Origin of the sequence: Bradyrhizobium symbiodeficiens, from assembly GCF_002266465.3 — a bacterium.
GTDB lineage: Bacteria > Pseudomonadota > Alphaproteobacteria > Rhizobiales > Xanthobacteraceae > Bradyrhizobium > Bradyrhizobium symbiodeficiens.
Genome location: NZ_CP029427.2, coordinates 3,105,622 through 3,161,959, shown reverse-complemented (window position 1 = coordinate 3,161,959; position 56,338 = coordinate 3,105,622). Strand labels below are relative to the sequence as shown.

Here is a 56,338-nt window from a genome sequence, read left to right as displayed (position 1 = left end):
GCCAGGGCGTCGCGCTCGGTCAGGCGACGGAAGCCGTGCAGAAGGCGATGGCCGATCTCGGCGCGCCGCCGACGCTGAACTCGAGCTTCCAGGGCACCGCACAGGCGTTCCAGCAATCGCTCGGCACCGTGCCGCTACTGATCCTCGCCGCGCTCGTCGTGGTCTATTTGATCCTCGGCATCCTCTACGAGAGCTACATACATCCGATCACGATCCTGTCGACGCTGCCCTCGGCCGGCGTCGGCGCGCTTCTGATCCTGATGGCGGCGGGCTTCGACTTCAGCCTCATTGCCTTGATCGGAATCATTCTCCTGATCGGCATCGTGAAGAAGAACGGCATCATGATGGTCGACTTCGCCATCGCCGCCGAGCGCGACGAGCACAAGACGCCGGCGGAATCGATCCGCCAGGCCGCCCTGCTCCGCTTCCGCCCGATCATGATGACGACGATGGCCGCACTGCTCGGCGGCGTACCGCTGATGCTCGGTCACGGCACCGGCGCCGAGATCCGCCAGCCGCTCGGCTACGCCATGGTCGGCGGCCTGATCGTCAGCCAGGCGCTGACGCTGTTCACGACGCCGGTGGTCTATCTCTATCTCGACGAGCTCAACAACTGGTTCTCGGGCTGGGGCCGTTCGGGTGACGGCGAAAGCGGCGAGGCGGTCGAGCACGGCACCGTCAAGGAAGCTGCCGAGTAGCGGCTTGCACGGCTGTTCCGGCGACGCTACAGCGAGGCCCCGGTTCACGCCAATGCGGTTTCGCCATGCTCATGCAATCCAGACTTGTCGCCCTCGTCGCTGCTGTCCTGCTGTCGACTGGCGCCGCTTATGCCCAGCACGGCACCAAGAAGAACGCCCCCGCTCCGGCGGCACAGCCGGCTCCGACGCAGCCGCAGGCCGACGGCTCGCCTGCGCAACAGGCCGGCTGGATCGTGCGCTGCACCAGTGCCAGCCGTGATGCGCCGCTCGAATGCGCGATGGAGCAGAACGCGGTGCTGACCAAGACTGGCCAGACCATCGTCCTGATCAACATCCGCATCGCGCCCGATACCCGCACGCCGGTGGCGCTGCTGCAATTGCCGCTCGGCCTCAACCTTCCCATCGGCGCCAAGCTCCAGGTCGACGAGGGCAAGACCGTCGACCTGCAGATCCAGACCTGCGAGAACCGCGGCTGCTACGCCTCTTCGCCGATCGCGCCGGACCTGCTTGCCGCGTTGCGGTCGGGCAAGCAGCTCAAGGTCTCCTTCCAGAACATGGCCAAGGAGACGATCGCGATCCCGATTCCGCTGGGCGATTTCGCGGCGGCCTACGACAAGATCAAGTAGTCCCGGATCTCTCTTGCCGACTGTGCCGCGGAAACTTTCCTTGCGGCCTATCCTTCGAGACGCCCGCTTTGCGGGCTCCTCAGGATGAGGTTTGGGGCGCGGCGAAATCTCAGACCCTGATGGTGAGGAGCCCGCAATGCGGGCGTCTCGAACCATGAAGGCCGGGCCCCCTCCTACTGCCGCGCCATCTGCGCGTTGCCGACGGCTTCGCCGTCGAGCTTCTGGTCATTGTGCATGGTGACAGTGACGCGCAGCAGCCGTCCGGCGAATTCGAACGGCGCCTCGTAATGTGACACGGGGCTGCCGCGGTCGCGGCCGATGTCGAGTCCGGACCACGAGATCAGCGTGTGAAAGCCGAGCTGGGTGTGGAGCGAACCCGCGGGCTCGCCGTCGATCAGCAGCGTATATTCGGTGACGCCGGTGCGCGAGCCCTTGGCGGGCGCCTCCTTGCGCACGAGGCGTTCGACGTGCACGCCGAGCCGGCGCGCGCCTGACGGCACCGAGCGATCGGAACGCACGATCTGGTGGCTGCCGCCGATGTTGAGATCGTGCACGAGATGGCCGTCGCTGAGATAGAGGCTGTAGCCCGACGTCGCATCGCCGTGCGAGATCAGCACGCCGTCGGCGCCGGCCTCGCCGATCTCGACATGCGCCTCGATCGTGTAGCTGCGGCTGCGCACGTCCGGCGCGACGTCGGTCGGCACGTGCCCCATGCCTGCGTGGAAGACGAAATGGTGGCGCGCGCCGTGGAAACGTGCGGCATTCTCGGCAAAGCGCGGCCCGAAGCGGTCGTCGAGGGGCAGCACCTTGTGCTTCTCGGCCTCTTCCCACCATGTCGCGATCATCGTTGCGAGACGCTCCGGCTCCTTCGTCGCGAGATCGTCGGTCTCGGAGAAATCCGCGTCCAGATGGAACAGCTCCCATTTGTCGTTCTCGAACGGCGTCCCCGACGGATGAAAGGCGACCGCCTTCCACCCCCCGTGCCAGAGACCGCGATGACCGAACATCTCGAAATATTGCGGCGAGCTCTTCGACGGTGCCGAGGCATCAGTAATCGAACGTGCAAAGCTCTCGCCTTCCAGCGGCATCTGCCGGCAGCCTGCGATATCGATGGGCGCCTCGATGCCGATCAGCTCCAACAGCGTCGGCGTGAGGTCGCAGGCGTGCACGAACTGGTGCCGCAGCTCGCCCTTGGCCGCGATCCTGTTCGGCCAGTTGATGACGAAGGGATCGCGGATACCGCCGCCATGGGTGTTCTGCTTGTAGCGGCGCAGCGGCGTGTTGGACGCCATCGCCCAGCCATGCGGAAAATTGCTGTGGGTGTCGGGCCCGCCGATGTCGTCGATACGTGCGAGCTTCTCGGCGATCGGCTCCGGCTTGAAGTTGAACGGTCCCATCGCGTTGACGAAGCCGAGCGGCCCGCCTTCCTGGCTCGCGCCATTGTCGGACATCACGATGATCACGGTGTTATCGCGGATGCCGGCCGTGTCGAGAAATGCGACGAGACGCGCAAGATGGCGGTCGGAATGGTCGAGCATGCCGGCAAAGGCCGCCTGCAGGCGGGTGAAAACGCGGCGCTCGTCGGCCGAATGCTCCTCCCAGGCCTTCACGCCGTCATTGCGTGCGGGCATCCGCGTATCCCCGGGCACCAGGCCCATCGCCTTTTGGCAGGCGAGACGCTGCTCCCGCTCGACGTCCCAGCCATGGGCGAAGGCAGCGTCATAGCTCCCGATGATCTCGGCCGGCGCCTGATGCGGCGCGTGGCAGGCCCCGAGCGCGACCCAGGTCAGCCAGGGCACGTCAGGACGATCGGCGACGTGATCGCCGATGAAGCGGATCGATTGGTCGATCAGATCCTCTGTCAGATGATAGCCGTCGGCATGGCCGCCCGGCGGATCGATATGCGTGTTGTCGGAGACGAGCTCCGGTGCGTACTGGTCGGTCTCGGCGTCGAGGAAGCCGTAGAAGCGATCGAAGCCGCGGCCGAGCGGCCAGCCGTCGAACGGGCCGGTGGCGCCGCTCTCGGTCAGCGGCGTGACGTGCCATTTGCCGACCATGTAGTTGCGATAGCCATGCACGCGAAGCATCTCGGCCAGCGTGCCCGCCTCGCGCGCGATCTTGCCGCGATAACCGGGATAGCCGGAATCGAAATTGGCGAGGCACCCGACCCCGACGGAATGATGGTTGCGCCCGGTGAGCAGCGCGGCGCGCGTCGTCGAGCACATCGCGGTGGTGTGGAAGCCGCTGTAGCGCAGGCCCTCTGCGGCGAGCCTGTCGATGGTCGGCGTCCTGATCGCCGAGCCGTAGCAGCCGAAATCGGAGAAGCCGACGTCGTCGAACAGCACCACGAGGATGTTCGGCGCCCCCGCGGGCGGCCTTGGCGCATCCGGCCACCAGGGTTTTGACTCCGCAACCGTCTTGCCGACGGTGCCGCCGAACGGCGTGCCGCTGCCTGCACTCATCTGATCCTCCCTGCCGGACCCGGTGTTTCATTGTCGTCGCGCCCGCGATTGACCCGCGGCCCGCCTCGCCCTAAATTATAATCAGAATTATGATTATGATTTTTGGCGGATGCAAGCACGGATGCGCCCACGGTCAGACCAGCCGGTGTTTCGCGATTTCGACCTGCCGGGCGTCGCCCCGTCGCGGCAGAAGCGCAGCCGAGAAACCACGCTGGCGCTGCTGCGCGCCGGCGCCGAGATGCTGAGGACACGCAGCCTTGCGGAGCTCTCGATCGAGTCGCTCTGCACCGAAGTCGGCGCCACCGTCGGCGCCTTCTACAGCCGTTTCGAGAGCAAGGAGACCTATTTCAACGCGCTGATGGCGCTGGCCACGCGCGACGGCGAACAGCGCCTTGCGGGGATCAGGCCGCCGTCACCCGATCCGGACCTCGAGAGGCTCTGCCATATCATCGTCAGCGGCATCATCGGCTGGATGCGCAACCACGAGGGCGTGCTGCGCGCCGCGCTTCAGCACGACGACACCCGTCCGGACAAATGGACGCCGTTCAAGGCGCTCGCGCAGGCCACCACCGCGCGTGCCACCCCGCTCCTGCTGCCGGCCATGGGCAAGGGCCGCAAGGCGGCAAAGACCCGCGCCATCGCCTTCGGCTTCCAGATCGTGCTGGGCACGCTGGTGAACGCGATCCTCAACGATCCCGGCCCATTGTCGCTGTCGTCCAAAGAAATGGAGACGCGGCTCGCCGGTTGCCTGGCGTTGCTGCTGCAGGCCGAGGTCGACCGCGCGCCTCCGAGATAGGCCTCTTGCTCCCGCTGTCAGCTGACAACGTCGCTCGCCCGCAACAGCGTCGTGAAGCCACCATAGATCATGCGCTTGCCGTCGAACGGCATGCCCTCCATCTTCAGCCGCGGATCCGCCATCACCTTCTTGTTCACGGCGTCGCGGGTCTCCCGGTCGCGGTAGACGATCCAGGAGAACACCACGACCTCGTCCTCCTTCGCCATCACTGCGCGCGGAAACGAGGTCAGTTCGCCGTAGGGAACGTCGTCGGCGATGCACTCGACGTAATCGAGCGCGCCGTGCTCCATCCAGATCGCGCAGGCGCTCGTCGCCAGCGTCTTGTAGGCCTCGACCTTGTCCTTCGGCACGGCCAGAACGAAACCATCGACATAGGGCATCACGGATCTCCTCGATTTGTGTGCCCCAAGGACGATGGAGCGCGCGGCGATCCGACCGGGGAAACGCGATTTCAGATGAGGCAAACGGTCGCGATCGGCGGCGCGGCCGGTGGACCAATCACTGTCACTGAGGGACCTGGAGAGCCGGACCTTGGAAGGCCCGGAGCTGGCTGGGGAACCTGGATTCGAACCAAGACAAACAGAGTCAGAGTCTGTTGTGCTACCGTTACACCATTCCCCACCGAAGCGCTTGAAATCGCTAAGCTTTCTTCGGAAGCTCTGCAGGGCGGGCTGATCGTTTTGCAAATCAGCGGCTCGCAGGCCGCTCATATAGCCGCGCTGACCTTCGCGGTCCAGCCCTTCTGTGAACATCGCCGGCTTGTTCTTGCTGCGTTCGCGTGGGCAAGACGGAGAGGTCTCAACCCTGCCCGAAGGAATCCTGCGGTCCTTTGCGGCTGTAGAACAGCGATCGGCGTGCCCGGTCGATCCATCGCTGCACCGAGAACTCGAAGGCGAGCGCGACCATCGTGGATGCGAGCAGGATGCCCAAGGTCTGAAACAGAATTCGCCAATGACTGACAATGTACGGATTGGTGAGCGTGACCGGATCAAACAGCTGCAGATTGATCGCGATCTGGATGAAGAGAAAATGCGAGGGATAGACGATGAGCGATCTCTTCGCGAACGTGTCCCGCGCGACCTTACGGCCGACGATCTGCATTCGAACATCATTGTGAAAGTGCTTTCACGACTTATATCCTCAAGGCTTCCTTCCGAAACCCGATCTCTCCTTGCGAAGAACCGTGCTCATTTTCTTCCTGCTCCTGATCGTGCCGTTCGGCCTATCGGCCGCGCGGTACTATTGGCTTGGAGATGGCCGCGGCAATTGGCAGACGGCCGACCGTTCCAGCGCGGGCCTGCTGCCGCCCGCTTCTTCCCATCCCGATGCCCTGATCCGGGTTTATGCGGCCCGAACGGTCCGGTGGCGAAGCATCTTCGCCGTCCACACGTGGATCGTCGTCAAGGAAAAGGATGCGACCAGCTATAGCCGATACGACTACACGGCGTGGGGCGAACCGATCCGGAGCAACGGCTTCGCCCCCGATGGAAGGTGGTTCGGCGCCCTGCCGGAAACCGTCGTCGCCGTAGATGGGCCACAGGCCGAGTTCCTCATTCCCAGGATCCGGACTGTGATCGAGACCTACAAGTTTCGAGCCTACGGCGACTACAGCGCCTGGCCGGGACCGAATTCGAACACCTTCGTTCAAGCCGCTCTTGATGCCGTGCCGGAGCTTCGCGCGGTTCTGCCGCCGACCGCGATCGGCAAGGATTATCCCTATTCCGGGGAATGGATTGGGCTGACCGCCTCGCGCACCGGCTTCTATGCCTCGCTCTCCGGCTATCTCGGCCTGACCCTGGGCTGGGTCGAAGGCCTCGAGCTCAACTTCTTCGGCGCCGTGCTCGGCCTCGACATCCGGCGGCCTGCCGTCAAGCTGCCGGGCATCGGCCGCCTCGGTGTTGGCGCCGGTCTATAGCGGCGGCCGAGACGGCGATTGGCGATGTTTCGGCGCGACGGCTAGATCGCGATGTGATCGAAGTCGGCGGCGATCCGGCTGTTCGGAAAGATCCTTGCCGCCTCGGCGAGGACCTCTTCGTCCTCATAGCGTCCCGACATATGGGTCAGCACGAGCTGCTTCACATTGCTCGCTGCCGCAAACGACGCCGCTTCTGCCGCGGTGAGATGCCCGTAGTCCCGCGCGGTCGACGCGTCACGATCGAGGAACGTTGCCTCGATCACGAGCAGATCGGCATCAGCGACGTGTTGCGCCAGCCCCTCGGTGGTTTCGGTGTCGCCGATCACGACGAGCCTCTTGCCGCCGCTCGGCGGACCCAGGACGTCTTCCGGATCGATCGTGCGATCACCGATCACGATGGCTCGTCCCGCAGCCAACTCTCCACGGATAGGGCCATCCGGCACGCCCAGGGCCGAAAGGCGTTCCGACAAGAGATGACGGCGCGCGGGACTTTGGAAGACGAAACCAAAACTGTCGGTGTCGCGGTGGCGAACCGGAAAGCAGGCGATGGTGAAGTCACCGGCATCGATGACCTGTCCTTCGCTCAAGGCTGCGAACTCGACAGGGATCGGCGCCCTGCCCGCACCCCACAGGCCCGCGAGCATCCGGATGACGATGTCGAGTGTGCCAAGCCCGCCATGAATGGTCATCGCGTCGGCACTCCGCCGCAATCCCAATGTTGAAAACAGACCGGGGATGCCCAGCACATGATCGAGATGCGCGTGCGTCAGCAGCACGCGGTCGAGCCGCCGAAAGCCGGCGCCACTGCGTAGCAACTGGCGCTGCGTGCCCTCGCCGCAATCGACCAGCATGCGCTGGCCCGCGGCCTCCACGAGGAGGGCCGGATGGTTGCGTTCGGCGGACGGAACACTTGCGGAGGTCCCGAGAAATGTCAGGGCGAACATAGTCGTCGTTTGTCCAGAGATGAAGCGGCCTTCCGCCCTGACGTCTCCGAGACCTTACAGCTTCACGACGACCTTGCCGAAGTGGGAGCCGGTCCGGAGATGGGCGAACGCATGGGGGACCTCGTCGAAACCGTACACCCGATCGACGATCGGGTGGATTGCCTTGTCGGTCAAGAAGCGATTCATGGCGGTGAAATGCTCGCGCGATCCGACGGTGACACCGATGATGTCGGCGTTCTCCCACTGAAGACGCGCGAGGTCCGGCTTCGGGCCAAACCCTGTCAAGACACCGATCTGGACGATCTTGCCGCCCGAAGCGACCGATCTCAGCGATCGGTCATAGGTGCCGGGTCCGCCGAGCTCGAGGATATGACTGGCGCCTTCGCCGTCCGTCGCCTTCATCAGCGCGGCATCCCAGTCAAGCGTGTCGCGGTAGTTGATGAGGATAGAACCGCCCAGCGTTTTGGCGCGGGCGAGCTTCTCATTCGAGGAGGATATCACGATCGCGCGCGCGCCCAGCGCCGCGGCGAACTGAAGGCCGAACAGCGCGACGCCGCCTGTTCCCTGGACCAGCAGCGTGTCGCCTTTGCCCATCCCGCCGCGAGCGACGAGGCCGTGCCAGGCCGTAACGCCGGCACAGGGCAAGGTCGCTGCTTCGACCGCGGACAAGTGCGCCGGCGCGGAGACAAGCGCGGTTGCCGGCAGCACGACATACTCCGCCAGCATTCCGTCCATGGTGTTGCCACCCAGGGCAGACGGAACATAGCTGGACTTGAATGGCCCCGCGACCCAATCGCGAAAGAACGACGCGACGACGCGGTCTCCGGGCTGCCACTGCGTGACGCCCGAACCGATGGCGTCGACGACGCCCGCGCCGTCCGACAACGGCACGCGACCATTCAGCCCGCCTTGGCCAACGCGGTCGAGGATCATCAGGTCGCGATAATTCAGGCTTGCCGCTTCGACCCGGATACGGACCTCGCCGCCGGCGGGTTCAGGTCGACTGACATCGGCCAGCACAAGGCCACCGGCACCGGCATCGTCGTTCAAATGGTAAGCTTTCATCGTTGCTCCTCCGCGATGGTGTTCACATGGACGAGCACGACCTGTAAGGTCTGACAGCACTGTCAGGGTCAAGAGGATTTTTCAGTGAAGATTGGTGAGCTCTCCCGCAGGACGGGAGTCAGTGTCCGGATGCTGCGTTACTACGAAGCCGAAGGACTGCTTGCGCCGCAGCGGACCGACTCCGGCTATCGCGATTATGGTCCGGTGGAAGAGGAGACCGTTCGGCGGATCAAAATGCTTGGCGCGGCCGGGATGACGCTGGAAACGATCCAGCAATTGCTGCCGTGCGTGCGGAACAACGATCCGGAATTCACGCCGTGCAACAATCTGCGCAGGATACTCGCGCAGCAGGTCAGCCTCATCGATGAACGCATCGAGACGCTCAGCCAAAGCCGGACGATTCTGGCGGGCTTCCTGTCAAGTGTGAACTGAGCGCCAAACGCCTGCTTGGCCTCACCGCCCCCAATGCCACGCGAGCAGCAGCGCGTACAGAGCCATCGAGGCGGCATAGAGCGCGGCAAGAAGTGCGTAGCCCGCGATCTGGCGACTGAGCGCGGCCTTCGGCGTGACCCACCAGTCGAGCGCCCTGAAGGCGGCCGGCACCAGCCACCAGCCGAGCAGCTGGGTGCTGACGAGATTGCCTGCGAACAGCGACAGCCAGACCGGCACGCCGTGACTGTCGATCAGCGGCGCGCTGACGAAAGTACCCCAGAGATAGACCACGGGATAGAGCACCAGGAGGACGATGAGGTTGCTCTTCCAGACCAGGCCCGCGCCTTGCTCCGGCGCTCGCGTCTTGCCGGCGGGAAACCAGAAATTGAAGCCATAGCTCGCGCGCTTCACATTCATGCCGGCATTGAAGCGCAGACCCTCCTCCAGCAGCGTCTGCCGCATCGGCGAGTCGAGCCAGGCATTGAGATTGGCATCGCTGTCGAACGACAGGATGACGATCCATTCGTCATGCAGGCCCAGAATCGGCCGTTCGATCTTGTGGCGCAAGAAGCCCTTGAACTTGGCCTCGGTGGCCTGGATGCGCTGCTGCCATTTGAGGAACGCGTCCTCGAGGCCGTCAGGCACCTTGAAAGAGATGACGGCCGACACCGCGCTGTCGCGCTGAACGCCGGTGTCGGGCAGGATATGGACATCCTCCGAACCGACGAAGAAGCGCTGCACCTCGGCGATCAGCCGCGTCCGCACCTCGCTCTGAAGCCAGGCGCGCGCAGCGGCTGGGCTCGCGAAGCGCAGGATTGTCACCCAATCCACATGCGCGGGCGGCTGAGGCGGCACCACCTCCTGCCCCAGGAACCCGGGCCAGGCCTTGAGCACCTCGCCCACCTCGCCGTTCCACCGCGCGAACGCCGCAAAGCCATCATCAGTGATGCGGCGCTGGATGACGAGGGCGACCGGCTGGCCGCCTGTATCAAGGGATGCGCTCATGAGCTGCCGTCTCAGCTTTTCTTATAGAGACGCTTGCCCATCACCCAGGTCTCGTCGACGCAGCGATCGTCGCCGACCATCATGACGGCGAACAGCATGCTCGCGGCCTCGTCCATCGTGCGCGGGCCGGCGCCGTCGGCGATCAGCGACTGGTGCCACGCTTGCGCGATCTGGCCGCCGTTCGGATCGAGTGCGACGAAATCGGCTTCCTTGCCCGGCTCGAAATTGCCGAGCTTGTCGTCGATGTAGAGGCCCTCGGCACCGCCGAGCGTGATCGACCAAAAGCCGCGATAGGGCGAGAGCTTGTTGCGCTCGGCCTCGGCCAAGTCCTTGCGCACGGGATCGATGCTGCCGTCGAGCAGCGTGTTGTTGCACATGCCGACTTTGTAGGCGTCATCTAACACGGAGATCATCGAGAAGCGATTGCCGCCACCCATGTCGGTGCCGAACGACATCTTCACACGGTGCTCCGGGTCGGTGGCGCGGCCGAGGCGGAACAGGCCGCTGCCGAGAAACAGGTTCGAGCACGGGCAGAACACCACCGCGGCGCCCTTCTTCGACATCCGGCGGAATTCGTTGTTCGAGAGATAGACGCCGTGGCCGCCGGAGAATTTCGGACCGACCAGGTCGAACTTCTCGTAGACGCCGAGATAGTCCTGGCAATCCGGATGCTCGACGAGGACGCCGCTGCACTCGGCCGGGTTCTCGGAGATGTGGGTGTTGACCCAGCAATCCGGATGCTCGTGCTTGAGGCGCTGGCACGCCTTGAGCAATTCTGGCGAAGCACCGAACGCGAAGCGCGGCGTGATGGCGTAGAGGTTGCGACCCTTGTTGTGATACTCTGCGATCAGCCGCTTGCTGTCGCGATAGAAATTCTCGGGCGTGTCGATGAAATCCGACGGCGCGTTGCGATCGATGCCGGTGAGGCCCGCGATCACGCGCATGTTGCGGCGGGCCGCCTCCTCGAACAGCTCTTCTGGGGAGACCGGCGAGGAGCTGGTGAAGGCCTGGCAGGTGGTGGTGCCGGACGCCAGCAGCGCGTCGAGGAAACGCTTGACGCCCTCGCGCGCGTAGTTGCGATCCCGGTACTTGAGCTCTTCCGGATAGATCCACTTCTGCAGCCACGGCAGCAGCTGCTCGCCATAGGCCCCGAGCACGCGGGTCTGCGGCAAATGGATGTGGCCGTCGATGAACCCGGGGACGATGATGCGGTCCTTGATATGGGTGATCTCGACGTCCGGATGCGCAGCAGAAACCTTGTCATAAGGACCGAACGCCTTGATGACGCCGTCGATGACGACCATGAGGCCGTCCTGGTGGAAACGTGCGGCGACCTGCTCGTTGCCGACATGCTTCCAGGGATCGTCGATGAAGTCGAAGAACGTGCCGCGAATACCGACGGTGGTCATGAACTGGTTCCTTCCTTAAGACTGTGTGGCGTGGTGCGCCGACGGCAGCGAGACCGCGAGCAGCGTGCCCGCGATGGCGCAGAGGCCGAGATAGAGCCATCCGATCGGCGCCTGGGTTGCTTCAGGCAACACCGCCGTGATCGCCATGGCGCCGCTGACGGCGAGATAGCAGAGCGCGCTGATGAGGCCACCGATCAGGCCGTGGTCGCGCTCGAACAGGCCGAGCGCCATGCCGTACATCATCGGGCACAGCACACCGCAGCCGCCGAGCACCAGCGCGCCGCCGATCGTTATCGACGCGAAATCGAGACCGACGGCCATGCCTGTTCCGGCCAGCACCGCCGCGCCGGCAACAAATAGCGCGAAGGCACCAAACCCCATCACGCGCGCGGACACGACGCGCGCAAAATGGGCGCAGCCGAGCTCCCCGGCGAGATTGACCGCGCCGAGGCCGAGCGCGACGAGGCCGTAGATCGCCGCGGAATAGCCGAGGCCGGTCTGGTAGAAGAACGGCGCGACGACGCCGAACGCCAGTTGCGCGCTGGCTGACGCGGCGAACACCAGTACGAAGGCCAGGAAGCCCGGACGAACAAGCGCGTCGCGCAGGATGCCGGCGGTGCGGCGCGGATCGAACGGCGCGCGCCGCTCGGCTTGCAATGTCTCGGGTAGAAACAACACGACGATCGCAGCGACGATGGCCGCGGCGACGGCAATAATGACGAAGACACCGCGCCAGGACGTCAGCTCGACGATGAAGCCGCCGGCCGCGGGCGCAAGCACAGGCGCGAGCCCCCAGGCCGCGCCCAACAGGCCGGAGATCGCCATAAGCTCGCGGCCGCGAAAGCAATCGGCGGCGACCGCATAGGCCACCACGAGGCAGGTGCAACCGCCGATGCCTTGCAGGAAGCGCAAGCCCAGCAGCAGCGAGGCGCTGGTCGCGAGCGCGCAGGCGATGCTCATCGCGACGAGCACGGCGAAGCCCGCAAGCAGGACGTTGCGACGGCCGAGCGTGTCGGAGGCGATGCCGACAGGCACCAGCGCCAGGCTCATGCCGAGCATGTAGGCGGTGACGGTGTTCTGCATCGCGGCGGGATCGGCGGCGAGATCCGCCACCATCTGCGGCAGGCCGGGCGTGTAGGCATCGAGCGGAATCTGGCTGAACGGGACGACGCACAGCAGGATCGGCACGATCCCCCGCTTCGCGCAACCGGCGTCCGAAGCAAGTGCGGTCATGAGCAACGCCCCCTTGATCTCCGCGTCCCCGTCTTTTCGTGCGCGCGTTGAGACGCGACGATGCAGGTTGCGGATCTTGACGCGCGGGAACGTGCCAGAACTGTGTGTAAAAACCCTTAGGGGTTCCGGTTCAATGCTGGCAGCTCATGCCCCGAGCGTGGTGACGCTCCTGTAAAAAATGCGAAAACAACCCCATGCACAGTAGGGATCGCACTGAAATCATTGACCGTTTGCAAAATTCGTAAAGAGCGAAATATTCATTTGCACCGTCGGGCAAATCAGGTGCAGAATTGCATCATTACCAATCGTGAATCCGCCGGCCGGCGCCGAGCCATTAACTGCTCGGAAGGCATCGCCGTTTCGAACCAAATGCGCAGATCACCGCAAGAATTCCTCGATAACTTCGAGAAACTGTCGCGGCGATTGGAGCTGTGGCACATGCGCACAACCGCCGAGAATCCTGAGTTCGGCGCGCGGCAATCCGGCGGCCAGCTCATGTGACATCGGCGGCGGCGTCGCTTCGTCGTGCTCGCCGACCATCACGAGGACCGGAACTTTCACCGCGACGAGTTCCGAGCGGAGATCGAGGCTTGCCAATGCGTCGCACGCCGCACGAAACACGTCCGGATCTGTCCGCAGAAAGGCGGCACGGCGATCCTGCATCAGTTCAGGATGCTGCGCCTGAAACTCCGGCGCGAACAGGCGCCGCATCGCGACGTCAGTGATCGCCTCCAGTCCTTTCTCTCGCGACACCTTCGACATGTTGCGAAACGCTTCGCGGCCGGGCTCCGAGAACGCCGCGCCGCTGTCGGCGAGAACGAGCTTGCTGGCGATGTCGGGATGCCGGATCGCCATCTGCAGGGCGACGAAACCGCCATAGCCATTGCCGAGCACGATCGCCGGCGCGCCACGCGCAGCATCGTGCACAGCCTCGGCCATTCGGTCCGCAATCCTGGCAAGGCCGCCTTCCACCGCACGCGACCTGCCGAAGCCCGGCAGCTCCGGCACGATGACGCGAAACGATCCGGCAAGCGCGGGCACGATCGCATCGAAACTCGCACGGTCCGACAACAGCGAGTGGAAGAGGAACAGCGGCGGCCCCTCGCCCGATTGCGCGGCGTTGACGGTCCCGTTGGCAAGAAGCCTGTCCATGTCCGGTCTTTCCCCGACTACGTCGGCCGGCCCGCGTGATCGCAGGCCTCATCGGTCCGATTGATAAATCAAATCGGCGGGATTTCAAGTTTTTGGGTCTTGACGTGAAATATCAGGATTGCCAAATTAGAGCCAACGAGGTTCCATAAAATCATGCTTTTGCGCGAAAACATCTACGATCTCCTCAGGTCTGATATTTTAGCATGTCGCCTTGCTCCCGGCGATGAAATGCGAGAGCAGGATTTGGCCGAGCGTTATTCGGTGAGCCGTCAACCGGTTCGGGATGCGCTTTTGAGGCTGCAGCGCGAGCATCTCGTGACGGTGCAGCCGCGCCAGGGCTATCGGGTCACACCGATCTCGCTGTCGGACGCCCGCGACCTGCTGCGCTTCCGCCTCGCGCTGGAGCCGGCCTGCGTTGCCGAGGCGATCGAGAGCGCGCCCGACAGCGTCTTGAAATCGCTCGACGAATTCCGCCGCTTCTCGGGCAACCACGAAGACTTCATCGCCTACAATCGCGGCTTCCACACCGCACTGGCGCATGCGTCCGGCAATCGCCGCATGGCAACCGCGCTGTGCGACCTGATCGGCCAGGCCGACAGGCTGGTCCGCGTCAGCGTGTCCAATCTGAAAGGCCACGATCCCGCGAAGCTCGTCGCCGAGCACGTCGCCCTGATCGACGCCATGCAGAATCGCGAAGCGAGAACCGCCGCGCGCATCATCAAGGCCCATATCGGAGCCACCGAAAAACGCGTCCTGCCGGCGCTCAAGCGCAACGCCGTCATAGTCGAAGAGAGGTCATCATGAACGTTCCGTCGAAACCGGCGTCGATCGACGTCGAAACCCACGGCAATTTCGTCGACGGGCGTGAAGTCGAGGCCGGCAATGGCGCCATGCTGGACGTCCGCAATCCCGCAACCGGCGATGTGATCGCCCGCATTCCCAATTCCACCGCCGAGGATATCGACCGCGCCATGACGAGCGCGCGCGCCGCGTTCGAAGGCAAGGCGTGGGGCGGCATGGACACGCGTGCACGGTCCAGGCTGGTCAACAGGCTCGCCGATGCCTTCGAGGCCAATCTCGACAGCCTGTACCGGCTGGAGACTCTCAACAACGGCCGTCCGATCAACGAGACCCGCGCGCAGCTCTCCCGCCTGCCCGACTTCTTCCGCTATTTCGCGGGCGTTGCGCTGGCGCGCCGCGACTCCGTGATCCCGGTCGAAGGCGCATATCTCAACTACACGCTCCGCACCCCCATTGGCATCGTCGCCAACTGCACGCCGTTCAATCACCCGCTGATGATCCTGTGCAAGTCGCTCGCCGTCGTGCTGGCGACCGGATGCGTTACCGTGGTCAAGCCGTCCGAATACACGCCGCTGACGACGTTGAAGCTGGCGCAGATCTTCAGCGAGGCAGGCCTGCCGCCCGGCGTCTTCAACATCGTTCTCGGCCTCGGCCAGAGCGCCGGCAAGATGCTGGCCGAGCACGGTGACATCAACAAGCTGGTCCTGACCGGCGGCACCGAGGCTGGCCGCATCGCCGGCAGCGCGGCCGCAAAAGTGTTCGCGCATCAGACCATGGAACTCGGCGGCAAGACGCCGGTCATGGTATTCGACGATTTCGACGTCGACCGCGCCGTCAACTATGCCGCGTTCGGCGCGTTCATCGGCGCCGGACAGACCTGCGTCTGCGCCTCGCGCCACATCGTTCAAGCCTCGATCTACGACGAATTCGTCGAGAAGCTGCAGGCCAAGACCCGCACGATCCGCGTCGGCGACCCCTTCGATCCCGCCACCCAGATGGGTCCCGTGATCTCGGCCAAGCAGCGCGACCGCGTGCTGTCTTATGCAGGTTACGGCCATGAAGACGGCGCGCGTCTCGTCACCGGCGGCGTCGCCGCCAAAGTGCCGGGCCATGACAACGGCTATTTCGTCGAGCCGACGGTCTTCGCCGACGTCAGATCCGACATGCGCATCTTCCAGGAGGAGGTGTTCGGTCCCTTCACCTCGGTGACGCCGTTCAAGGACGAGGCCGATGCGCTGCGGCTTGCCAACGACTCGCCGTTCGGCCTTGCCGCTGCGATCCGCACCCGCGACGTTGCCCGCGCGCATCGCGTCGCAGCGTCGGTCAAGGCCGGCATCGTCTGGATCAACGATCATCACCGGCTCGACCCGGCCTCGCCCTGGGGCGGCGTCGACGATTCCGGCATCGGCCGCGAATGCGGCACCGAGAGCTTCAACGACCACTTCAACACCAAGAGCGTGATGGTCGCGACCCACGAGCAGCCGTTCGACTGGTACCGGCGACACGGCCAACCAGAAGCGACTGAACTAACAAACAGCGACAGGCGGCAGATCGCTCAGAGAGGCGGGCCGCATCAACCAGAACGACAGTCAGGGGAGAGCGTAAAATGTCGACATCGGTGAACGCAGGCGGCCGTCTTGATCGCCTGCCGATCGGGCCATTCCACCGCCGCATCATGCTGCTGATCGGCATCGGCATGTTTTTCGACGGCTTCGACATCTACATCGCCGGGACCGTGCTCAGCGTGACGCTGAAGACCGGCTTCTCGACACTGGCCCAGAATGCAGCCTTCATCTCTGCGACCTTCGTCGGCATGATGCTGGGGTCGTTCGGCACCGGCTTTCTCGGCGACCGCTACGGACGCCGCTTCACCTATCAATTCAATTTGCTGCTTTTCGGCATCGCCTCGCTTGCCGCCGCGTTCGCGCCGAACATGGCCTTCCTCATTGCCTGCCGCTTCGTGATGGGCGTCGGGTTGGGCGCGGAGAACGTCGTCGGCTATTCGACGATGACGGAATTCGTGCCCGCGCGCACCCGCGGCAAATGGCTCGGCCTCACGGCCGTGTGCGTCGTCACGGGCCTGCCCGTCGCGCTGCTGGTCGCATCCGTGCTGGTGCCGCAATTCGGCTGGCGCTCGATGTTCGTGCTCGGCGGCGTCGGCGCGCTCGTGGTCTGGTACATGCGCAAATCGCTGCCGGAATCGCCGCGCTGGCTGGAAGCCGTGGGGCGCACCACTGAGGCGGAAGCGCTGATGCAGGCGATCGAGAAGGAGGCGGCCCAGGGGCAGCCCCTGCCTGCGCCTGCGGCCGCATCACCGGTACCGGTGTCCCCCGATCTCGGCACGCTGTTCACTGCTCCCCTGCTGTCGCGAATGATCGTCGGTGCCGTCTGCCTGATCACGATCAACACCCTGCTCTATGGTTTCGTCACCTGGCTCCCCGTGTTCTTCGTCAAGCAGGGTCTCTCGGTCGCGACCTCGTTCGGCTATTCACTGCTGATGGCGCTCGGTGCACCGATCGGCGCGGCCATCGGTGCATTGACCGCGGACCGCTGGGGCCGAAAGCCGACCATCATCGGCGCGTCCGTGATCACGGTAGCGTTCGGCATTCTCTATCCGATGATCTCGGATCCGATCCTGCTTCCGGCCGTCGGCTTTGCACTGACGGTGCCGATCTACGTCCTGGTCGCCCTGCTGTTCGGCATCTATATCCCGGAACTGTTTCCAACCGAGGTCCGCCTGCGTGCGTCCGGCATCGTCAACACGCTGGGACGCGGCGCGACGATCGCCACGCCATTCCTGGTCGTGTCGCTGTTCGAGTCGCGCGGCGTGGCCGGCGTGATGGCGCTGATGATCGGGCTGCTGGTGGTGCAGATCATCACGGTCTGGGCGTTGGGCATCGAGCCGCGGCATCGCAGTCTCGAGGAAATGAAGGCGGAGGAAACAGCGGCGCCGGTGCTCAAGGAAGCCTCCTGAGTTTAGCTCTCGGCGATCTGATATGTTCCGCCTCCCCATATAAGGTCGTCATGCCCGGGCTTGTCCCGGGCATCCACGTTCTCGGTGCCGTGTCGTAAGGCGTGGATGGCCGGGACAAGCCCGGCCATGACGCTGTGGAAGCGGTCGACGCCCCGAACGCCGCCCCGACCGGCGGGCAGATCTGGTTCCCGTTGCGCCGCCTCCTCATCCCGCTTCCAACATTGCATGTTCGGCGTCAGGATCGGTTGTCCAGACGACGACATACAATGGAGTTCGTGATGACCGCAGATGCCCCTGACCTCGACTACGGCTCGATCGGCGCATTGTCGGGCGCCCTGCACGGGCGCAAGGTCTCCGCATCGGAATTGCTCGAACACACGATCGCGCGCATCGAGGCACTCGATGGCCCTATCAACGCCATTGTCGTTCGCGATTTCGATCGCGCTCGGGATGCCGCACGCGCCGCCGATGCCGCGCTTGGCCGTGGCGAGCGGCTGCCGTTGCTCGGTATCCCCCTCACCTTGAAAGAACCGTTCAACGTCGCCGGCCTGGCGACCACATGGGGCTTTCCGCACTTCAAGGATTTTCAGCCAGCGGAAGATGCTCTCGTCGTTTCGCGATTGAAGGCGGCGGGCGCCATCATTATCGGCAAGACCAATATCCCGATCGGCTTGCGGGATTTCCAGAGCTACAACGACGTCTACGGGGCAACGAACAATCCGTGGGATCTCGGCCGGTCAGCCGGCGGCTCCTCGGGCGGATCGGGCGCGGCATTGGCCGCAGGCTTCGGTCCACTCTCGATCGGCTCGGATATCGGCGGCTCGATCCGGGTGCCCGCGCATTTCTGTGGGGTGTTCGGACACAAGCCGAGCCTCGGCCTGGTCCCGCTGCGCGGATACAGCCTGCCGCCGGCAGCGCCCGTCCCAGGCCAGGGTGATCTCGCTGTGGTCGGGCCGATGGCGCGCACCGCCTCGGACCTTGCTCTGTCGCTCGACGTGATTGCCGGCCCGGACGAGACGCGCGACGGGATCGGCTATCGCCTTGCACTGCCAACCCCGCGCCATGACAATCTCAGGGATTTCAGGATCCTCGTGATCGGCACCCATCCGCTGATGCCGACGGGTGACGCGGTGCGTGCTGCCATTGGTCGACTGGCAGAACGGCTCGAACGATCAGGCGCGCGCCTCGCACGCGCGAGCGCGTCGCTGCCCGATCTCGCCGAATCCGCGCGGCTCTACATGAAGCTGTTGAACGCCGCGCGAAGTCCGCGCCTGACACCGGTCGCCCTCGCAGAGGCACAAGGACTTGCCGCGGCACTCTTGCCCGACGACCGCAGCCTGCAGGCCGAGCGCGCCCGCGGTTGGGGCATGATCCATCGCGAGTGGCTTGCGATCGACGCGGCCCGCCTGCAGTTGCAGCAGAAGTGGCACCAATTCTTCCGCGAATTCGACGCAGTGGTCTATCCCGCTGCCGCCGTGCCGGCGTTCCCGCACGACCATTCCGAGCCGTTTGACGCGCGGCAGCTCGACATCGATGGCAAGCTCACCAACTACTCCGACGCGTGCTTCATCTGGGCGGACCCTGCTTCGACTTGCGGGCTGCCGGCAACCGCCGTTCCGATCGAGCGCACGCCGTCAGGGTTGCCGATCGGTGTCCAGATCATCGGGCCTTACCTCGAGGACCGCACGACGATTGCGCTGGCCGGACTGATCGAACGCGAGTTCGGCGGCTTCGTCCCGCCGCCGACGCTGTCGGCAATGTAATCCGCAAGATGAATCAGGTTCGGTCCGTCGACTGCGCCTCAACCGCCTGCACCGCCACGCTCGCAACCTGCCGCAACGCCTCGCGGTCGGAGCCGGACGACGCCATCACGCCCATGCCGACCGAGACGGCCGAGACGTAGCGCGCGAGCGCGGCGGGGTCGGCACTTTCCTTGAGATCGCCTTCGGCCTTGGCGCGGATGAAACGGTCGCGGAGCTGGTCTTCATTCCGGGCGCGGTGGGCGGCGAGTTCGAAGGGGACGTTCTCGGAGCCGGTGCCGCAGGCGATGCCGCCCTGCACCAGGAGGCATCCGGGCGGATTGGCGGGATCGGTCTGCTTGTCGGCGATGCCCATCAGCATTCGTTCGGCGACATCCCGGGCCGTCGGAGCCGCTACCACCTCGTTCATCCAGACATTGCGCAGCTTGGTGTAGCGTTCCAGTGCGGCCTTCAGCAGGCCTTCCTTGTTGCCGAAACAGGCGTAGAGACTCGGGGGATTGATGCCCATGGCCTCGGTCAGCTGCGCGATGGTGGCGCCCTCGTAGCCGTGTCGCCAAAACACTTCCATCGCCTGATCCAACGCCGTTTCGGCGTTGAATTCGCGGGGGCGTCCCATGCGCATGTGCCTGTCTCCTCGGAAGCGGCGGCCCGTATCAGTTTAACGCCGGTCCCTATCTAATTGTTCTAGCTTTATTTTTCTTGTGTCTTCCCATCGTCGCGGTAAGCGGCTACAATTTTCTTAGTGAATGGTACATAAGTATCTTGCACTGCGACATCCAGCTCCACATCTGTAGTGAACACTACATATCTGGAGCGCGCAAATGCACCCCGCCCGAAATACCTCCCGCGCCGGCCGTATCCACCGTCTTCTTGGCGGCGTCGCCATCGTCGGCACCCTCGCCGTGGCCGGCGCGTTTGCGACCGGTCACTATCTTCATGCCGCCCAGGCAACCGCAACGGCCGCCGCGGCTGAACAGGCGGTGCCCGTCACCGTCGCCATGATCGAGCCGCGGCAGACCGCGCTGTGGGACGACTTCTCCGGCCGATTGGAAGCCATCAACCGTGTCGAGCTCCGCCCGCGCGTTGCCGGTGCGATCCTTGCTACGGAGTTCACCGAAGGCGCGCTGGTGAAGGCCGGTGACGTCCTCTTCAAGATCGATCCGGCGCCCTACGCGGCCGAGGTCGACAAGGCCAACGCCCAGCTCGAGGCGGCAAAGGCGCGCGTGGTATTCACCACCAGCGAGGTCGAACGCGGCGCGCAGCTGGTCGGCAACGCCGTCGTGACACGCCGCGATTTCGACCAGCGCGAGAACGCCAACCGCGAAGCGATCGCCAACGTGAAGGCGGCCGAGGCAACGCTCCAGACTGCAAAGCTCAATCTCGATTACACCGAGGTGCGCGCGCCGGTGGACGGCCGCGTCGGCAAGATCGAAATCACCGTCGGCAATCTCGTCGCCGCCGGCACTGCCTCCCCGGTGCTGACCTCGCTGGTCTCGGTCAATCCGATCTATGCGTCCTTCGATGCCGATGAAGAGGTCGTGCTGCGTGCGTTGAACTCGATCGCGGACGCCAAGGGCGCGCGCGGCAAGCTCGACCAGATCCCCGTGGAGATGGCGACCTCCGGCGGCTTCTCGGCGAAAGGCCACATCCAGCTCATCGACAACCAGGTCAACGGCCAGAGCGGCACCATCCGGGTGCGCGCGGTGTTCCAGAACGAGGACGGGCGTCTGATCCCCGGCCAGTTCGCCCGCGTGCGCATGGGCCAGCCGAAGCAGCAGACGCTCGTGATGATCGACGAGCGCGCGATCGGCACCGACCAGGACAAGAAGTTCGTGATGGCGGTCGGCGACGACAGCCGCGCGGTGTACCGTCCGATCACGCTCGGCGGCGCCGTCGACGGGCTTCGTGTCGTCACCTCGGGCCTGAAGTCCGGCGATCGCATCGTCGTCAACGGCCTGCAGCGCGTGCGTCCGGGCGCCCTCCTCAAGACGGAGGTCGCGGCGATGGGCGCGCGTGGGCAGCAAGCAGCCTCCAACCACAGCAACCAGGACGTGGTGCAACGCTAGTTACCTCGTTCCGGGGGCGCGACGAAGTCGCGAACTACGGTGCGCAATTGCGCACCTGAGAATCTCGAAGTTAGTGAAACCGAGCACATCACCTCTGGATTCCGGGTTCGCGCTGCGCGCGCCCCGGAATGACGGCGGAGCTGTCCGGAGAGCCGCAAGATATTGCCCAGGGGCAAAGCCATGAATCTCTCGAAATTCTTCATCGATCGTCCGATCTTTGCCGGCGTGCTGTCGGTCCTGATTTTCCTTGCCGGCCTGATCTCGCTGTTCGCGATGCCGATCTCGGAATATCCGGACGTGGTGCCGCCCTCCGTCGTGGTGCGCGCGACATATCCCGGCGCCAATCCGAAGGTGATCGCGGAAACGGTCGCGACCCCGATCGAGGAGCAGATCAACGGCGTCGAGAACATGCTGTACATGTCGAGCCAGGCCACCACCGACGGCGCGATGACGCTGACGGTGACGTTCCGGCTCGGCACCGACCCCGACAAGGCGACGCAGCTGGTGCAGAACCGCGTGCAGCAGGCCGAGCCGCGCCTGCCGGCCGTGGTGCGCCAGCTCGGCATCATCACCAAGAAGTCGTCACCCGACCTCACCATGGTGGTGCATCTGTTGTCGCCGAATGGCCGCTACGACATGACGTATTTGCGCAACTACGCGGTGCTCAACGTCAAGGATCGCCTCGCGCGGATCGACGGCGTCGGCGACGTCCAGCTCTACGGCGCCGGTGACTATTCGATGCGGGTTTGGGTCGATCCGCAGAAGGCCGCCGAGCACGGCCTGACCGCGAGCGATATCGTCAAGGCGATCCAGGCACAGAACGTCGAGGCCGCCGCCGGCGTCGTCGGCTCCTCTCCCAACGTCAGCGGCATCGACCTGCAGCTCTCCGTCAACGCGGAAGGCCGGCTCGCCACCGAGGAACAGTTCGGCGACATCGTGGTCAAGACCGGAACACGCGGCGAGGTCGTTCGCCTGCGCGACGTCGCGCGCATCGAGCTCGGCGCCTCCGAATACGGGCTGCGCTCGCTGCTCGATAACAAGCAGGCGGTGGCGATACCGATCTTCCAGGCGCCCGGCTCCAACGCGCTGCAGATTTCCGATAACGTCCGCGCCACCATGGCCGAGATCAAGAAGAACATGCCCGAAGGCGTGTCCTACCAGATCGTCTACGACCCCACCCAGTTCGTCCGCTCCTCGATCGAGGCGGTCATCCACACGCTTCTGGAAGCGATCGCGCTGGTGGTGCTGGTCGTGATCCTGTTCCTCCAGACCTGGCGGGCCTCGATCATCCCGCTGCTGGCGGTGCCGGTCTCGATCGTCGGCACGTTCGCCGTGATGCACGTGTTCGGCTTCTCCATCAACGCGCTGAGCTTGTTCGGCCTTGTGCTCGCGATCGGCATCGTCGTCGACGACGCCATCGTCGTGGTCGAGAATGTCGAGCGCAATATCGAATCCGGGCTGTCGCCGCGCGACGCCACCTATCAGGCGATGCGCGAGGTCTCGGGCCCGATCATCGCGATCGCCATGGTGCTGATCGCGGTGTTCGTGCCGCTGGCCTTCATCTCCGGCCTCACCGGGCAATTCTACAAGCAGTTCGCGCTGACAATCGCGATCTCGACGGTGATCTCCGCCGTCAACTCGCTGACGCTGTCGCCGGCGCTGTCGGCGCTTCTGCTCAAGGGCCACAACGAGCCGAAGGACCGGCTGACGCTGATCATGGAAAAGAGCCTTGGCTGGTTCTTCCGCGGCTTCAACAAGGCTTTCACGCGCTCCTCGGAGAACTACAGCGGCAGCGTCACCAAGGTGATCTCGGGCAAGGCCGCCGTGATGGGCCTCTACGTGGTGCTCGTCGGGGTCACTGCGTTGCTGTTCCAGCAGGTGCCCGGTGGATTCGTGCCGGGCCAGGACAAGCAATATCTGGTCGGCTTCGCCCGCCTGCCCGACGGCGCGGCGCTCGATCGCTCCGAAGAGGTGATCCGCAAGATGAGCGACATCGCGCTGACCCAGCCCGGCGTCGAGAGTTCGGTGGCCTTTCCCGGCCTGTCGATCTCCGGCTTCACCAACTCGTCCAATGCCGGCATCGTGTTCTCGACATTAAAGCCATTCGACGAGCGCAAGGGGCCGGCGCTGAGCGGGAATGCAATCGCAGCCGATCTCAACAAGAAATACGCCGGCATCCAGGAAGCCTTCATCGCCATGTTCCCGCCGCCGCCGGTCAATGGCCTCGGCACCATCGGCGGCTTCAAGCTGCAGATCGAGGACCGCGCCGGCCTCGGCTATGAGGCGCTGAACGAAGCGACCAATGCGTTCATGGCGGCGATGCAGAAGGCGCCGGAGATCGCCGGCGCGTTCTCGAGCTTCCAGGTCAACGTGCCCCAGCTGTTCGCCGACATCGACCGCACCAAGGCGCTGCAGCTCGGCGTCCCCGTGACGGAGGTGTTCAACACGCTCCAGATCTATCTCGGCTCCTACTACGTCAACGACTTCAACAAGTTTGGCCGAACCTATTCGGTCCGCGTCCAGGCCGATGCACCGTTCCGCGCGCGTGCCGACGACATCAGGCCGTTGAAGGTGCGCTCGTCCTCGGGCGACATGGTGCCGTTGTCGGCGCTGCTCAACATCCGCCAGAGCGCGGGACCGGAGCGCGCGATCCGCTACAACGGATTCCTGTCGTCCGACATCAACGCCGCCGCCGCGCCCGGCTTCTCGTCGGGCCAGGCGCAGGAGGCCGCAACCCGGATCGCAGCGGAGACATTGCCGCCCGGCTTTGCCTTCGAGTGGACCGACCTGACCTATCAGGAGTTCATCGCCGGCAATTCCGGCCTCTGGGTGTTCCCGCTGGCGATCCTGCTGGTGTTCCTGGTGCTGGCCGCGCTCTACGAGAGCCTGACCCTGCCGCTCTCGATCATCATGATCGTGCCGATGGGCCTGCTCGCCGCCATGTTCGGCGTCTGGATATCCAAGGGCGACAACAACGTCTTCACCCAGATCGGCCTGATCGTCCTCGTGGGACTTTCGGCCAAGAACGCGATCCTGATCGTCGAATTCGCGCGCGAGCTCGAATTCGCCGGCCGCACGCCAATCCGGGCCGCAATCGAGGCGAGCCGCTTGAGGCTTCGCCCGATCCTGATGACGTCGATGGCGTTCATCATGGGCGTGCTGCCGCTGGTGCTCTCGACCGGCGCAGGCTCGGAGATGCGGCGCGCCATGGGCGTTGCCGTGTTCTCCGGCATGATCGGCGTCACAGTGTTCGGCCTGTTCCTGACGCCGGTGTTCTACGTGCTGCTGCGGACCGTGGCCGGCAACAAGCCGCTGGTGCATCACGGCAGCGACATCAGCGCGGCGCCGGTCCAGGGTTCGATCACCACGCCTTCCCACTAGACCAGGGAGATCCCCGAGAGCAGCAACAGGACGAGCACGGTCTTGCGAAAGACCGTCTCGTTGACGCGGTGAAAGGCGATCACGCCGAGCGCGGAACCAGCGAATAGCGCTGGCAGGCTGACCGCGAGATCAACCAAGACTTTCGACGACAGGTCCTGATGTCCGACCAGCAGGACGATCGCGAAGACCTGCATTGCGGCGATGAAAGGCTGCACCAGACCGCGCTGCTCGCTCTTGGGCATGCCGCGCATGTCGCACCAGATCGTCGGGATTGCGCCCGGCATCGCCGTCAGCCCGCCGACGAGCCCTCCGCCGAAGCCGATCAGCGCGACCCAGTGCCGGCCGACCGCGTCACCGGCGGTGATCAGCGTCGGGCGCAGCAGCATGTAGGCCGCATAGAGCGCAACGATGATGCCGAAGCCGCGCCTGAGCAGATGCGTATCCGCGCTCTGCAGCAGCGACACGGCGATGGGTACGCCGATCAATCCGCCGACGATCAGCAGCAGACTGCCCTCCCAGCGAATGCTGCGCCGGAGCGCCCAGAGATTGGTTGCCTGCACGCCGATGCTGCACGCCATCATCAACGGCACGGCTTCGAGCGGCTGAAACACGCGCAGCAGAATCGCGCCCGCGACGGCCGAAAACGCGAAACCCGAGAGCCCCGAAACGAAGGCGCCGGCGAACACGGCAACGCTAAGCAGAATCAGAGTCGTGACATCAGGCACGGACCGTCCTCCGGTCAATCGTAGGGAATCTGCGGAACGGCAGCATCCGGGCTTTCGGTGCAGGCGGCCGCCTCGCGCGGAAACGACATTTGCATGGCATGAGCGTGGGATCGTTCCAGAAGCGCCAGCCCGACCAGTTGAAGCGCGACGAGCGCGGTCGTCAGCGCGATCGCGACGATGTTGAAATTACGCGCGCTCGCAGGCCGGCTGGCCGGCGGCGCGCTCGCGCGCATCAGATCCGTGGGCATGTCCGGAAATATCCTCTTGCTTGCTGAGTGGCATGATTTCGTTCAAAGGCAATGTTTCGCCGGGCTGGGCCAGCAAATGGTGATAGCGCTGCAATGCGCGCCGCGCGTCGATCTTGCGCTGCTCGCGGAACACGGCGCCGACGCGAGCGACGATGTCGCGGAACTTGTCGGCCATGGCAAGTGACGTCCTTCGCATGACGATCTCCTCTCAACCCGTGCGAGAGAATGATGAGACTCACTCAGCCTGCTGTGAGTTGCTTCACAAAGAAGTCTGATACGTCGAAAGAAATCGTGTGACGCGTCTGTAGAAGAGAGCGAAAAAAATCGCGTCATTCGATCGAATGACGCGCGATAACTTTCAAATGATGTCTCTGCTTGAACCTGTTCGCGAGCTGCAGCGAAGAGTCACGCTGCGCGCGTGCGCGTCAGTGCAGCAGCGGATTGGAGAATCCCGCCGCCAGCTTGACGAGATCAGCCTGACGGGACACGCCTGTCTTGGCGAAGACGCGATGCAGATGCGTCTTTACCGTTGTCTCGGCGATCCCCAGCGCGACCGCGGTCTCCGGCACACCGCCGACTTCGACGATCGACTGGAGAACCCTCAGTTCCGCCGGCGTCAGTTCGAAAGTGCGGTCGATCAGGCCGGCACTGGAGCGACTGTCGAGTTCCGCCTTCCAGACCAGCAAGGCTCCGACGGCCGAGCTGCGCTCGGTCGCCCCATCGCGCAGTAGCGAGGGCAGCGCAATCACGTGCGCGACGTAGTGCGATCCGTCATGCGACGTCAGAGAGATCTTTCGACCATCGGCGGCGGCCATCGCGACCTCGCCCGGATCACGAAAGATATTGCGCAGGGCCAGATTGGCCTCGGAGGATCTCGTCACCAGCCGGCCCGAGATCGAGCGCAGGACGTCGTCCTCGGCCAGGATCGCCTCGGCCGCCGGATTGCTGTGGACGATCTGGCAAGCTGCATCGAGCAGGATGACGCCGGCATTCAGACGATCCACGACGTCGGCCAGCGCGCTCGCGCGTTGCTGCTTCCGTTCAATCGCGCGGTTGATCATCAGCGCCCGACTCGCATGCGGGACCAGGAGCTGCATGCGCGCGCGCTGCTCGGCGTCGAGCATCTCCTTGCCCGGGATGACGGTGAGCAGCATCGGACACGGCGAGTTCGACTGCTCCAGCACCACGTTGGCGACGTCGATGCAGCCCTGCGGGCGCAGCCATTCCTGATAGAAGCGCCCGCGGCGGTATTCGTCGAAATTCACGAGGTCCGGAATGTTGCGCACCTCGCCGTAACGGGGAAGCCGGGCGAGCGGATCATGCCGGGAATAGGTTTCGGAATAGAGCTGGATATAGTGAGGATCGACGCCGCAATAATAATGCGTCGCACCGGATTTGCTGACCGTATCCTTCGAAATCAGGCCGCAGGCCTGACTGCCGATGAACGCATTGAGCATGACGACGACGTCGCTCCACAACTCCGGGTGGAGTCCTGCATCATAGATGCTCTCGATCAGCTCGGAATGTCCTAGAGGTCGGGGCATCGGAAGAGCCAATGGTCACATTCGAAAGATTTGCGGAATGTTGTTCGTGCCTGGCGGCTCCTGTGAGTCTGTCGCGAGAGCAAAAGGTTCAACGCAGACGGCGATCTGTCAGTGGACGAGCGGATTGGCAAATCCTGCTGCGAGCTTGACGAGATCGGCCTGCCGGGACACGCCGGTCTTGGCGAAGACGCGATGCAGATGCGTTTTCACGGTCGTCTCCGCGATACCCAGCGCTGCCGCCGTCTCCGGGACGCCGCCGACCTCCACGATCGACAGGAACACGCGAAGCTCCGCCGGCGTCAGTTCGAACGTTCGCGCGATCAATTCGCCACAGGATTGTCCACCGAGCGACACTTTGCGCACAAGCAGCGCACCGGCGGCATCGACCACGCGCTCGCTGCCATCGCGCAGCAGGGACGACAACGGCAGCATGTGAGCGACGTAGCGCTCGCCGGTGGCGGACAACAGCGGAATCGCTTGGCCGCCTGCGGCAAGCAATGCGCCGTCACGGCGGCCCGCGAATGCCTTGCGCAACGTCTGATTGGCTTCAGTGCAGCTGGTCACGAGTTGCCCGGCGACGGACCGCACGACGTCGTCGGCCGCGAGCAGGATCTGACCGGCCGAATTCGCATGCACCAGGCGGCAGAAGCCGTCGAGCAGGAAGATCCCGACCGCCAGATTGTCGAGCACGTCCGCCAGTGCCGTCGCCAGCGTCAGTTGCGCGGTCATGGCGCGGTTGATCAGCAGCGCGCGGCTGGCGTGCGGCACCAGCAACGAGAGGCGCTGCTTCATGCCCCGATCGACCATGCGGCGGCCCGACAGCACGGTCATCATCACCGGGCAGCTCGCATTCGACATCTCGAGCACGACATTGGCCGCATCGCGGCACCCCTGCGGCTGCATCCATTCCTGGTAGAAGCGCCCGCGCCGGTACTCATCGAAATTGACGAGATCCGGAATGCTGACAATCCGGCCGTGTGGCGGCAGGATCGTGAGCGGATCGAATTTCGCATGGGTCTCGGAATAGAGCTGGATGTAGTGCGGGTCGGCTCCGCAATAGTAGTGCGTGACACCGGATTTGCTGATCGCATCCTTCGAGAACAGACCGCAGGCCTGGCCGCCGACGAAATCCCGGATGCCGGCCACCACATCATTCCACAGCGAAGGATCGAGCCCGGCATCGTAGATGGACTCGACGAGAGCTGGCAGCTTTTGCGATCCGTGCATGGCTCAATATGGCACTGAATGATCAATGCCGAGGAGCATAACACAACCGCGGCACGCGGCATCCTCCGATCGGAGGAGAAGCGCCGGCCGGGCGGATGGAGCCCGGCCGGCGGCATCGCGTTCGAGCCGCCAGGGCTGATGCCGGCTCAGAACGCGACGCGAACGCCGCCCTTGGCCGTGCCGGTCCGGCTCTCGTCGGACATCATCATGCCCTCCACGGCGCCGAACACCGACACGTTGCGGCTGGTGCGATAGTCGAAGCCGATCCCGGCCACCGCGCCGACGGTGCTGCGGCTGCCGGGCGTCACGAAGGACAGGTTTTGGCCGATCAGCACCGCATTGATGGTGGTGTCGCCAACGCGCTGGAGCGCGATGACGCCGCCATGGACGTTGGCCTTGAGCTCGCCGCCGGCGAGGCTCGTCACCCGCGAGAGATCGACCTCGCCCCGCTCCTCGAAATCCTGCAGCGTGCGGCCGCCGACCGAGAGCGACTGCGCCGAACCCGTCTCGCTATAGCCGTCGAACCGGCCGGCGACATAGCGCAACCGCGCCGTCGGCGTCAGCACATAACCGTTGCCGATGTTGAGCCTGTAGCCGTAGGCGACCTCCGGGCTGACGTACCAGCCGCTGTAACTCGCCGTCGCCGTCTCCATGCCGCCGACGGCCGCGTTGTTCAGCACCAGGCGACGCGATCTGTTGTCGGCATTACCGCCCTGGAAGGTGAAGTCGAAGAATTGCGCGGCCCATTCGAAGCGGCCGTAGGCGCCGGCAAAGACGTAATTGGTGTCGACCGACTGCGAATTGAGATCGACCGAGAGGCCGCCCTGTCCGCCGCCGAGGAAGGCGCCGACCAGCCAATCCGGCCGAACCTTGCGATCGATGCCGATCGCCCCGCCCCACGCCGTCGAGGTCGCGCGCAGCGTCGACGCGGTCTCGTCCTGGATGCGCTGGCCGCCAAAGCTGTTGGCCCAGACCGTGATCGGCGCCGGATCGGTCCAGAGGCTGCGCGGCGCCTTGGTGAAGGGACCGGCCTGCGCGGTCTCCGGCGCGTAGGCCATCGCCATCATGTTGCTGCCGCTCTGCCCGGCGCCACCGTTCAGGCGCCCTTGCACCAGCGAGGAGGCGCCGCCGGTGAAATCCATCAGCGTGCGGTCGGTCTGCGCCAGCGCAGTCGGATCGAGCGTCGCGAGCGTGTCGCCGGCAAACACCTTCGGGCCAACGAAGCCCCCGCCTCCGGTGTTGGTGTTGATGACGCCCTCGAAGTTGACGAAGGTCGGGAGCTGAATGGTCGTCAGCGACGACACCCGGCTGCTCAGTGGAACGAAATTGACGTTGACGACATCATGGCCGAAGCCGAAATCGACCACACCGTTGATCTTCGAACCCGGCAGCAGCGTCAGCGTGTCCGCTTTGGCGGAAAGCTTGATCGCGACCCCGCCGGCGCCAGTGATGGTACCGGAGTTCGTGATGTTCGATCCGTCGGTCGATTCGATGCCGATCCGGCCGATGATCATGCCGGAATTGGCGACGTTGGCCTGGGTCGTCAGGATGCCATGACCATTGACGGTCGAGCCCTGAAGCAGGCCTATATTCGTCACATTGGCAACATTGGCATTGACGGCGGCGCTCTGCCCGATGATCGATCCGGAATTAATGACGTTGCCGAAGATCGCGTTGACGCCGCGGTCTGCCGTGACGGTTCCGGAATTGTCGAGGTTCACTGTGATGCCGCTCATGCCGAAGCCGAGCGTCGTCGTAATCCGTCCGGTATTGGTCACGTTGACCGTTGTGGCGAAGATGACGGTCGAGCCGCTGGTGACCGCGCCGCTGTTCAGGACGTTAGCCGCACCGTTTCTGGCGTTGATGCTGGACTGGGTCCCGCTGATCGTGCCGCTGTTGCGGACGATGACATCTCCGGTGTCCGCAACGACGGCCATGCCCATGCTACCGTCGGCACTGATCGTCCCGGCATTGTCGATGACCGCGGAGGTAGCGGCGAAAACCGCATTGTTGTCGGCTATCACTGTTCCGCCCGCGAGGTTCGTCAGATTGATGTTTTTCGCTGTTATCCCGGCTTCGTGGCCGGAAATCGTCCCGGCGTTGCTTACTGTCGCCAGGCGGTCGGAGAAGATCGCGGCGCCGGAAGTTCGGGTCTGCGTGATCAGGCCTGTGCTGAAATTGGTGATGGTTGCATTGCCGCTGGTGTCGACGGCCCTGTCCTCGCCCCTGATCGTGCCGGCATTGCCGAGAACGATTGTCGTCGGCGTAAGGGCGTTGAAGCCGGCAATCGTTGCTCCTTCCAGATTGGTGATCGTCATGTCGCCGCCGGTAATACCCGCCGCATTCGTTCCACTGATCGTGCCTGCGTTGGTGAAAACGCTGTTGACGCCAACCTTGAAGCCAAAGTCGTTGCCGCTGACGGTCACACCCGCGCGGATGTCATAGGAGTTATTGTCATCGCCGCTCGTCCCGTAGCCGGTACCGCTGCCCTGCTGGGTGTCCGTGTCACTTGCACAGACCACCGTCGCGTTGCTGACAGGCGCGATCGGGGTACAGGCGGCCATGGCGGGTTCGCTGGTAAACACCGGGACGACCAGCGCGGCTGGCATCAATAGCCACAGCGATCGCAAAGCCCAACGCCACCGCGCGACGCCGAGCGCATCCGACACAATCATTCCCAGTCCCTCAAAGCTATTTCGTCGCTCGCCTCCTGCGATCGAAGGAGGATGATTCCAGCGAATCTGAATTCACGGACGCCAAGGTAGAAAGGAGCAACGCCTTCGACTTGGACGGATACGACCGGAGCTCGGCCTGGAACGAACCGACGCGGTTTGACGAAGCACTGATGCAAAGGCGCGACACCTCCGAAAGAACTACGGCTGGTCCCAGCCGACCCTTTCCCCACTCTCCGCCCAGACCGGCGCGCGATAGATTTCGCGGCCGCTCTTGTCCCTGACGCGGATCCAGGCGTTGCGATCGCGCAGATCGTCACGCCAGACGAAAAGATGATTTGCCATCTCGTTGGCCACCACGACTGTGGCTTCCGTCGATTCGAACACCATGCCGCCGGGATCGATCTTCACGATGTTGCCGACCAGAAGGTCGAAGAAGAAACGGTGCATTCAATACTCCGGCTGCTGATGCCGCACGCAACGCTGGGGGCAAAGCTTCGCAATCAGGGATCATGTCGGATCCCCGTCTGCTGGTTGAAATCGGCAGTTGGCAGAAATTCAGTTGCGCGCGGTCACGGCATCTCGCCGCTCCTGACGTCGCTTGGGGTCGCATTATAAGTCCGCCGGAAGCAGCGGTTGAAATAAGAGAGATCGCCGAAGCCGACGTCGTAGGCGATCGAGCTCACCGTTCGCCCGGCGTGTCCGGGTTCCCGCAGCATGCGATGCGCGCGCTTGACGCGCTGTTCGATCAGGAAGGAGGAGAACGTCTTGCCGTCGGCCTCGAACAGGCGCTGGAGATAGCGCGGCGTCACGCCGAGCTCCTGCGCGACCGAGGCCACCGACAGATCCTGCCGCCAGCAATTGTTGGCAATGGAGACTTTCGCCTTCTGGAGCCGGGCCGCCTTGACGCCGCGCCGGCCGGCCAGCTCCCGCGTCTCACCGGTCGCACCGAGGACGAGAGCCAGAAGGTCATGCAGATGCCCGACCCCGAGCTGCCGGAGGTCAGGTGCCGCGAACGCCTCCTCCCGCACCAGCGTCACCGCGTAGTCGACCAGCAGCCTGAGTCCGGTGGACTTTTCCGGCATGACGCGCATCACGGCATCATCGACGTCGACGATCATCGGGGCCAGTACGCGTCTCGGCACCCGCAGAGAGAAGCAGCTGCCCAGCGAGAACCGCTCGAACGTCGTGACGTCCTCCGCGCTCGTCAGGACTGCCTCTCCAGCATTGAGCTTCAGATCGTATCCTCGCTCGGATATTCCGAGAACGCCGGACCTGTTCACGATCAGGGCGAGACTGTCGTCGCCATCGGCCACCAGCTGCCTGGTGCGAATGACCCGCGCTCCGCACAATCCCCCAATCAGCAACTGGGCTTCCGGCAGGACGTGGGACGTGAAGCTCGCCGCTGCCGGCTTTCCTTCCCTTGCCTCGACCTCTGCCTTCAGCACCCCGCGACAATAGAAATCGCGAAGCATCGAGATGCGGTCGCCTTCGGGAATTTCGTTGGTCGAAACGTTCAGAACGGAAAAATCAACCATGCTGCTCACTGCAATGTCTCCAACCGACGAGCAGGCCGGCCATACGCTGTCGTTTCCTCGCACGCGCGTTCGATGCCATCGCGGCATGTTCGTGCGGCGGGCGCTGCTCTTCTTTTCAGAAGCGCGATATACGAAAGTCTCGAATGACTCGCGTCCTGCGTTCGGAGGACCAGCGGGCCCGGCCCACCACGATGGAATGAAAGCGCGGCACCTGACATCGAGGCATGGGATATGAATCACGCGGCGCCGTCATCGCCGTTCGTTCGCCGGGCGAACGGCACGGCAAAGCCGGCGGCGACCTTCACGAGATCGGCCTGCCTGCCGGCGCCCGTCTTCTCGAACAGGCGGCCGAGATGCGTCTTCACCGTCGTCTCGGCGATGCCGAGTTTTGCGGCGATGTCGGGAACACCGCCGATCTCGACGATTGCCATGAGCACGCGCAATTCGGACGGCGTCAGTCTGAAGGCTGCTGCAATCGCATCGGCCGCGAGCAACGGCAGCATCGAAGCTCTTTGAACGAAGAGCACCGTGGCTGCGATGTCCCGCGGCAGGCTGCGATCCCGCTTCAGCGGAAAGGCATGGAGCAGATGATGTTGCCCATCGGCCGACGTCGCAAGTTCGATCTGACGACGAGCAGCGGAATGTGTACCGTGATCGAATTCGCACAGGCCGCGGAATATTTTGTCGACCTGGGTGTTGCGGGCCACGATCCGGTCGCCGACCATCGCAAACAAGTTCGCGTCGGCGAACAACTGACGGCATGCCGCGTTGGCATGGACGACCCGGCCGTCGGCGTCGAGCAGGCAAATCGCCATGTTCAATCCGTCGAGGACGTCGGCCAAGTCGTCGACTGTATGGGAGCGTGCCCTGATCCGCCGGCCCATGAGCTGCGACCGCTGGATGTGGGGAGCGAGCAGCCGCATGCGTTCGCGCATCGCCTCGTCGACGGTTCCGCGGGAGCGATGACGCAGCACCTGCAGGATCGTGGTGCGGACGGCCGTCTTCTCGAGCCCGACCGTCGCAATGTCTATCGCCCCCTGCGGCTCCACCCACTCGCGATGGAAGCTCGTCTCGATGAAATCGGCATGGGACATGATGTCGGTCACGCCGATCGTCCGTTCGGGCGCGAGGGTGAGATGTCGGTCGAGCAAAGGATCGAGCTCCACATACCGGTCGCGATAAAGCTGACGGAAGCGGGCGTCGGTTCCAAAATGCTGGTGAATCTCGATCGAAAGCCGCGCTGAATCCCTGGACAGGATCATCGCGGCACAACCACCGACGAACTGCGAAATCTGTTCCAGCGCGCCGCTGCGCAACGCGGGGTCAATCGCCGCGTCGTAGATCTCGCCGATGAGAGACGAGAACCGATTTGCCTGATGGATCGTCATCGGACGGACGACGCCGTTTGCCGGCGACCCGTCCGAGACGGGGTGCTCGCGATCCGGGAGCTGACGGAGAAGACGCGCCGGTCTATTGCGGCCTTCGACGATGAAAAAACGTTGCCGCCGGATGCTGGAATCTCGAACATCGTCCTTGCGTAACGTCAACCGCAGGGTGCGGCTTGGACGGTTTCGCCAAAGACTAGGATAAATGCGAACAGCGCGCGGACTCCGTGCGATGAGTCACGCGCGGGTCCGCCGGCGGCGGCGATTTATTTCCGGTTCTCCTCGCAGAACTTCAACGCCGCCAGCGCTTCGCCGGCGCGCGGGGTCTGCATCTCGATGCTGTCGTCGTCATCGTCCTCGAAATCGAGCGTCAGGCGCCTGGCCTTCGAGAGGCGGTCCATCATCGACTGGTCGTACTCGAAAATGCCGCGCACGGTGGTCTTGTCCATGACCTCCCACTTCGCCTTCTTCATGATGTCGGCGTCGTCGGTGCCGACATCGGCCCGGAGGATCTCGCCGACCTTGTCCCACTCCCAGCCGTCGTAGATCATCACGATCACGATCGCCTTGTCGGAATAGGTGATCACGATCACGTAGTCGCGGTTCTCGTCATCCTTGTCCTTGTAGCCACGACTCGCATTGCAATGCGTGTCCTGCGTGCGCTTTTCGATGGTCCAGTCGCCAACCTTGGATTGCTGCGCAAGTGCCGGCCCGGCGCCCAGGGCGCACGCGGTCAGCAAAGCGGCGAGAAGGTATCGTTTCATGTCAGCCTCCAGCGCGTTCCCGGGCTGAGATGACCACCTCCGCGGGAGGGCCGCAAGGCCTTGGGCAGCCTTGCCCGAAGACCGGTGCCTGTGCCTATTCCCGCCGCGGCACGATCGCGATGGGCGTGAAGGTGTAAACCTCCTCGCCGCTCTGGTTGAACATGGTCCATTTCACCAGCGCGATACCCTGCGGCTTCGACCTCGAGGGCGTCAGGCTCATGACCTCGCCGACCAGATGCAGGCGGTCATTGGGCCGCACCGGCATCGTCCAGCGCAGGCCGTCGACGCCGGCGCCGATCAGCGGATGCGGGCCGAACGGGCGGGTCTGGATCGCGAGGTTCATGGCAATCGCGGCGGTGTGCCATCCCGATGCCGCAAGGCCCCTGAACAGGGTCGCCTTGGCCGCCTCGTGGTCGAGATGCATCGGCTGCGGATCGAACTCGGCTGCGAAGCGCTTGATGTCGGCGTCGGTCACCGTCACCTCGGGCGATTTGAACCGCATCCCAATGCTGAGATCGTCGAACCATTCCACCTGCGCCATGATTTTGCCTCGCAACGCGAATGATCGCCCCGCCGAAAGACGTGGCTGAAGTCATTAACCAAGAATGGGATGTAGCTTCTCCGCAGCGCACAAACCAGCCCAGGGTTCCACGCGAAACCGCTTTCCCGGTGCGACGAAACACGCCTGAAACAGACGGCAGTCTAAGTAGTTGTCAAAATAAATACAGGGACGGCCACCATGCAATTCCTCCTCGACCTGATCTACGACTATTCCTGCTGCCGCAACCTCGTTGCCCATTCGCTGCGGGAGGACGAGCTATGATCGAGCTCATCTCGGGCGTGCTCGCCCTTTGCAGCATCGGTGTCTTCGCAGCCCATGCGCTGGATGCCTACCGCACCACTCATTACTGACCACCGCGCGCTTCACCGTTCAGCCGTTAGAAAGGCCGTCGGTAAAATTGCTCCGAATGCGCCGCCGGCGGAAAACGGTTTGCGAGCGCGAGCGCGCCTTTCTCGTCCGTTTCGAGCGCGATCTTCTGGGCCAGCATGATGTCGCCCGGCACCAGGAAGCCTGACGGGACGAAGCACCATCCCATCGTCGCCCGGCCTTCGCCGTCGATTTCGTGGACGTTGGCGGCCGTGCCGTAGTGAATTCGGTAGGTCTTGCCGGTGTCGCTGCCGATGACGTCGAAATGCCTATGCTCTTCAAATTGTGCGCGTTGTGCGGGCGAAAGCCATTCGAAGAGCAGCCGGCGGCCACGCGCATCCGGCGTGTTCTCGCCGAAGAAGCGCCGATAGAGTTCACGCAGCGCATGCAAACGCGCACGCGCGGGCGCGCGGAGCCAAACCGCCGTCATCTGAGCAGCTCAGATCAACCGCCGACCAGGCGGGGATAGAACAGCGTTTCCTGCGCGGTCGGGTCGAACGATTTGACGCGAGTGACTTCGCCGGGTCCGTTGCGGAGGGCGGCGGTGAAGCCGGCTCCGGTCAACTCCCGAAAGCGCCGCTCGGCTCGCGCCAGCGCTTCGGCATTGCCAGGATCAAACTCGTGGCGCGTATCGCCAGTCTGGTCCATCACGATCTGGGTTGCCATGTTGAGTCTCCTCATGCCCAGCCCTGAATCTGATCAAAGCAAACCTCGTGCCGTCGGTTCCTGATGGCAACAACTTTCTCGTGCCGGCGCATCACGCCTTGCTGAGCAGGAGCGTTTTCGAACGGAGTGGACGGGGTATTCGTCAGCGCGACGCCGCCGCGCCGCCCTCGTCGATCTGCCGGCCCATCAGCGCGATCGCCTTCTGATAGACGCCCGCGGCATTCCAGGCCTCGATGGCGGCGAAATTCGGCTCGCCCGGCTGGTATCCGGCTCCCGCGCGCCAGCCATGGGCTTTGAGGAAATTCGCCGTCGAGTTCAGGGCATTGGCGGCAACTTCGAGATTGCCGGTGCCATAGGCCAGGATGCTCTTGGGCATGAACTGGGTCTGGCCGACCTCGCCGTGCATCGAGCCGCGGGTCGCCCCCGACAGCGTGCCGCGGTCGACCAGCTTCAGGGCGGCGTAGAGCTGGTCGGTGAAGAATTCGGGGCGGCGGCAGTCATAGGCAAGAGTTGCGATCGACGACAGCATGTTCTGATTGCCGCGCTGGCTGCCGAAACCGGTCTCCATGCCCCAGATCGCAAGCAGCGGCCCGGGCGGGACGCCGTAGCGCTGCTGGATGGAGGCGAACAAGGCCGCCTGCGACTGCTTGAGCTGGCGCCCCTTGGCGACGATGGTGGTGGCGCCGCGCTTGGCGAGGAACTGGTCGAGCGTCAGTTGGAAGCTGCGCTGGCCGCGGTCGGCCGCGATGGTGGCGCTTGCGTAGTTGGTCTGCATCAGCGCCGAAAGCGCGGTCTGGCCGATGCCCTTGCCCTGCGCCTCCGCGCTGAACTCGCGCTTCCAGGCCTCGAACCCCGCCGGCGAGCTGCCGCATTGCGCGGCCTCGACGGCCGACGCCAGGCACCCGAGCAGCGCCATCGCGCCAACAACCGCTCCCGCAACAGCCCTGCCCCTGATCATCCCACTCTCCCGTCCTGTACCGATCGGCGATCCTAACCGGAGGAAGGCGCCGACTCCATGGCTTGATCATAGGACAATTCGAGCCCTTCCAGATTGCCTTCCTTGCGCCATTTGCCGAGCAGCCGCAGGAACGCCATCGGGCCGCGCCAATATTGGCTGTTTCTTGCCGCGATTGGATCGAACACGCCTTCGTTGTTGTAGTAGCCGGGCGTGCATTCGGCGAGATAGGTCTGCCGGCCGATCGCAGCCTTGACGACCTCGTCGACCCAGGCGCTCTCGGCAGCGAGCGTCGGCTCCAGCGTTCGGGCTTTGCGCTTGCGCACTTCGGCGATCACATAGGCGATGTGCTGCGACTGCTCGTCGATGATGTGCGGGAAGTTGGCGCTCTGGCCGGCCTGCACCGTGACGATCAGGAAGCAGTTCGGGAAGCCGCGGCTGTAGAAGCCGTGCATCGTCTTGACGCCGCCCTGCCAGCGCTCGGACAGGCTCATGCCGTCGCGGCCGTAGACCTCGAAGCCCATGCGGCGGGCGTAGTCGGTGCCGACTTCGAAACCGCTGGCATAGATCAGGCAATCGAGCTCGTAGGCCTTGCCGCCGGCCACGACCGCGTTCTCGGTGATGCGCTCGACACCCTGTCCTTGGGTGTCGACCAGATGAACGTTCGGGCGATTGAAAGTGTCCAGATATTCGTCGTGGAAGCATGGCCGCTTGCAGAACGCCTTGTACCAGGGCTTGAGCGCGTCCGCGGTCGCCTTGTCCTTGACCACCACATCGACGCGGGCGCGGATCTCCTCCATCTTGCGGTAGTCGGCCTGCTCGATGACCTTCAACGCCTCTTCCATGGAGGTCACCGGCTGCGGCTGACGACGCGGCGCCAGCAGGATCTCGCCGAGCAGGCCGGTCCAGCCGTCCTGCACCAGGTCCCGTTCGAACGGCTCGCCTGATATCACCGCGGTGAAATTGTCCATGCGCTCGCGCTGCCAGCCGGGCTTGAGGCTCTGCGCCCAGTCCTGATCCGTCGACCGGTCGTCGCGCACGCCGATCGCGGACGGCGTGCGCTGGAAGACGTAGAGCTCCTTTGCCGATCGGCCGAGATGCGGCACGCATTGCACGGCGGTGGCGCCCGTGCCGATGATGCCGACGCGCTTGTCGGCAAGTCCGCTCAGACCACCATCCGCATTGCCGCCGGTGTAGCCGTAATCCCAACGGCTGGTATGAAAGCTGTGACCCCTGAAGGTCTCCATGCCGGGAATGCCCGGCAGCTTCGGCCGGCTGAGCGGACCTCCGGCGAGAATGACGAAGCGTGCGCGGATGTGATCGCCCCTGCTGGTCTCGACCAGCCAGCGCGCCTCCTGCTCCTGCCACGCCATCCGCGAGATGATGGTCTGAAACAGCGCGCGATCGTAGAGGCCGAAGTGTCGGCCGATACGGCGGGAGTGCTCGTAGATCTCCGGCGCCCGCGCGTATTTGCGCACCGGCATGTAGCCGGTCTCTTCCAGCAGCGGCAGATAGATGTAGCTCTCGGTATCGCAGGCCGCGCCGGGATAACGATTCCAGTACCAGGTGCCGCCGAAATCCGCAGCCTTTTCCACGATGCGGAAATCGTCGATGCCGGCCTCGCGCAAGCGCGCGCCACAGAGCAGCCCACCAAAGCCGCCACCGACGACGAGCACTTCAGTTTCTTCACTGACAGGTGCGCGCGTAAATCCGGGATCGGCCCAGGGATCCTCGAGGTAGCGGCCGAAATCGCCTGCTACTTCGACATACTGCGCCTTGCCTTCGGCACGCAGGCGGCGGTCGCGCTCGTCGCGATAGCGCGCGCGGAGTGCGTCAATGTCGACCGTAGATTCGCCGGCTGCACCGGTCTTGTGTCTTTCCGCTGACATTCATTTCCTCCACGGAGAACGCTGCTTCGCCGGCAGCTCGGATCAGTTAGCCTCGAAAAAGTGACGCGTGCAATCGCGTCCAATGTTTTTTGCGTGAACGCCGCGTGCTGTTCCGCTAACCTTCCGCGCAAATCACAAGTATACGCCACGCAACGACGTGGCTGTGGAGGGACCATGCAGGGATTGATGATGGACATGCCGCTCCTGATCAGCGGCTTGATCCAGTATGCCGCGGACTATCACGGCGAAGCCGAGATCATCGCGCGCGAGATCGAGGGCGACATTCATCGCACCACCTATGCGGCCGCCCATCCGCGCATCAAGCGCATGGCGCTGGCGCTGAAAGGGCTCGGCATGAATCCAGGCGACCGCGTCGGCACGCTGGCCTGGAACACGCACCGTCACTTCGAGATGTTCTACGCCGCGCCGGGCATGGGGTATGTGCTGCACACCGTCAACCCGCGGCTGTTTCCCGAACAGCTCGTCTACATCATCAACCATGCCGAAGACCGCCTGCTGTTCATCGACCGCGCCACGCTGCCGATCGTCGAGGCGATCGCGCCGCAGTTGAAGACGATCGAGGCTTACGTCGTGATGTCCTCGCGCGAGCGCATGCCGGAGACGAAGCTTGCCAACGTGCATTGCTACGAGGAACTGCTGGAGAAGGAGAGCGACGCCGGCTTCGTCTGGCCGGAGTTCGACGAGAAGTCCGCCTCCACCATCTGCTACACCTCGGGGACCACGGGCAATCCGAAGGGCGTGATCTATTCGCACCGCGCCGCGATCCTGCAGACCATGACCTGCAGCAGCTTCGACTTCCTGCCGGGCCATGTCGAAGGCGTCCGCGAGGTGATGATGCCGATGGCGCCGCTGTTCCACGGCAATGGCTGGAACATGCCGTTCACCGCGCCCTATACCGGCTCGAAGCTGGTGCTGCCCGGCCGCAATTACGAGCCCGACAAGCTCTATGAATTGCTCGAAGGCGAGAAGGTGACGCTGTCGGCGGGCGTGCCGAGCTTCTGGCTGATCCTGCTCGACTGGCTGGGCCGGACCGGCAACAAATTCTCCACGCTGCGCGCGACGCTGTCGTCGGGCTCGGCGCCGCCGCGCGCCATGGTCGAGAAGCTCAAGCGCGACTACGACATCGACTACATCCAGGCCTGGGGCATGACCGAGGCGCTGGGCTGCTCGATGCCGGGCCTGCGGCCCGGCTCGGAGCACCTCAGCGAGAAGGAGAAATTCGACCGACGTCAGGTGTCCGGCCGCGCCTGTTTCGGTACGGCTTTGCGTATCGTCGATGACGCCGGAAACGAGCTGCCGCGCGATGGCAAGTCCGTCGGTCATCTCCGCGCCCGCGGCCCCTGGGTCGCCTCCGGCTACATGAAGCTCGAGGAAGGTCTCGACCGCGACGGCTGGCTGATCACCGGCGACATGGCCGTGATCGACAGCCAGGGCCACGTTACGCTCACCGACCGCTCCAAGGACGTGATCAAGTCCGGCGGCGAATGGATCTCCTCGATCCAGCTCGAGGACGTCGCATTGTCGCATCCCGACGTGCTGCAGGCCGCGGTGGTCGCGATCAACCACGAGAAATGGCAGGAGCGCCCCCTGCTCCTGGTCGTCCGCAAGAAGGGCGCAACCGTCGATGGCAAGACGCTGCTCGACCATATGCGTCCGAAAATCGCGAGCTGGTGGATGCCGGACGCCGTCGAATTCCTCGACGAATTCCCGATGACCGGCACGGGCAAGGTGCTCAAATCCACGCTGCGCGAGAAATTCAGGGACTACCGCGTCGCATGAGGCGTCGCGGGCTCGCGCTGGAGCCTGCACCGTTCACCGATCAAGGAAACCAGAGATGCTCTACCCAATGTCGCCAAAAGTCGTCGAGCTCAAGCGTAAGCTCGAGAGCTTCATGGACCGGCACATCTACCCGAACGAGGAGCGCTTCTATCGCGAAGCGGAAGAGCTGGGACCCTGGAAGGTCTATCCCGTCGTTGAAGAACTGAAGCCGCTGGCGCGTGCGGAAGGCCTCTGGAATCTGTTCCTGCCGGAGTCCGGCCATGGCGCCGGCTTGACCAATCTCGAATACGCCCCGCTCTGCGAAGTGATGGGCCGCTCGCATCTTGCGCCTGAAAGCTTCAACTGCTCGGCGCCCGACACCGGCAACATGGAGGTGCTGGAGCGATATGGTTCGGAGAAGGACAAGGAGCGCTGGCTGAAGCCGTTGCTCGCCGGCGAGATCCGCTCCTGCTTTGCGATGACGGAGCCGGCAGTCGCCTCCTCCGACGCAACCAACATCGAAAGCTCGATCGTGCGCGATGGCGACCATTACGTCATCAACGGCCGCAAATGGTACACGACGAACGCGACCGATCCGCGCTGCAGGATCTGCATCTTCATGGGCAAGACCGATCCTGATAATCCGGACCGTCACAGGCAGCAATCGATGATCCTGGTGCCGATGGACACGCCAGGCATCGAAGTCAAACGCCCTCTGCCCGTGTTCGGCTTCTACGGCGTGCCCGACCGCGCCTCGGAGGTCATCTTCACCAATGTGCGCGTGCCGAAAGAGAACATGCTGCTCGGCGAAGGCCGCGGCTTCGAGATCGCGCAGGGCCGCCTCGGGCCCGGACGCATCCACCATTGCATGCGGCTGATCGGCCTTGCCGAACGCACCCTGGAGAAAATGTGCCGCCGGGTGCGCAGCCGCGTCGCCTTCGGCAAGCCGGTCTCGGAGCAGACCGTGACGCAGGAGCGCATCGCGGAATCCCGCATCATGATCGAGCAGGCCCGGCTGCTGACGCTGAACGCGGCCTATGCGATGGACACGGTAGGCAACAAGGTGGCGAAAGCCGAGATCGCGATGATCAAGGTCGCCGTGCCCAACATGGCCTGCCAGGTCATCGACTGGGCGATCCAGGCCCATGGCGGCGGCGGCACCTCGAACGATTTTGGACTGACGCAAGCTTATGCCACCGCGCGATTGCTGCGGCTTGCGGACGGACCGGACGAGGTTCATCGGAACCAGATCGCGCGGTTCGAGCTGAAGAAATATTCGAACGGGTGAGAAGCGCGGAGTGCGCGATCGAGCGCCCTCGCCTCAGTTCACCACATAAACGTCCGGATCTGCGCTCGAGCTCGGCTTCTTGAAGGCGTTGCGCAAGGCGGGCGACATCGGGACGTTGTAGTTGAGGCCGTTCGGCGGCGTCGGCGATTGCAGCCATTTCTTGTAGAGCACCTCGATCTCCGGGCTTGCATAGAGCTCCGCAGTCGCGCGGTCGGCGAGCGCCTTGAATGGCGCATCCTCACGCCGCAGCATGATGCCGTAAGGCTCCGGCTTTGAGAACGCCTCCTCGCTGATCATGAAGGCTTGCGGCTCCTTCGAGCGCGCGATCGCGACCGCGAGTTGCACGTCGTCGAGTGCGTAGGCCTGGGCTCGGTCGGTTTCCAGCAACAGGAAGGCCTCGGCCTGGTCCTTCGCCGGCATCACGCTGATGCCGAGATTGCGTTCCGTATTGACCTTGGCGAGCTGGGTCAGGTTGACCGAGCCGGCCACCGCCGTGACCGCCTTGCCCTTGAGGTCGTCGATGGTGTTGATCTTCGCGGCCTTCTTGGCTGCAAAGCGTGTCGCGCTGAGGAAGTGCGTATTGGTGAAGGCGACCTGCTTCTGGCGGTCGGCGTTGTTGGTGGTCGCCGAGCAGTGCAGGTCGAGCGTACCGTTGACCATCAAGGGAATCCGGTTCGACGAGGTCACGGCGAGCGTATCGACGGCGATGTCAGGCATGTTGAGTTGTTTTTTCACCGCATCGACGATCCCAAGGCAGATGTCCATGGCAAAGCCGACCGGCTTCTGGTTGCCGTCCAAATAGCTGAACGGGACCGAAGCCTCCTGATAGCCCAGGGTAATCTTCTTGGTCTCCTTGACCTTCTGGAGCGTGCCCGTGAGGTCTTCAGCGGAAGCTGCGCCCGCAAGACATGTGGCGGTCAAAACGATGGTGAACAGACGCATCGAGGGCTCCTAAGGGGCTCGCGCCACCAGCCGGGGGCAATCGCGGGCGTTGATAGCGCAGGCGCGTTGCAGCCGCCAGACGTGCCTACGCCTATCAGATATCCCAGCTTTCGATACGGCGGGCCGCCATCCGTCTGCGCCGAAGCAATCTTGTCCGAACCGCGTGTTGGCTTCTTAGGCGTCGATGCCGTGCTGGACCAGGATGCGCTCGGCGCTGTCGTTCCACACGTCCATCTTGGTGATCTTGCCATTGCGCACCACGAAGCGGTCGACGTAACGGTTGCCCTCGAACGGGGTCCCGTCCTTCCATTCGCCGTAGAGCGTGCCGACGCTGTAAACCACGGTCTCGCCGTCGCCGGGGCAGACATCGAACCGGTCCATCTTCTTCTTGACCCAGCGATAGCGCTTGGCGTTGAAGCCGGTCGGGCCGCGCGGGTGATCGAATTCGCGCCCGCCGGTAAACGTGATCACGGTGCCCGGCGCCATATAGGCCGCCGCAGCATCCGGATCGGGAATCATCGATGCCGTGAGATAGGCCTCGACGATCGCCGCATCGGATGAGTGCGCAGTTTCGGCTCTTGCGGCAACGGACATGGCAGGTTCTCCCCGGGGTTCGCGGAATATTAGCGCCACTGTCTCGGAATCCATGCATATATTTTGAACATTTGCCTCGCTACACTGCCGACAATCTGGAGCCACCGATCCCCCGCTGGTTGCCCTAAATTCAGTCCAGAAGAGCCATGATCACCCAGCCCGCCTTCGACCTGATCTTCCGTAACGCGCTGTTGCGATCATCCGTCACGCCCGTCGACATCGGCGTGAAAGGCGGCCGGATCGCCGCGATCGAGCCGAAGCTCACCTGCGAAGCGGTCGAGGTCGATATCAGAGGGCATCTCGCCCTGCCCGGCTTCATCGACACCCATATCCATCTCGACAAGGCCTGCCTGCTCGACCGCTGCGGCCACGATCACGGCAGTCTCGGCGACGCCATCCGGGCCGTGTCGGCCATGAAGCGCGACTTCACCGTCGAGGACGTCTACGCCCGCGGCGCCAAGGTGCTCGAACGCGCGATCGTGCACGGCACGACGCGGATGCGCACACATGTGGAGATCGATCCGCGGATCGGCCTGCGCAGCTTCGAGGCGGTGAAAGCGTTGAAGCGCGACTACGCCTGGGCGCTCGACCTTTCGATCTGCGTGTTCCCGCAGGAGGGACTGACCAACGATCCCGGAGCTGAGGAGCTGCTGATCCAGGCACTGCGTGACGGCGGCGAGACGATCGGCGGTTGCCCCTATACCGACACCGATCCGACCGCGCATCTCGCGCGCATCTTCGATCTCGCGCAGGAATTCGATGTCGATGTCGATCTCCATCTCGACTTCGATCTCGATCCCTCCTGGTGGCATCTCGACGAAGTCTGCCGCCAGACCGAGCGGCGCAACTATCACGGACGGGTCACGATCGGTCACGCGACAAAGCTCTCTGCCCTGCCGCCTGAGCGGATGAAGGCTGCCACCGCGCAACTGGCGAGAGCCGGCGTCGCCGTCACCGTTCTGCCCGCGACCGATCTCTATCTGATGGGGCGCGAGGCCAATCACAACGCGCCACGCGGGCTGACCCTCGCTCACAAGCTCGCGGGCGACGGCGTCGTGTGCTCGGTCGCGACCAACAACGTCCTCAATCCTTTCACGCCGTTCGGCGACGCCTCGCTGCTGCGGATGGCGAACTTCTACGCCAACGTCGCGCAGGCCTCGGTGGGGGATTTCGACACCTGCCTCGATCTCGTGACCGAACTGCCGGCACGGCTGATGAATCTCGACGATTACGGCATCAAGGTCGGCAATCCCGCCGATCTCATCGTGCTCGACACCCAAGACAGCCGCTTCGCGATCGCCGAGCTGCCCGACGTCATGATGGGCTTCAAGGACGGCCGGCAGACCTTTGCACGGCAGCGGCCGGTCCTGTTCCGGCCGAGGAGCTGAACGCGTTTCCAGTCAGGGTCCAACGGTAAAAATCATGGGAACACGCAGTCGTTCATTGGACCGTTCCGGACCGGTTTCACGGCCCCAATCCGAGTCCGGTAGAATCCCGGACCGTAGCTGCGCGCATTGCACAACCCGCCATTCGGCTCATACTAAGGACACGCACTGAACGATCAATGTTCAGTGGGGAAGTATGTATATGTTCAGCGCATTCAGTAGCATGGATTACCGTTCCATTCGCGCCAGGACGCCGGCGGAAACGGCCGTCAAGCGACTGAATGGAATCGGCGAAGTCCTATCGAGCCTCGATATCGCGGCGATCCACACGCAGGACGACATGACCCATGCGCTCTGGACACTCGATACCGCCGACAAGTGCATCCGCATGATCCTCAGCGAGTTCCGCACAGCCCCCGCCAAGGAGCAGGTCGTCCGCGAGGCCGCGCGTCTGGTCGACCTGATCGAGCTCGCCCGTGACGAAATCTCGAACTATCGCGACCGCGGCAGGGTTCTGAGCTGAACCTACGCGTTCGGCCTCAGCGTTTGATCCTGGCCAGGATTCGGTCTGCCTCGGTACGCCAATCGGCACTGCGGGCGAACTCTTCCGTGCCCTTCATTCCGAACAGCCCTTCATCGGCGAGATCGGCCACCCAGGCCTGACGCTCGGCTGTTCCCTGCGCCGACCACGGCGTCAGCCCCGCCTCGCGGACGGTCTCGGCGACCTCACGCACTTCCTCGGCACGTCGGCGACCGTGCTCGATCACGCGCTGGAAGAAATAGGCGCCCTGCCTCTCCCAGTCGATCGCGGGAAAGGTTTCCGAGAGTGAGGCCAGCACGGCGTCCTCGACGCCATAGGCGCGCGCGGTCGTAAAACTCTCTATGACCATGGCCTCCAGGCCCTTGATCATGATGCTGCGGCACATCTTCACCGCCGAGGACACGCCGAGCTTGTCGCTCGCAACCTTGGCGGCAAAGCCGATTGCGTTCAGAAGCGGCTCCAGCTCTCTCGCGCCGGGGCCACCGAGCAGCAGCGGCACCTTGATGCGATACGGCGGCACCGAAGTCATCACCGCGCCCTCGACGTAGCGACCCGCAGCGCCGTCGATCAGCGCAGCGGCACGCTGCTTGGCTCCGGGCGAGGCCGAGTTGAAATCGAGGAACCAGGTGCCCTGGTTGATCGCAGCGGCGCAAGCCTTTGCGACAGGCACCGTCTGGCTTGCGGTGACGGCGGAAATGATGAAGTCCGATTTCGCCGTCAGCTCGGCATGAGATGCCGCCAACGTCACACCGAATTTCGCTGCATGCTCGCTCAGCGGCGCGCCCTGCTCGCCCCCGAGCTTGATGTCGTAGGCTGAGACCTTGATGTCTTGTTGGCGCAAATCCTCGGCCAGGATACGGCCGACCTCGCCGTAGCCGACCAGCCCGATCTGCCATCGCCTCGGATCAGCCATCAGTTCAATCCTCGTGTCGTCGCGTCGAACAGTTCCTCGACCGCATAGCGGCGCGGGATCAGCGCCTGCTGGAATGCGTAGTCGACGATCAGCTCCAACGGCTTCCGGTTCGCCTCGACCCCAAACGGGACAAGGTCGGGCTCTGCCGCAGGCCCTGCCTGTTCCTTGTTCCGCTTGAGCAGATCATAGATGCCCGCAACGATCTCGGGACGTGTTGTCGCGAGTTGCTCGGTCACGACCACGAGATGATTGACTGGAGCGACGCCACGCCGGGCGTACCATTTGGCAGCTTCCGCCGCGGGATCGGCGAAGAGCGGCTTCAACTCGGGATTATCAGAGGTCTCGCCGAGGACAGCATCGAGCTCGCCGTCGAGCAGCATCTGCACGATCTTTTTGTCCTTCGGCGCGCGCTCGGTGGTGTCGACATATTCGGCGACATGCGGATCCTCGAAGGTAACCCAGCGGATCTTGTCGAGATCGACGCCGTAATCGTTGGCGAGGATGCCCCTGATCCAGGCACCGGTCGTGGTCGTAAACGACCGAATGCCGACGCGTTTGCCTTCGAGATCCGACGGCCCGAGCGTTCCCCGTGTGGGGCTGTAGAGCGCATAGGAATGCTGGAAGCGCCCAAGCATGGTGGCCGGCAGCAGCACCAGCGGCTTGCCGTGTGCCTTTGCCATCAGATAGGTGACGATCGCCATCTCACAGACGTCGAAGGCCTGCTCGCGCACCATCGGCTTGAACGCGGTGTTGGTCGGCGTGTACGCGATGAAGTCCAGATCGAAAAGATCGGAGCGGAGGTCGCCGCTCTTCACAGCCTGCACGTGGGGGTGACTACCGAGCACGGCCTTCAGCTTGAGACGATCCATCCGCCAGCTCCGCTTCTCTTCAGACATCCTCGGGATTGTCGACATAGACGAGCCCGGCTTTCGCCAGCGCCTCGCGCATGCTGTACATGTCGAGACCCAGCTCGCCAGAGGCAAGCCGCTTGCGCTTGCCGCCTTCGTCCGCGTTGCGCTTCTTCGCCTTCTCGGCGACTTCGGCGGCGTAGCGCTTTGGCACCACGACGATGCCATCGTCATCGGCCACGACGATGTCGCCGGGATCGACGCTGACGCCGGCGCAAACGACGGGAATATTGACCGAGCCGAGCGTCGCCTTGACCGTGCCCTTGGCCGATACCGCGCGCGACCACACCGGAAACTTCATCTCGTGCAGCGCTTTGACGTCGCGGCAGCCGGCATCGATGACCAGCCCCTGCACGCCGCGGGCCTGCAGCGAAGTCGCCAGCAACTCGCCGAACATGCCGTCGGTATTGTCGGTGGTGCAGCCGACGACGAGGATGTCGCCTTTCCTGCACTGCTCGACCGCGACATGGATCATCCAATTGTCGCCGGGCTGCGCCAGAACGGTGACGACGGGGCCGGCAATCGACGCGCCTGCCCAGACCGGCCGCAGATAAGGCTTCATCAGGCCCATGCGGCCGTAAGCCTCGTGCACGGTCGAAACGCCGTAGTCCGCCATGCCGGCGGGATCGGCTCGTTGAACGTTGCGAACGACGACCGGCTTCATGCCAACTCCTCGGCGACCGTCGGGAACAGGCGCTGATAGGCCTCGCCATAGGTCATGGGCACGCCGGTGTTGCGGCTGCCCTGAATGCCGCGGTTGAGTGCAACGCGCTCGTAATAGCCCCAGAGATGCTTTTGCGCTGCGAGTATCTGGAACGCCTCGTACTTCTCCTTCCAGACCTCGTCGATCTTGAGGAGCAGATCGGGCTTGTAATTGCACTGCTCGGGCTGGTGCGGCTCGAACAGGAACACCGGCGGCGCGGAGTATTTGTACTGCGCGCCGGGCTTGTGCCCCATCGCCTGCGCGACGATTCGGGTCTCCTGCGCGAAATGCGCCGCGTTCGGATGGTCGAAATTATAAGGGTCTTCCAGCGCGTGGGTCAGCACGAAGCTCGGATTGAGCTCGCGGTAGATGTCGACCATGCGATCGAAATGCGCCTCGGTGAGCTTGAGGGGATAGTCCCCGCAATCGAAGAACTCGATCTCGGCGCCAAGCAGCTTCGCCGCCCGCTCCGCTTCGTCCTTGCGGCCGGCCTTGACCGATTCCAGCGTCGCGCCCTTCTCCTTCCATGCGAACTGGCTCTCGCCGCGCTCGCCAAAGGACATGCAGACGATCTTCATGCGATAGCCCTTCTTCGCATGCAGCGCGATGGCGCCACCGGCGCGCCAGACGAAATCGCCGGGATGGGCGGTGATGACGAGACCTGTCTTCATGGGACGAACTCCCCTCTTTCATTCGTAGGCTTGGATCGATCGCGCGCGCCGTCATCTTCGAACCCGAACAGGCGCGCGGGATTGTCGACCAGGATCTTCTGCTTCAACTCCGGCTCTGGCGCGAACAGCGGAATGAGATCGACGAGGTCGCCGTCATTCGGCATCACCCTGACGTTGGGATGCGGCCAGTCGGTGCCCCAGATGACGCGATCCGGCGCGGTCTCGACGATCTTTCGCGCGAACCGCACCGCGTCGGTAAAGGGCGGACCGCTGGAGGACACCCGCTCCGAACCGCAGATCTTCACCCAGCATTTCTCGTCACGCTGCATCAGTTCGATCAGGATCCTGAACGGGAGCTGTTCGATCCCTTCGGTGGCCTTCACCCGTCCCATATGGTCGATGGTGTAGCTCAGCGGCAGCCTTGCCAGCATGTCCGCATAGTCAGGCAGGTCGATCGCGTCGAAATGCAGGTCGATGTGCCAGCCGAGCGGCGCGACCATCGCGATGACGCGATCGAATACGCCCTTGGCGGGAACGCCGCCGAGATGGCGGACGAAATTGAAGCGGCAGCCGCGAAAACCGCCTTCGTGCAGCGCACGCAGCCCGCGCTCGGTGATGGTGTCGTCGATATTGGCGACCGCGCGGTAGGCGCCGTTACTCTGCGCGATCGCATCGAGCGCCACACTGTTGTCGGTGCCGTGCACGCTGGCATTGACGATGACGGCGCGCTCGACGCCGAGCCTGGCATGCAGCGCCCTGAAATCTTCGAGCGGCGCATCCGGCGGCGTGTAGGATCTGTCCGGCGCATAAGGGTATTTCGCACCGGGCCCGAAGATGTGGCAATGCGCGTCGCAGGATAGTCTTGGCAGCTTGAACTTCGGCGTGCGTGTGTTCGGATCGGGCGGCGGAATGGTGGGCGTATACATCATCGTCATCACTTCAACCGCCGGGCGAAACCGCGTGTTTCACGTCTTGCTGCCGACGACCGGCCGCCGCCGCGCCGGCGCGGCATGATCGAGCGGCGAGGCCTGGAACGCGGCGACCGTGGCCTGCACCAGTTGCTCGATTGCGCTGGCGGCATCGCCGCCGTCGGCCTCGCCGCGGGACAGACGCGAGACGCGGTCCGGCGTCACCAGCGAGTAATAGAGTGCGCCGAGCAGGAAGTGACTGCGCCAGACGATGTCGGTGCGCGGAATGTGGGGCAAGCTCTCGTGGATCGCATCGATGAAGGCGTGGCTGGTGTCGTCGAACGTCTGCGCGATGATTTTTCGCGCGACCTCGTTGCCCTCCGCCGACATCACGGCCCGCAGCCGCGTGAAGCGCGCCCCACCGCCGGCGAGATCGCTGCCCGAGGTGAAGGCCGGCACCACATAGGCGCGCACGATCGCCTCGAGCCGATCCTGCAGATCGCGCACGCGTTTTGCGGCGGCAAGAAGCTCGAAACGGCGCAAATTCATCGGTCCGCAATGGCGCCGGTAGATCTCCAGCAGCAGGCCGTCCTTGGTCTTGAAATGATAGGTGACGCTGCCGGGATTGGCTCCGGCGGCCTGCGCGATGTCGCGCACCGAGACGGCATTGAAGCCGTTGGTGGCGAACAGTTCCTCGGCCGCGACGAGGATCGCCTCGCGCATGTTCGGCTTACGGGCCGTTTCCTTGCTGGTGGGCTTGCGTACCATGAGATTTGTACTATCGTACAAGAAATCAGGTCTCGTCAACAAAAACCATGGGCGGCATCCGGACGACTCGAAGACCGATGCAAGGATGCGTGCGCCCGCAAGGAGTGCTGGGAAAATGCTGGGTTTGAACAAGACGATCGGCGGATTGATGCTGGGCGCCGGTTTGCTGCTCGCGGGCAGCGCGGCGCAGGCCGCCGACAATTATCCGAGCAAGCCTGTTCACATCCTCGTGCCCTACGCGGCCGGCGGCGCGGTCGACGTGCTCGCGCGCACGCTGAGCCAGGCGCTGGTCAAGACCTGGGGGCAGCAGCCGGTGGTCGACAATCGTCCCGGCGCCGGCGGCATCGTTGCCTCGCAGGCGCTGACGCAGGCCGCACCCGACGGCTACACGCTGATCCTCGTCGCCAGCGGCCATCCGCTCAATCAGTTCATCTATCCGAGCGTGCCCTACGACACGTTCAAGGACTTCACCGCGATCACCGAGATCGCCTCCTCACCGCTCGCAATCGTCGTGGCCAAGGACAGCCCCTACAAGACGCTCGCCGATCTTCTGGCCGCGGCGAAGAAGGAGCCCGACAAGCTGTCATACGGCATGTCCGGCAACGGCACCTCGGCGCATCTCGCCGGTGAGCTGCTCAAATACATGTCCGGCACCAAGATCGTCGCGATCCCCTACAAGGGCGGCGCGCCGGCGCTGACCGCCGTGATAGCTGGCGAGATCCCGCTCAGCATCAATCCGCTCGCGGAAGCGATCGGCCAGCTCGAAGGTGGTCCGGTGCGCGCGCTGGCCGTGACCTCGGCCGAGCGCTCCAAGGCGCTGCCCAACGTTCCGACCGTCGCAGAATCCGGCGTCTCCGGTTACGACGTCTCGGTCTGGTGGGGCGTGCTCGGTCCGGCCAAAATGCCGCCCGAGATCGTGGCGAAGCTCGAGACCGATCTCAAGGCGGCGCTGCAGGATCCGAACGTGCTGTCGACGCTCGGCAAGATCGGCGCCACTCCGGTCGGCTCTTTGCCCAAGGAGTTCGACGCCTACATGCACGCCGAGGCGACCAAATGGGAGCCGGTGCTGAAGGCCGCCAACATCCGCGCGCAGTGAGGCACTTCACCAAGGGCTCGATCTCCGAGCGCACGCTGCCGGCAAGGACGCGCTGCCCTGCTCAACCGTTTCGTGACGGAAGAGCAGTGGCTCCACGGCTGCTGCTCAATTGTCGATGATGCTCGAAAACCTGCGAACGATTGGCGATCGCAGCATCGCCGATAGCCACGCTTCCATTTGCGGCACATCAACGCGGTGACGTGGACAAAGCGTCATTTGTCTTCGGGGCTGCGCCAGGCGACGAGTGTCCAAGATCGCCGGAGATCGAAGAATGAACAAACCCGTGTTGTTGACGCTCCATCGCTGGATCACGCTGATCTTTGCGCTTCCCCTGTTTGCGATCATCGCCACCGGCCTGATCCTGTCGTTCGAGCCCCTGGTACAAGTCGGTGGCATCGGCGGTCCGGCGATTGATCCCGCACACATCGTCGAGCTGGTGAAGAGATATGATCCGGACAACAAGGCGCGCGGGTTTTCGATCAATGCGGCTGGCCAGCGGATGACGCTGCAAGGCTCCGGCACGCCGGCGATCGACCTCGTGACCGGCGCACCTGCCGCCGCCGGCTCCGGCCTCAGCGATCTTTTCCGGTGGGCGCGCGTCACGCATGAGCGGCTGCTCGGCCAGGCGTGGCTGGTGACGAGCTCGACCATCGCCCTGGTCATCCTGATGATGCTCGGCATCCTCATGGGGCTCCCGCGGCTGCGCAACACGTTGTCCGGATGGCACAAGGGCACTGCCTGGTTCGCGCTGCCGCTGGTCCTGTTGAGCCCGCTGACCGGCCTGTGCATGGCGTTCGGCCTGACGTTCCAGAGCGGAGCCGCCCCGGCCAGCGGCCGCCCCGTGGCCCTGCCCGACGCGATACGCATGGTCGCAGCCTCCCATGACCTCGCGCACGTGATCTCCATCGGCACGCGCGGAGGCCGCGTCATGGCGCGTCTCTATGAGGATGGAGAGCTACGCGCATACGCCGTCAATCCATCGGAGGTCACGCCGCTGCCGCGCAATTGGCCGCGCCTGATCCATGAAGGAAACTGGTCGGCCTCGATCGCCTCGCCGCTCAACGTCGTGACGTCGATCGCGCTGTTGGCGCTGCTGTCCACCGGCCTCCTGATCTGGACCAGACGTAAACTGCGCAAGCGGCGTCCGCGTTTCGACCGGCAATCCAGCGCGGCCGTGGTCGGCGCCTCCTGATCGCTCGGAGAGTCAACTGCGCGCGCTCGCCCGCGTCTTTTCCGATCGCGCGACGGGCCGCAGGAAGTCGGCATCGTCGGCGGACGGGATCAGGATCGCCCGCTCGCGCGGCAGCGCCTCCGGCATCTCGTCGCGGATGAAGGCGACCAGCTTCTCTCGCATCTCGCAGCGCAGATCCCAGGATTGCGGCGCATTCCGGGCGCTGACCAGCGCACGCAGCTCGATGGTGCGCTGGTCCGCGTCGATCACCTGGAGATTGACCACCGCTCCATCCCAGAGCTTGGACTGCTTCACGGCCTCCTCCAGCCAGCGCCGAATGCGCGGCACGTCCGCGCGGTAATCGACATGGAGCGCGATGACTCCGATCAGGGAAGCGGTGTCGCGGGTCCAGTTCTGGAATGGCTTTTCGATGAAATAGGACAGCGGCACCACCATGCGGCGCCAATCCCACAGCCGGATCACGACATAGGTCGCGGCGATGTCCTCGACCCAGCCCCATTCGTTCTCGATGATCACGGCGTCCTCGATGCGGATCGGCTGGGTGATCGCGATCTGCAAGCCCGCAATCAAATTGCTCAGCAGCGGCCGTGCGGCGAGACCGACGATGATACCGGCTGCGCCGGCCGAGGCGAACAGGCTGACGCCATATTGCCTCACCGAATCGAACGTCATCAGCGCTGTGGAAACGGTGATGACGACAATGATTGTGTCGGTGACGCGCTTGAACACGCGCACTTGCGTGACGTGCTTGCGTGCGATGAAATTCTCGGTGACGTCGCGAAAATTCTGCAGATAGCGCGCCGCGCTCATGTCGACGATCCGGATCGATATCCAGCCGATCAGGGCGATGAAGGCCACTACGAAGAGGCGCATCAGCGGCACGCGGATCGTGTCGTCGAGCGGCGCGAGCGGCAGCACCAGTGCGACCGCCGCCAGACAGAGCGCCAGCCGAGCGGGCCCCGCCGTCCGCTCGATGAATACGCTCAACAGCGGAATGCGCGTTCCGAAGGCGCGGTTGAGCAGCCATTTGGCGAGCCGGTAGACGAACAGGGCCAGCAGGATCGCACCGGCAATCAGGCTGAGACCGATGAACCATGTCGGTATCCAGCCCAACATCTCGTCGATGCGCGCCATCAGGGCCTGCAAATTCATCGATTGGTCCCGTCATTGCGTTCGCGTAGCCCGGTCAACGCCTCCCGGCCAGCTTCGCTCCCCCGCCTCGTGCAACGCAGCATTCCGCAGATGCAACCGTCTCCGAACTGCGCTAATTTGCGGCATCATGACTCGACGTACCGGCAGCGCCGATCTTCCCTTGCACACTGGACGAGTTCCGCCATGGCTCGCGAGCCGCATGGCCTCGCTCGGATCGATCGTCACGCAGGCGATCGTGCATCATTACGGCCGCGACGCGTTTCTCCAGCGGCTGTCGCATCCCTTCTGGTTCCAGTCGTTTGGCGCCGTGATGGGAATGGACTGGCACTCCTCCGGTATCACCACGTCCGTGATCGGCGCGCTGAAGCGCGGACTCGGACCGCTTCAGGATGAGCTCGGCATTTATGTGTGCGGCGGCCGCGGCCAGCATTCGCGCAAGACGCCGGACGAGTTGATGCAGCTCGGCGACCGCGTCGGCTTCGACAGCGCAAAGCTGACCCGCGCCAGCCGTTTGGTGGCGAAGGTCGACAGCGCGGCCGTGCAGGACGGCTTCGACCTCTATCTGCATGGCTTCTTCGTCACCGCCGACGCGAAATGGACGGTGGTGCAGCAGGGCATGAACGGCGACAAGCGGCAGGCCCGCCGCTATCACTGGCACTCCGAGGCGCTGAAGAGCTTCGTCGATGCGCCGCACAGCGCGATCGACGGCCCGCAACAGGGGGAGATCGTCAATCTCACCGACCATCGCGCCGACACATCGCGAAGCGCGCAACTCGAACTGCTCTCCGGTCTCGGCCCGGATCGTATCCTCACCGAATTCGAACGGCTCACCGGGACCGCGCCCGAGCCTGCGCAGGCCATGCTGCCGCATTTGATCATGCCCGCGCATCACGATGTCCGGCCGAAGGATGTGTTCGCGCGCCGCCTCCACGGCACCCTCGCCGCAGCCGCCGAACGCGGCCCGGTCGATTTCCCGGAACTGTTGCTGACGCCTGGGGTCGGAGCACGCACCGTGCGCTCGCTCGCGATGGTCGCGGAGGTCGTGCACGGCGCACCTTATCGCTTCAAGGATCCCGCGCGCTTCTCGCTCGCCCATGGCGGCAAGGACCGGCACCCCTATCCCGTCCCGATCAAGGTCTATGACGAGACCATCCGCGTCCTGAAGGACGCAATCCAGAACGCAAAGCTCGGACGTGACGAGGAGGTGCAGGCGATCAAGCGCCTGGACGATCAGGCCCGGCGGCTGGAACGCACCGCCAGCGGACCGTCGGTCGAGACCATCATCGCCGGCGAGCGCGCCGCCTCACCCGATCTCGACGGCCGCTCCGTATTCGGCTGGGAGAGAGATCTTGTCGCCGCGAAGAAGTTGACGGGCCCTTGACGGCGCTTAATCTTCGGGCTCCTCGTCACCCGTGAGCCGCATGTGGCCACCGCCAGGTTTTGTCTCGCAGTCGCATGAGGATATAGCGATCGCGGTTCCCCTTAACTTGCGAGCAGCCGCTCGGCATTGCTCCCGGCTGGCTGACGCCCATCACGTGCGTCAGCGCCACGGGCAATTGCGCAATCATGCGAATTCCCGGCCGTCGCCGCCAGCGGACCTCGGCGGGATCGACGGCGAGACCAAGTTTCGGCCACCGCACGAACAGTGCTTCCAGCGCGCAGGTCGCCTCGATGCGCGCGAGCTGATGGCCGAGGCAGAAATGGATTCCCGTTCCGAACGACATGTGACGGTTCGGCTTGCGTTCCAGATCGAGGCTATCGGGACGATCATGCACCGCCGGATCCATGTTGGCGGCGGCGAGCATCACCATGACACGGTCGCCCTTCTTCAGACGCACGCCTTCGACCTCGACGTCCCGCCGCACATAGCGCGGCTTTGAAAATTGCACCGGCGAGACAAAACGCAGGAACTCCTCGACGGCGAGCCCCGCGCGACTCCAGTCCTGCTCCAGCCAGTCGCGCAAGTCCGGACGTCGGAGCAGCTCGTAGGCGGATCCGCTGATGAGATGCGTGGTCGTCTCGGAGCCGGCCGCGAGTAGCAGAAAGACCATCGAGACCATCTCATCCGGCGTGATCTGGGCCCCTTCGCGCTCGACCTGGACCAATTCGGCAATCAGGCCCTCCCCGCCCTGCACGCGCGCGGCCCGCAATTGCTGTTCGAGATAGGCCCTCATCTTGCGAAAGGTCCACAGCAAGCGGAAGAAGCCGACGACGTTGGTCAGCGAGGACATCGCGTTG

The 56,338-nt window shown here is 64.2% G+C and carries 52 protein-coding genes, 1 tRNA gene and 1 pseudogene (2 of these 54 running past the window's edge); 18 read left to right on the top strand and 36 right to left on the bottom strand.

The annotated features are described in order from the left end of the window. Positions 1–698, top strand: the final stretch of a protein-coding gene (locus CIT39_RS14425; RefSeq protein WP_094974656.1) for a multidrug efflux RND transporter permease subunit. Its footprint begins 2,449 nt before the window's first position; only the last 698 of its 3,147 coding nucleotides appear in the window; its start codon lies beyond the left edge, outside the window; its stop codon occupies positions 696–698. Between the two features lie 65 nt (positions 699–763). Beyond that, positions 764–1,324, top strand: coding sequence for an invasion associated locus B family protein (locus CIT39_RS14420; RefSeq protein ID WP_162308504.1), 561 nt, complete (start codon positions 764–766; stop codon positions 1,322–1,324). 173 nt (positions 1,325–1,497) lie between these two features. On the opposite strand, the gene CIT39_RS14415 is transcribed toward CIT39_RS14420, so the two are convergent. Further along, positions 1,498–3,786: an arylsulfatase gene (locus CIT39_RS14415; protein WP_094974657.1), complete on the bottom strand. Its 2,289-nt coding sequence runs from the start codon at positions 3,784–3,786 to the stop codon at positions 1,498–1,500. Positions 3,787–3,907: 121 nt separating this feature from the next. Here CIT39_RS14415 and CIT39_RS14410 point away from each other — a divergent pair, with 121 nt between their 5' ends. Continuing rightward, on the top strand, positions 3,908–4,582 hold the full coding sequence (locus CIT39_RS14410) for a TetR/AcrR family transcriptional regulator (RefSeq protein WP_162308503.1): 675 nt from the start codon (positions 3,908–3,910) through the stop codon (positions 4,580–4,582). Between the two features lie 17 nt (positions 4,583–4,599). Here the strand turns inward: CIT39_RS14410 and CIT39_RS14405 are convergent, their stop codons facing one another. The 3 genes from CIT39_RS14405 to CIT39_RS14395 all read right to left on the bottom strand — a co-directional run bounded on the left by CIT39_RS14405 (position 4,600) and on the right by CIT39_RS14395 (position 5,683). Next, positions 4,600–4,962: a DUF1428 domain-containing protein gene (locus CIT39_RS14405; protein ID WP_162308502.1), complete on the bottom strand. Its 363-nt coding sequence runs from the start codon at positions 4,960–4,962 to the stop codon at positions 4,600–4,602. Between the two features lie 167 nt (positions 4,963–5,129). Then, a tRNA-Gln gene (locus CIT39_RS14400) sits at positions 5,130–5,203 on the bottom strand. 177 nt (positions 5,204–5,380) lie between these two features. After that, positions 5,381–5,683 (bottom strand): hypothetical protein, encoded by a 303-nt coding sequence (locus tag CIT39_RS14395; RefSeq protein WP_094974660.1) that lies wholly within the window; start codon positions 5,681–5,683, stop codon positions 5,381–5,383. 82 nt (positions 5,684–5,765) lie between these two features. Between CIT39_RS14395 and CIT39_RS14390 the strand changes: the two genes are divergently transcribed. Beyond that, positions 5,766–6,497, top strand: a complete 732-nt coding sequence (locus CIT39_RS14390; protein ID WP_094974661.1) for a DUF3750 domain-containing protein — start codon at positions 5,766–5,768, stop codon at positions 6,495–6,497. Between the two features lie 41 nt (positions 6,498–6,538). Here the strand turns inward: CIT39_RS14390 and rnz are convergent, their stop codons facing one another. After that, positions 6,539–7,441: a ribonuclease Z gene (rnz, locus tag CIT39_RS14385; protein ID WP_094974662.1), complete on the bottom strand. Its 903-nt coding sequence runs from the start codon at positions 7,439–7,441 to the stop codon at positions 6,539–6,541. Between the two features lie 54 nt (positions 7,442–7,495). Further along, entirely contained in the window at positions 7,496–8,506 is a 1,011-nt protein-coding gene (locus CIT39_RS14380) for a zinc-dependent alcohol dehydrogenase family protein (protein WP_094974663.1), read from the bottom strand. A gap of 84 nt (positions 8,507–8,590) precedes the next feature. Here CIT39_RS14380 and CIT39_RS14375 point away from each other — a divergent pair, with 84 nt between their 5' ends. Next, on the top strand, positions 8,591–8,938 hold the full coding sequence (locus CIT39_RS14375) for a MerR family transcriptional regulator (RefSeq protein ID WP_094974664.1): 348 nt from the start codon (positions 8,591–8,593) through the stop codon (positions 8,936–8,938). A gap of 21 nt (positions 8,939–8,959) precedes the next feature. Here the strand turns inward: CIT39_RS14375 and CIT39_RS14370 are convergent, their stop codons facing one another. The 4 genes from CIT39_RS14370 to CIT39_RS14355 form a co-directional block, all read right to left on the bottom strand. Continuing rightward, positions 8,960–9,943, bottom strand: a complete 984-nt coding sequence (locus CIT39_RS14370) for an antibiotic biosynthesis monooxygenase (protein WP_094974665.1) — start codon at positions 9,941–9,943, stop codon at positions 8,960–8,962. Positions 9,944–9,954: 11 nt separating this feature from the next. Then, positions 9,955–11,352 (bottom strand): guanine deaminase, encoded by a 1,398-nt coding sequence (gene guaD, locus CIT39_RS14365; protein WP_094974666.1) that lies wholly within the window; start codon positions 11,350–11,352, stop codon positions 9,955–9,957. Between the two features lie 15 nt (positions 11,353–11,367). Then, positions 11,368–12,585, bottom strand: coding sequence for a multidrug effflux MFS transporter (locus CIT39_RS14360; protein WP_094974667.1), 1,218 nt, complete (start codon positions 12,583–12,585; stop codon positions 11,368–11,370). 378 nt (positions 12,586–12,963) lie between these two features. After that, positions 12,964–13,737: an alpha/beta fold hydrolase gene (locus tag CIT39_RS14355; RefSeq protein ID WP_094974668.1), complete on the bottom strand. Its 774-nt coding sequence runs from the start codon at positions 13,735–13,737 to the stop codon at positions 12,964–12,966. 153 nt (positions 13,738–13,890) lie between these two features. Here CIT39_RS14355 and CIT39_RS14350 point away from each other — a divergent pair, with 153 nt between their 5' ends. From CIT39_RS14350 to CIT39_RS14335, 4 genes and pseudogenes are all read left to right on the top strand, one after another. Next, the gene (locus tag CIT39_RS14350; RefSeq protein WP_162308501.1) at positions 13,891–14,541 is read left to right on the top strand and encodes a GntR family transcriptional regulator; all 651 of its coding nucleotides are present in this window, start codon (positions 13,891–13,893) and stop codon (positions 14,539–14,541) included. Continuing rightward, positions 14,538–16,068: pseudogene (locus tag CIT39_RS14345) on the top strand (aldehyde dehydrogenase). The gene CIT39_RS14350 and the pseudogene CIT39_RS14345 overlap by 4 nt, the downstream one beginning before the upstream one ends. 76 nt (positions 16,069–16,144) lie before the next feature. After that, on the top strand, positions 16,145–17,512 hold the full coding sequence (locus CIT39_RS14340) for an MFS transporter (protein ID WP_094974671.1): 1,368 nt from the start codon (positions 16,145–16,147) through the stop codon (positions 17,510–17,512). A gap of 278 nt (positions 17,513–17,790) precedes the next feature. Further along, complete coding sequence (locus CIT39_RS14335; protein ID WP_244607580.1) at positions 17,791–19,275, top strand: amidase; 1,485 nt, start codon at positions 17,791–17,793, stop codon at positions 19,273–19,275. 13 nt (positions 19,276–19,288) lie between these two features. On the opposite strand, the gene CIT39_RS14330 is transcribed toward CIT39_RS14335, so the two are convergent. Further along, the gene (locus CIT39_RS14330; RefSeq protein ID WP_094974674.1) at positions 19,289–19,894 is read right to left on the bottom strand and encodes a TetR/AcrR family transcriptional regulator; all 606 of its coding nucleotides are present in this window, start codon (positions 19,892–19,894) and stop codon (positions 19,289–19,291) included. A gap of 199 nt (positions 19,895–20,093) precedes the next feature. Here CIT39_RS14330 and CIT39_RS14325 point away from each other — a divergent pair, with 199 nt between their 5' ends. Then, entirely contained in the window at positions 20,094–21,338 is a 1,245-nt protein-coding gene (locus CIT39_RS14325) for an efflux RND transporter periplasmic adaptor subunit (protein WP_094974675.1), read from the top strand. Positions 21,339–21,518: 180 nt separating this feature from the next. Further along, the gene (locus tag CIT39_RS14320) at positions 21,519–24,719 is read left to right on the top strand and encodes an efflux RND transporter permease subunit (protein ID WP_094974676.1); all 3,201 of its coding nucleotides are present in this window, start codon (positions 21,519–21,521) and stop codon (positions 24,717–24,719) included. On the opposite strand, the gene CIT39_RS14315 is transcribed toward CIT39_RS14320, so the two are convergent. The 15 genes from CIT39_RS14315 to CIT39_RS14245 form a co-directional block, all read right to left on the bottom strand. Further along, complete coding sequence (locus tag CIT39_RS14315) at positions 24,716–25,444, bottom strand: sulfite exporter TauE/SafE family protein (RefSeq protein ID WP_094974677.1); 729 nt, start codon at positions 25,442–25,444, stop codon at positions 24,716–24,718. The two genes, CIT39_RS14320 and CIT39_RS14315, sit on opposite strands and share 4 nt — an antisense overlap. Before the next feature lie 14 nt (positions 25,445–25,458). Next, positions 25,459–25,692 carry a hypothetical protein gene (locus CIT39_RS14310; RefSeq protein ID WP_162848642.1) on the bottom strand — a complete coding sequence of 78 codons (234 nt, stop codon included), beginning with the start codon at positions 25,690–25,692 and terminating at the stop codon, positions 25,459–25,461. Continuing rightward, complete coding sequence (locus CIT39_RS14305) at positions 25,631–25,867, bottom strand: hypothetical protein (RefSeq protein WP_244607579.1); 237 nt, start codon at positions 25,865–25,867, stop codon at positions 25,631–25,633. Before CIT39_RS14305 ends, CIT39_RS14310 begins: the two co-directional genes overlap by 62 nt. Positions 25,868–26,117: 250 nt before the next feature. Continuing rightward, on the bottom strand, positions 26,118–27,236 hold the full coding sequence (locus CIT39_RS14300) for a helix-turn-helix transcriptional regulator (protein ID WP_094974680.1): 1,119 nt from the start codon (positions 27,234–27,236) through the stop codon (positions 26,118–26,120). 108 nt (positions 27,237–27,344) lie between these two features. Continuing rightward, on the bottom strand, positions 27,345–28,463 hold the full coding sequence (locus CIT39_RS14295) for a helix-turn-helix transcriptional regulator (protein ID WP_094974681.1): 1,119 nt from the start codon (positions 28,461–28,463) through the stop codon (positions 27,345–27,347). 146 nt (positions 28,464–28,609) lie between these two features. Next, positions 28,610–31,138 (bottom strand): autotransporter family protein, encoded by a 2,529-nt coding sequence (locus tag CIT39_RS14290; protein WP_094974682.1) that lies wholly within the window; start codon positions 31,136–31,138, stop codon positions 28,610–28,612. Between the two features lie 198 nt (positions 31,139–31,336). Further along, on the bottom strand, positions 31,337–31,585 hold the full coding sequence (locus CIT39_RS14285) for a DUF6894 family protein (RefSeq protein ID WP_094974683.1): 249 nt from the start codon (positions 31,583–31,585) through the stop codon (positions 31,337–31,339). 122 nt (positions 31,586–31,707) lie between these two features. Beyond that, on the bottom strand, positions 31,708–32,673 hold the full coding sequence (locus tag CIT39_RS14280; protein WP_181955168.1) for a helix-turn-helix transcriptional regulator: 966 nt from the start codon (positions 32,671–32,673) through the stop codon (positions 31,708–31,710). 236 nt (positions 32,674–32,909) lie between these two features. Continuing rightward, a complete protein-coding gene (locus CIT39_RS14275; RefSeq protein WP_094974685.1) occupies positions 32,910–34,061 on the bottom strand; it encodes a helix-turn-helix transcriptional regulator in 1,152 nt (383 codons plus the stop codon). A gap of 263 nt (positions 34,062–34,324) precedes the next feature. Continuing rightward, on the bottom strand, positions 34,325–34,822 hold the full coding sequence (locus tag CIT39_RS14270; RefSeq protein WP_094974686.1) for a hypothetical protein: 498 nt from the start codon (positions 34,820–34,822) through the stop codon (positions 34,325–34,327). A 94-nt stretch (positions 34,823–34,916) separates the two neighbouring features. Further along, positions 34,917–35,363, bottom strand: a complete 447-nt coding sequence (locus CIT39_RS14265; RefSeq protein ID WP_094974687.1) for a MaoC family dehydratase — start codon at positions 35,361–35,363, stop codon at positions 34,917–34,919. A gap of 397 nt (positions 35,364–35,760) precedes the next feature. Next, positions 35,761–36,180, bottom strand: coding sequence for a hypothetical protein (locus CIT39_RS14260; RefSeq protein ID WP_094974688.1), 420 nt, complete (start codon positions 36,178–36,180; stop codon positions 35,761–35,763). Positions 36,181–36,194: 14 nt separating this feature from the next. Continuing rightward, entirely contained in the window at positions 36,195–36,416 is a 222-nt protein-coding gene (locus CIT39_RS14255; protein WP_094974689.1) for a hypothetical protein, read from the bottom strand. Between the two features lie 142 nt (positions 36,417–36,558). Next, a complete protein-coding gene (locus CIT39_RS14250) occupies positions 36,559–37,374 on the bottom strand; it encodes a lytic murein transglycosylase (RefSeq protein ID WP_094974690.1) in 816 nt (271 codons plus the stop codon). Positions 37,375–37,406: 32 nt separating this feature from the next. Further along, positions 37,407–39,260, bottom strand: a complete 1,854-nt coding sequence (locus CIT39_RS14245; RefSeq protein ID WP_094974691.1) for a flavin-containing monooxygenase — start codon at positions 39,258–39,260, stop codon at positions 37,407–37,409. 174 nt (positions 39,261–39,434) lie between these two features. Between CIT39_RS14245 and CIT39_RS14240 the strand changes: the two genes are divergently transcribed. Both CIT39_RS14240 and CIT39_RS14235 read left to right on the top strand, forming a co-directional pair. Then, positions 39,435–41,060, top strand: coding sequence for a long-chain fatty acid--CoA ligase (locus tag CIT39_RS14240; protein WP_094974692.1), 1,626 nt, complete (start codon positions 39,435–39,437; stop codon positions 41,058–41,060). A 55-nt stretch (positions 41,061–41,115) separates the two neighbouring features. Then, entirely contained in the window at positions 41,116–42,327 is a 1,212-nt protein-coding gene (locus CIT39_RS14235; protein WP_094974693.1) for an acyl-CoA dehydrogenase family protein, read from the top strand. A 33-nt stretch (positions 42,328–42,360) separates the two neighbouring features. Here the strand turns inward: CIT39_RS14235 and CIT39_RS14230 are convergent, their stop codons facing one another. Both CIT39_RS14230 and CIT39_RS14225 read right to left on the bottom strand, forming a co-directional pair. Continuing rightward, positions 42,361–43,269, bottom strand: a complete 909-nt coding sequence (locus CIT39_RS14230) for an amino acid ABC transporter substrate-binding protein (RefSeq protein WP_094974694.1) — start codon at positions 43,267–43,269, stop codon at positions 42,361–42,363. 174 nt (positions 43,270–43,443) lie between these two features. Then, positions 43,444–43,863, bottom strand: a complete 420-nt coding sequence (locus tag CIT39_RS14225) for a nuclear transport factor 2 family protein (RefSeq protein ID WP_162308500.1) — start codon at positions 43,861–43,863, stop codon at positions 43,444–43,446. 146 nt (positions 43,864–44,009) lie between these two features. Between CIT39_RS14225 and CIT39_RS14220 the strand changes: the two genes are divergently transcribed. Together CIT39_RS14220 and CIT39_RS14215 are read left to right on the top strand one after the other, a co-directional pair. Next, a complete protein-coding gene (locus CIT39_RS14220) occupies positions 44,010–45,251 on the top strand; it encodes an amidohydrolase family protein (protein ID WP_094974695.1) in 1,242 nt (413 codons plus the stop codon). A 199-nt stretch (positions 45,252–45,450) separates the two neighbouring features. Then, positions 45,451–45,771 (top strand): hypothetical protein, encoded by a 321-nt coding sequence (locus CIT39_RS14215; protein WP_162308499.1) that lies wholly within the window; start codon positions 45,451–45,453, stop codon positions 45,769–45,771. A 16-nt stretch (positions 45,772–45,787) separates the two neighbouring features. Here CIT39_RS14215 and CIT39_RS14210 read toward each other — a convergent pair whose 3' ends face one another. From CIT39_RS14210 to CIT39_RS14185, 6 genes are read right to left on the bottom strand one after another with little or no spacing between them, the layout of a single operon-like run. Next, positions 45,788–46,702: a DUF1932 domain-containing protein gene (locus CIT39_RS14210; RefSeq protein WP_094974697.1), complete on the bottom strand. Its 915-nt coding sequence runs from the start codon at positions 46,700–46,702 to the stop codon at positions 45,788–45,790. Continuing rightward, positions 46,702–47,571 carry a substrate-binding domain-containing protein gene (locus CIT39_RS14205; protein WP_094974698.1) on the bottom strand — a complete coding sequence of 290 codons (870 nt, stop codon included), beginning with the start codon at positions 47,569–47,571 and terminating at the stop codon, positions 46,702–46,704. The genes CIT39_RS14210 and CIT39_RS14205 overlap by 1 nt, the downstream gene beginning before the upstream one ends. Positions 47,572–47,590: 19 nt before the next feature. Continuing rightward, positions 47,591–48,274: a 4-carboxy-4-hydroxy-2-oxoadipate aldolase/oxaloacetate decarboxylase gene (locus tag CIT39_RS14200; protein ID WP_094974699.1), complete on the bottom strand. Its 684-nt coding sequence runs from the start codon at positions 48,272–48,274 to the stop codon at positions 47,591–47,593. Next, entirely contained in the window at positions 48,271–48,984 is a 714-nt protein-coding gene (locus CIT39_RS14195) for a PIG-L deacetylase family protein (protein WP_094974700.1), read from the bottom strand. Before CIT39_RS14195 ends, CIT39_RS14200 begins: the two co-directional genes overlap by 4 nt. Further along, the gene (locus CIT39_RS14190) at positions 48,981–49,919 is read right to left on the bottom strand and encodes an amidohydrolase family protein (RefSeq protein ID WP_094974701.1); all 939 of its coding nucleotides are present in this window, start codon (positions 49,917–49,919) and stop codon (positions 48,981–48,983) included. The genes CIT39_RS14195 and CIT39_RS14190 overlap by 4 nt, the downstream gene beginning before the upstream one ends. 30 nt (positions 49,920–49,949) lie before the next feature. Further along, a complete protein-coding gene (locus CIT39_RS14185; RefSeq protein ID WP_094974702.1) occupies positions 49,950–50,660 on the bottom strand; it encodes a TetR/AcrR family transcriptional regulator in 711 nt (236 codons plus the stop codon). 115 nt (positions 50,661–50,775) lie between these two features. Here CIT39_RS14185 and CIT39_RS14180 point away from each other — a divergent pair, with 115 nt between their 5' ends. Next, the gene (locus CIT39_RS14180) at positions 50,776–51,756 is read left to right on the top strand and encodes a tripartite tricarboxylate transporter substrate binding protein (RefSeq protein WP_094974703.1); all 981 of its coding nucleotides are present in this window, start codon (positions 50,776–50,778) and stop codon (positions 51,754–51,756) included. A 271-nt stretch (positions 51,757–52,027) separates the two neighbouring features. Further along, positions 52,028–52,948 (top strand): PepSY-associated TM helix domain-containing protein, encoded by a 921-nt coding sequence (locus CIT39_RS14175; RefSeq protein ID WP_094974704.1) that lies wholly within the window; start codon positions 52,028–52,030, stop codon positions 52,946–52,948. A 12-nt stretch (positions 52,949–52,960) separates the two neighbouring features. Here the strand turns inward: CIT39_RS14175 and CIT39_RS14170 are convergent, their stop codons facing one another. Continuing rightward, entirely contained in the window at positions 52,961–54,100 is a 1,140-nt protein-coding gene (locus CIT39_RS14170) for a mechanosensitive ion channel family protein (RefSeq protein WP_094974705.1), read from the bottom strand. Positions 54,101–54,227: 127 nt separating this feature from the next. Here CIT39_RS14170 and CIT39_RS14165 point away from each other — a divergent pair, with 127 nt between their 5' ends. Then, on the top strand, positions 54,228–55,481 hold the full coding sequence (locus CIT39_RS14165) for a DUF763 domain-containing protein (protein ID WP_094974706.1): 1,254 nt from the start codon (positions 54,228–54,230) through the stop codon (positions 55,479–55,481). A 25-nt stretch (positions 55,482–55,506) separates the two neighbouring features. On the opposite strand, the gene CIT39_RS14160 is transcribed toward CIT39_RS14165, so the two are convergent. Continuing rightward, positions 55,507–56,338: the 3' portion of a cytochrome P450 gene (locus CIT39_RS14160; protein WP_244607578.1), read on the bottom strand. 503 nt of this gene lie beyond the right edge of the window; only the last 832 of its 1,335 coding nucleotides appear in the window; its start codon lies beyond the right edge, outside the window; the stop codon is at positions 55,507–55,509.

What these genes read in the sequence shown, in the direction of transcription:
- CIT39_RS14420 (WP_162308504.1), top strand. Translation starts at nt 764, where the DNA reads ATGCTCATGCAATCCAGACTTGTCGCCCTCGTCGCTGCTGTCCTGCTG.
- CIT39_RS14415 (WP_094974657.1), bottom strand. Translation starts at nt 3,786, where the DNA reads ATGAGTGCAGGCAGCGGCACGCCGTTCGGCGGCACCGTCGGCAAGACG.
- CIT39_RS14410 (WP_162308503.1), top strand. Translation starts at nt 3,908, where the DNA reads ATGCGCCCACGGTCAGACCAGCCGGTGTTTCGCGATTTCGACCTGCCG.
- CIT39_RS14405 (WP_162308502.1), bottom strand. Translation starts at nt 4,962, where the DNA reads ATGCCCTATGTCGATGGTTTCGTTCTGGCCGTGCCGAAGGACAAGGTC.
- CIT39_RS14395 (WP_094974660.1), bottom strand. Translation starts at nt 5,683, where the DNA reads ATGCAGATCGTCGGCCGTAAGGTCGCGCGGGACACGTTCGCGAAGAGA.
- rnz (WP_094974662.1), bottom strand. Translation starts at nt 7,441, where the DNA reads ATGTTCGCCCTGACATTTCTCGGGACCTCCGCAAGTGTTCCGTCCGCC.
- CIT39_RS14380 (WP_094974663.1), bottom strand. Translation starts at nt 8,506, where the DNA reads ATGAAAGCTTACCATTTGAACGACGATGCCGGTGCCGGTGGCCTTGTG.
- CIT39_RS14370 (WP_094974665.1), bottom strand. Translation starts at nt 9,943, where the DNA reads ATGAGCGCATCCCTTGATACAGGCGGCCAGCCGGTCGCCCTCGTCATC.
- guaD (WP_094974666.1), bottom strand. Translation starts at nt 11,352, where the DNA reads ATGACCACCGTCGGTATTCGCGGCACGTTCTTCGACTTCATCGACGAT.
- CIT39_RS14360 (WP_094974667.1), bottom strand. Translation starts at nt 12,585, where the DNA reads ATGACCGCACTTGCTTCGGACGCCGGTTGCGCGAAGCGGGGGATCGTG.
- CIT39_RS14355 (WP_094974668.1), bottom strand. Translation starts at nt 13,737, where the DNA reads ATGGACAGGCTTCTTGCCAACGGGACCGTCAACGCCGCGCAATCGGGC.
- CIT39_RS14350 (WP_162308501.1), top strand. Translation starts at nt 13,891, where the DNA reads ATGCTTTTGCGCGAAAACATCTACGATCTCCTCAGGTCTGATATTTTA.
- CIT39_RS14340 (WP_094974671.1), top strand. Translation starts at nt 16,145, where the DNA reads ATGTCGACATCGGTGAACGCAGGCGGCCGTCTTGATCGCCTGCCGATC.
- CIT39_RS14335 (WP_244607580.1), top strand. Translation starts at nt 17,791, where the DNA reads ATGACCGCAGATGCCCCTGACCTCGACTACGGCTCGATCGGCGCATTG.
- CIT39_RS14330 (WP_094974674.1), bottom strand. Translation starts at nt 19,894, where the DNA reads ATGCGCATGGGACGCCCCCGCGAATTCAACGCCGAAACGGCGTTGGAT.
- CIT39_RS14325 (WP_094974675.1), top strand. Translation starts at nt 20,094, where the DNA reads ATGCACCCCGCCCGAAATACCTCCCGCGCCGGCCGTATCCACCGTCTT.
- CIT39_RS14320 (WP_094974676.1), top strand. Translation starts at nt 21,519, where the DNA reads ATGAATCTCTCGAAATTCTTCATCGATCGTCCGATCTTTGCCGGCGTG.
- CIT39_RS14310 (WP_162848642.1), bottom strand. Translation starts at nt 25,692, where the DNA reads ATGCCCACGGATCTGATGCGCGCGAGCGCGCCGCCGGCCAGCCGGCCT.
- CIT39_RS14305 (WP_244607579.1), bottom strand. Translation starts at nt 25,867, where the DNA reads ATGGCCGACAAGTTCCGCGACATCGTCGCTCGCGTCGGCGCCGTGTTC.
- CIT39_RS14300 (WP_094974680.1), bottom strand. Translation starts at nt 27,236, where the DNA reads ATGCCCCGACCTCTAGGACATTCCGAGCTGATCGAGAGCATCTATGAT.
- CIT39_RS14295 (WP_094974681.1), bottom strand. Translation starts at nt 28,463, where the DNA reads ATGCACGGATCGCAAAAGCTGCCAGCTCTCGTCGAGTCCATCTACGAT.
- CIT39_RS14290 (WP_094974682.1), bottom strand. Translation starts at nt 31,138, where the DNA reads ATGATTGTGTCGGATGCGCTCGGCGTCGCGCGGTGGCGTTGGGCTTTG.
- CIT39_RS14285 (WP_094974683.1), bottom strand. Translation starts at nt 31,585, where the DNA reads ATGCACCGTTTCTTCTTCGACCTTCTGGTCGGCAACATCGTGAAGATC.
- CIT39_RS14280 (WP_181955168.1), bottom strand. Translation starts at nt 32,673, where the DNA reads ATGGTTGATTTTTCCGTTCTGAACGTTTCGACCAACGAAATTCCCGAA.
- CIT39_RS14275 (WP_094974685.1), bottom strand. Translation starts at nt 34,061, where the DNA reads ATGACGATCCATCAGGCAAATCGGTTCTCGTCTCTCATCGGCGAGATC.
- CIT39_RS14270 (WP_094974686.1), bottom strand. Translation starts at nt 34,822, where the DNA reads ATGAAACGATACCTTCTCGCCGCTTTGCTGACCGCGTGCGCCCTGGGC.
- CIT39_RS14265 (WP_094974687.1), bottom strand. Translation starts at nt 35,363, where the DNA reads ATGGCGCAGGTGGAATGGTTCGACGATCTCAGCATTGGGATGCGGTTC.
- CIT39_RS14260 (WP_094974688.1), bottom strand. Translation starts at nt 36,180, where the DNA reads ATGACGGCGGTTTGGCTCCGCGCGCCCGCGCGTGCGCGTTTGCATGCG.
- CIT39_RS14255 (WP_094974689.1), bottom strand. Translation starts at nt 36,416, where the DNA reads ATGGCAACCCAGATCGTGATGGACCAGACTGGCGATACGCGCCACGAG.
- CIT39_RS14250 (WP_094974690.1), bottom strand. Translation starts at nt 37,374, where the DNA reads ATGATCAGGGGCAGGGCTGTTGCGGGAGCGGTTGTTGGCGCGATGGCG.
- CIT39_RS14245 (WP_094974691.1), bottom strand. Translation starts at nt 39,260, where the DNA reads ATGTCAGCGGAAAGACACAAGACCGGTGCAGCCGGCGAATCTACGGTC.
- CIT39_RS14240 (WP_094974692.1), top strand. Translation starts at nt 39,435, where the DNA reads ATGCAGGGATTGATGATGGACATGCCGCTCCTGATCAGCGGCTTGATC.
- CIT39_RS14235 (WP_094974693.1), top strand. Translation starts at nt 41,116, where the DNA reads ATGCTCTACCCAATGTCGCCAAAAGTCGTCGAGCTCAAGCGTAAGCTC.
- CIT39_RS14230 (WP_094974694.1), bottom strand. Translation starts at nt 43,269, where the DNA reads ATGCGTCTGTTCACCATCGTTTTGACCGCCACATGTCTTGCGGGCGCA.
- CIT39_RS14225 (WP_162308500.1), bottom strand. Translation starts at nt 43,863, where the DNA reads ATGTCCGTTGCCGCAAGAGCCGAAACTGCGCACTCATCCGATGCGGCG.
- CIT39_RS14220 (WP_094974695.1), top strand. Translation starts at nt 44,010, where the DNA reads ATGATCACCCAGCCCGCCTTCGACCTGATCTTCCGTAACGCGCTGTTG.
- CIT39_RS14215 (WP_162308499.1), top strand. Translation starts at nt 45,451, where the DNA reads ATGTTCAGCGCATTCAGTAGCATGGATTACCGTTCCATTCGCGCCAGG.
- CIT39_RS14210 (WP_094974697.1), bottom strand. Translation starts at nt 46,702, where the DNA reads ATGGCTGATCCGAGGCGATGGCAGATCGGGCTGGTCGGCTACGGCGAG.
- CIT39_RS14205 (WP_094974698.1), bottom strand. Translation starts at nt 47,571, where the DNA reads ATGGATCGTCTCAAGCTGAAGGCCGTGCTCGGTAGTCACCCCCACGTG.
- CIT39_RS14200 (WP_094974699.1), bottom strand. Translation starts at nt 48,274, where the DNA reads ATGAAGCCGGTCGTCGTTCGCAACGTTCAACGAGCCGATCCCGCCGGC.
- CIT39_RS14195 (WP_094974700.1), bottom strand. Translation starts at nt 48,984, where the DNA reads ATGAAGACAGGTCTCGTCATCACCGCCCATCCCGGCGATTTCGTCTGG.
- CIT39_RS14190 (WP_094974701.1), bottom strand. Translation starts at nt 49,919, where the DNA reads ATGACGATGATGTATACGCCCACCATTCCGCCGCCCGATCCGAACACA.
- CIT39_RS14185 (WP_094974702.1), bottom strand. Translation starts at nt 50,660, where the DNA reads ATGGTACGCAAGCCCACCAGCAAGGAAACGGCCCGTAAGCCGAACATG.
- CIT39_RS14180 (WP_094974703.1), top strand. Translation starts at nt 50,776, where the DNA reads ATGCTGGGTTTGAACAAGACGATCGGCGGATTGATGCTGGGCGCCGGT.
- CIT39_RS14175 (WP_094974704.1), top strand. Translation starts at nt 52,028, where the DNA reads ATGAACAAACCCGTGTTGTTGACGCTCCATCGCTGGATCACGCTGATC.
- CIT39_RS14170 (WP_094974705.1), bottom strand. Translation starts at nt 54,100, where the DNA reads ATGAATTTGCAGGCCCTGATGGCGCGCATCGACGAGATGTTGGGCTGG.
- CIT39_RS14165 (WP_094974706.1), top strand. Translation starts at nt 54,228, where the DNA reads ATGACTCGACGTACCGGCAGCGCCGATCTTCCCTTGCACACTGGACGA.